Annotated in this window: 48 protein-coding genes (2 of these 48 cut by a window edge); 31 read left to right on the top strand and 17 right to left on the bottom strand. The window is 33.5% G+C overall.

The genetic code is table 11. The features are described 5' to 3' along the window. Positions 1 to 672, top strand: the 3' portion of a protein-coding gene (locus J2W48_RS06800) for a GNAT family N-acetyltransferase (protein ID WP_310279692.1). The gene continues 474 nt to the left of window position 1, outside the view; 672 of the gene's 1,146 nt are visible here — the last part of the coding sequence; its start codon lies off the left edge, out of view; the stop codon is at positions 670 to 672. A 7-nt stretch (positions 673 to 679) separates the two neighbouring features. Here the strand turns inward: J2W48_RS06800 and J2W48_RS06795 are convergent, their stop codons facing one another. Continuing rightward, positions 680 to 1,549, bottom strand: coding sequence for a diacylglycerol/lipid kinase family protein (locus J2W48_RS06795; RefSeq protein ID WP_310279690.1), 870 nt, complete (start codon positions 1,547 to 1,549; stop codon positions 680 to 682). 62 nt (positions 1,550 to 1,611) lie between these two features. Between J2W48_RS06795 and J2W48_RS06790 the strand changes: the two genes are divergently transcribed. Continuing rightward, entirely contained in the window at positions 1,612 to 2,574 is a 963-nt protein-coding gene (locus tag J2W48_RS06790; RefSeq protein WP_310279688.1) for an App1 family protein, read from the top strand. Positions 2,575 to 2,788: 214 nt separating this feature from the next. Here the strand turns inward: J2W48_RS06790 and J2W48_RS06785 are convergent, their stop codons facing one another. Further along, positions 2,789 to 4,702: an ABC-F family ATP-binding cassette domain-containing protein gene (locus tag J2W48_RS06785; RefSeq protein ID WP_310279686.1), complete on the bottom strand. Its 1,914-nt coding sequence runs from the start codon at positions 4,700 to 4,702 to the stop codon at positions 2,789 to 2,791. A 73-nt stretch (positions 4,703 to 4,775) separates the two neighbouring features. Between J2W48_RS06785 and J2W48_RS06780 the strand changes: the two genes are divergently transcribed. Then, positions 4,776 to 5,159, top strand: coding sequence for a DUF983 domain-containing protein (locus J2W48_RS06780; protein ID WP_310279684.1), 384 nt, complete (start codon positions 4,776 to 4,778; stop codon positions 5,157 to 5,159). Here J2W48_RS06780 and J2W48_RS06775 read toward each other — a convergent pair. The 7 genes from J2W48_RS06775 to topA all read right to left on the bottom strand — a co-directional run bounded on the left by J2W48_RS06775 (position 5,140) and on the right by topA (position 14,949). Further along, on the bottom strand, positions 5,140 to 6,213 hold the full coding sequence (locus J2W48_RS06775) for an NAD(P)/FAD-dependent oxidoreductase (protein WP_310279683.1): 1,074 nt from the start codon (positions 6,211 to 6,213) through the stop codon (positions 5,140 to 5,142). The genes J2W48_RS06780 and J2W48_RS06775 overlap by 20 nt on opposite strands. A gap of 75 nt (positions 6,214 to 6,288) precedes the next feature. After that, positions 6,289 to 7,278: a type IX secretion system ring subunit PorN/GldN gene (gene porN, locus J2W48_RS06770; protein WP_310279834.1), complete on the bottom strand. Its 990-nt coding sequence runs from the start codon at positions 7,276 to 7,278 to the stop codon at positions 6,289 to 6,291. 44 nt (positions 7,279 to 7,322) lie between these two features. After that, a complete protein-coding gene (gene porM, locus J2W48_RS06765; RefSeq protein WP_310279681.1) occupies positions 7,323 to 8,864 on the bottom strand; it encodes a type IX secretion system motor protein PorM/GldM in 1,542 nt (513 codons plus the stop codon). A gap of 51 nt (positions 8,865 to 8,915) precedes the next feature. Continuing rightward, on the bottom strand, positions 8,916 to 9,563 hold the full coding sequence (gene porL / locus J2W48_RS06760) for a type IX secretion system motor protein PorL/GldL (RefSeq protein ID WP_310279679.1): 648 nt from the start codon (positions 9,561 to 9,563) through the stop codon (positions 8,916 to 8,918). A 57-nt stretch (positions 9,564 to 9,620) separates the two neighbouring features. Further along, on the bottom strand, positions 9,621 to 11,015 hold the full coding sequence (gene porK, locus J2W48_RS06755; RefSeq protein WP_310279677.1) for a T9SS ring complex lipoprotein PorK/GldK: 1,395 nt from the start codon (positions 11,013 to 11,015) through the stop codon (positions 9,621 to 9,623). A 263-nt stretch (positions 11,016 to 11,278) separates the two neighbouring features. Beyond that, positions 11,279 to 12,430 carry a formimidoylglutamase gene (locus J2W48_RS06750; RefSeq protein WP_310279674.1) on the bottom strand — a complete coding sequence of 384 codons (1,152 nt, stop codon included), beginning with the start codon at positions 12,428 to 12,430 and terminating at the stop codon, positions 11,279 to 11,281. Between the two features lie 2 nt (positions 12,431 to 12,432). Then, on the bottom strand, positions 12,433 to 14,949 hold the full coding sequence (gene topA / locus J2W48_RS06745) for a type I DNA topoisomerase (protein ID WP_310279673.1): 2,517 nt from the start codon (positions 14,947 to 14,949) through the stop codon (positions 12,433 to 12,435). A 524-nt stretch (positions 14,950 to 15,473) separates the two neighbouring features. Here topA and miaB point away from each other — a divergent pair. From miaB to J2W48_RS06695, 10 genes are all read left to right on the top strand, one after another. Continuing rightward, positions 15,474 to 16,919, top strand: a complete 1,446-nt coding sequence (gene miaB, locus J2W48_RS06740; protein ID WP_310279672.1) for a tRNA (N6-isopentenyl adenosine(37)-C2)-methylthiotransferase MiaB — start codon at positions 15,474 to 15,476, stop codon at positions 16,917 to 16,919. A gap of 98 nt (positions 16,920 to 17,017) precedes the next feature. After that, entirely contained in the window at positions 17,018 to 17,389 is a 372-nt protein-coding gene (locus J2W48_RS06735; RefSeq protein WP_310279670.1) for a GxxExxY protein, read from the top strand. Positions 17,390 to 17,448: 59 nt separating this feature from the next. Beyond that, positions 17,449 to 18,702, top strand: a complete 1,254-nt coding sequence (locus J2W48_RS06730; protein WP_310279668.1) for a sigma-54 interaction domain-containing protein — start codon at positions 17,449 to 17,451, stop codon at positions 18,700 to 18,702. Between the two features lie 112 nt (positions 18,703 to 18,814). After that, positions 18,815 to 19,318, top strand: coding sequence for an LptE family protein (locus J2W48_RS06725; protein WP_310279666.1), 504 nt, complete (start codon positions 18,815 to 18,817; stop codon positions 19,316 to 19,318). Positions 19,319 to 19,425: 107 nt separating this feature from the next. Continuing rightward, a complete protein-coding gene (locus J2W48_RS06720) occupies positions 19,426 to 20,976 on the top strand; it encodes a tetratricopeptide repeat protein (RefSeq protein WP_310279664.1) in 1,551 nt (516 codons plus the stop codon). 3 nt (positions 20,977 to 20,979) lie between these two features. Continuing rightward, complete coding sequence (gene secG, locus J2W48_RS06715; RefSeq protein ID WP_310279662.1) at positions 20,980 to 21,321, top strand: preprotein translocase subunit SecG; 342 nt, start codon at positions 20,980 to 20,982, stop codon at positions 21,319 to 21,321. A gap of 141 nt (positions 21,322 to 21,462) precedes the next feature. Further along, positions 21,463 to 21,738 (top strand): co-chaperone GroES, encoded by a 276-nt coding sequence (locus J2W48_RS06710; RefSeq protein ID WP_110306346.1) that lies wholly within the window; start codon positions 21,463 to 21,465, stop codon positions 21,736 to 21,738. 142 nt (positions 21,739 to 21,880) lie between these two features. Next, positions 21,881 to 22,090 (top strand): four helix bundle protein, encoded by a 210-nt coding sequence (locus J2W48_RS06705; RefSeq protein WP_310279832.1) that lies wholly within the window; start codon positions 21,881 to 21,883, stop codon positions 22,088 to 22,090. Between the two features lie 126 nt (positions 22,091 to 22,216). Then, complete coding sequence (gene groL / locus J2W48_RS06700) at positions 22,217 to 23,845, top strand: chaperonin GroEL (protein WP_310279659.1); 1,629 nt, start codon at positions 22,217 to 22,219, stop codon at positions 23,843 to 23,845. Positions 23,846 to 24,083: 238 nt separating this feature from the next. Then, positions 24,084 to 25,289, top strand: a complete 1,206-nt coding sequence (locus tag J2W48_RS06695; RefSeq protein WP_310279657.1) for an alkaline phosphatase family protein — start codon at positions 24,084 to 24,086, stop codon at positions 25,287 to 25,289. A gap of 140 nt (positions 25,290 to 25,429) precedes the next feature. Here J2W48_RS06695 and J2W48_RS06690 read toward each other — a convergent pair whose 3' ends face one another. The 4 genes from J2W48_RS06690 to J2W48_RS06675 form a co-directional block, all read right to left on the bottom strand. Further along, positions 25,430 to 26,269 carry an SDR family NAD(P)-dependent oxidoreductase gene (locus J2W48_RS06690; protein WP_310279655.1) on the bottom strand — a complete coding sequence of 280 codons (840 nt, stop codon included), beginning with the start codon at positions 26,267 to 26,269 and terminating at the stop codon, positions 25,430 to 25,432. Between the two features lie 88 nt (positions 26,270 to 26,357). Continuing rightward, on the bottom strand, positions 26,358 to 27,266 hold the full coding sequence (locus J2W48_RS06685) for a helix-turn-helix domain-containing protein (protein WP_310279653.1): 909 nt from the start codon (positions 27,264 to 27,266) through the stop codon (positions 26,358 to 26,360). A gap of 208 nt (positions 27,267 to 27,474) precedes the next feature. Next, the gene (locus J2W48_RS06680) at positions 27,475 to 27,687 is read right to left on the bottom strand and encodes a hypothetical protein (RefSeq protein WP_310279652.1); all 213 of its coding nucleotides are present in this window, start codon (positions 27,685 to 27,687) and stop codon (positions 27,475 to 27,477) included. Between the two features lie 31 nt (positions 27,688 to 27,718). Then, complete coding sequence (locus J2W48_RS06675; protein ID WP_310279650.1) at positions 27,719 to 28,708, bottom strand: DUF6268 family outer membrane beta-barrel protein; 990 nt, start codon at positions 28,706 to 28,708, stop codon at positions 27,719 to 27,721. A gap of 172 nt (positions 28,709 to 28,880) precedes the next feature. On the opposite strand from J2W48_RS06675, the gene J2W48_RS06670 reads away from it, so the two are divergent. From J2W48_RS06670 to J2W48_RS06630, 9 genes are all read left to right on the top strand, one after another. After that, positions 28,881 to 29,882, top strand: coding sequence for a sensor histidine kinase (locus J2W48_RS06670; protein WP_310279648.1), 1,002 nt, complete (start codon positions 28,881 to 28,883; stop codon positions 29,880 to 29,882). Next, complete coding sequence (locus J2W48_RS06665; protein ID WP_310279647.1) at positions 29,852 to 30,562, top strand: LytR/AlgR family response regulator transcription factor; 711 nt, start codon at positions 29,852 to 29,854, stop codon at positions 30,560 to 30,562. The genes J2W48_RS06670 and J2W48_RS06665 overlap by 31 nt, the downstream gene beginning before the upstream one ends. A 266-nt stretch (positions 30,563 to 30,828) precedes the next feature. Beyond that, positions 30,829 to 31,731, top strand: coding sequence for a hypothetical protein (locus tag J2W48_RS06660; protein ID WP_310279645.1), 903 nt, complete (start codon positions 30,829 to 30,831; stop codon positions 31,729 to 31,731). A 240-nt stretch (positions 31,732 to 31,971) separates the two neighbouring features. Beyond that, positions 31,972 to 32,550 carry a CHAP domain-containing protein gene (locus tag J2W48_RS06655; RefSeq protein WP_409025167.1) on the top strand — a complete coding sequence of 193 codons (579 nt, stop codon included), beginning with the start codon at positions 31,972 to 31,974 and terminating at the stop codon, positions 32,548 to 32,550. Between the two features lie 68 nt (positions 32,551 to 32,618). Continuing rightward, complete coding sequence (locus J2W48_RS06650; RefSeq protein WP_310279641.1) at positions 32,619 to 33,032, top strand: hypothetical protein; 414 nt, start codon at positions 32,619 to 32,621, stop codon at positions 33,030 to 33,032. Next, entirely contained in the window at positions 33,029 to 34,105 is a 1,077-nt protein-coding gene (locus J2W48_RS06645; RefSeq protein WP_310279638.1) for a hypothetical protein, read from the top strand. The genes J2W48_RS06650 and J2W48_RS06645 overlap by 4 nt, the downstream gene beginning before the upstream one ends. 52 nt (positions 34,106 to 34,157) lie before the next feature. After that, positions 34,158 to 35,483 (top strand): hypothetical protein, encoded by a 1,326-nt coding sequence (locus J2W48_RS06640; protein WP_310279636.1) that lies wholly within the window; start codon positions 34,158 to 34,160, stop codon positions 35,481 to 35,483. Between the two features lie 331 nt (positions 35,484 to 35,814). After that, entirely contained in the window at positions 35,815 to 36,726 is a 912-nt protein-coding gene (locus J2W48_RS06635) for a hypothetical protein (protein WP_310279634.1), read from the top strand. Between the two features lie 110 nt (positions 36,727 to 36,836). Further along, the gene (locus J2W48_RS06630; protein ID WP_310279632.1) at positions 36,837 to 37,271 is read left to right on the top strand and encodes a hypothetical protein; all 435 of its coding nucleotides are present in this window, start codon (positions 36,837 to 36,839) and stop codon (positions 37,269 to 37,271) included. 109 nt (positions 37,272 to 37,380) lie between these two features. Here the strand turns inward: J2W48_RS06630 and J2W48_RS06625 are convergent, their stop codons facing one another. Further along, on the bottom strand, positions 37,381 to 37,989 hold the full coding sequence (locus tag J2W48_RS06625; protein WP_310279630.1) for a YkgJ family cysteine cluster protein: 609 nt from the start codon (positions 37,987 to 37,989) through the stop codon (positions 37,381 to 37,383). A 680-nt stretch (positions 37,990 to 38,669) separates the two neighbouring features. On the opposite strand from J2W48_RS06625, the gene J2W48_RS06620 reads away from it, so the two are divergent. From J2W48_RS06620 to J2W48_RS06600, 5 genes are all read left to right on the top strand, one after another. Next, positions 38,670 to 39,305, top strand: coding sequence for a hypothetical protein (locus J2W48_RS06620; RefSeq protein ID WP_310279628.1), 636 nt, complete (start codon positions 38,670 to 38,672; stop codon positions 39,303 to 39,305). A gap of 151 nt (positions 39,306 to 39,456) precedes the next feature. Beyond that, the gene (locus tag J2W48_RS06615; RefSeq protein ID WP_310279626.1) at positions 39,457 to 40,686 is read left to right on the top strand and encodes a TMEM143 family protein; all 1,230 of its coding nucleotides are present in this window, start codon (positions 39,457 to 39,459) and stop codon (positions 40,684 to 40,686) included. A gap of 420 nt (positions 40,687 to 41,106) precedes the next feature. After that, positions 41,107 to 41,709 carry a TlpA family protein disulfide reductase gene (locus tag J2W48_RS06610; RefSeq protein WP_310279624.1) on the top strand — a complete coding sequence of 201 codons (603 nt, stop codon included), beginning with the start codon at positions 41,107 to 41,109 and terminating at the stop codon, positions 41,707 to 41,709. Between the two features lie 30 nt (positions 41,710 to 41,739). Further along, positions 41,740 to 42,585, top strand: a complete 846-nt coding sequence (locus J2W48_RS06605) for a hypothetical protein (protein WP_310279622.1) — start codon at positions 41,740 to 41,742, stop codon at positions 42,583 to 42,585. Positions 42,586 to 42,703: 118 nt separating this feature from the next. Further along, on the top strand, positions 42,704 to 43,306 hold the full coding sequence (locus J2W48_RS06600; protein ID WP_310279621.1) for a PAS domain-containing protein: 603 nt from the start codon (positions 42,704 to 42,706) through the stop codon (positions 43,304 to 43,306). Positions 43,307 to 43,538: 232 nt separating this feature from the next. Here the strand turns inward: J2W48_RS06600 and J2W48_RS06595 are convergent, their stop codons facing one another. Further along, positions 43,539 to 44,084 (bottom strand): DUF4494 domain-containing protein, encoded by a 546-nt coding sequence (locus tag J2W48_RS06595; RefSeq protein ID WP_310279619.1) that lies wholly within the window; start codon positions 44,082 to 44,084, stop codon positions 43,539 to 43,541. A 161-nt stretch (positions 44,085 to 44,245) separates the two neighbouring features. Here J2W48_RS06595 and J2W48_RS06590 point away from each other — a divergent pair, with 161 nt between their 5' ends. Both J2W48_RS06590 and J2W48_RS06585 read left to right on the top strand, forming a co-directional pair. Further along, positions 44,246 to 44,710: an Mpo1 family 2-hydroxy fatty acid dioxygenase gene (locus tag J2W48_RS06590; protein ID WP_310279617.1), complete on the top strand. Its 465-nt coding sequence runs from the start codon at positions 44,246 to 44,248 to the stop codon at positions 44,708 to 44,710. A gap of 40 nt (positions 44,711 to 44,750) precedes the next feature. After that, entirely contained in the window at positions 44,751 to 45,497 is a 747-nt protein-coding gene (locus tag J2W48_RS06585; protein ID WP_310279615.1) for a hypothetical protein, read from the top strand. 293 nt (positions 45,498 to 45,790) lie between these two features. Here J2W48_RS06585 and J2W48_RS06580 read toward each other — a convergent pair whose 3' ends face one another. Then, positions 45,791 to 47,734 (bottom strand): GDSL-type esterase/lipase family protein, encoded by a 1,944-nt coding sequence (locus J2W48_RS06580; protein WP_310279613.1) that lies wholly within the window; start codon positions 47,732 to 47,734, stop codon positions 45,791 to 45,793. Between the two features lie 81 nt (positions 47,735 to 47,815). Continuing rightward, positions 47,816 to 50,539 carry a pectinesterase family protein gene (locus tag J2W48_RS06575; RefSeq protein ID WP_310279611.1) on the bottom strand — a complete coding sequence of 908 codons (2,724 nt, stop codon included), beginning with the start codon at positions 50,537 to 50,539 and terminating at the stop codon, positions 47,816 to 47,818. Between the two features lie 424 nt (positions 50,540 to 50,963). On the opposite strand from J2W48_RS06575, the gene J2W48_RS06570 reads away from it, so the two are divergent. Together J2W48_RS06570 and J2W48_RS06565 are read left to right on the top strand one after the other, a co-directional pair. Next, positions 50,964 to 55,319: a hybrid sensor histidine kinase/response regulator transcription factor gene (locus tag J2W48_RS06570; protein ID WP_310279609.1), complete on the top strand. Its 4,356-nt coding sequence runs from the start codon at positions 50,964 to 50,966 to the stop codon at positions 55,317 to 55,319. A gap of 158 nt (positions 55,320 to 55,477) precedes the next feature. After that, a protein-coding gene (locus J2W48_RS06565; RefSeq protein ID WP_310279607.1) for a two-component regulator propeller domain-containing protein crosses the window boundary here: on the top strand, positions 55,478 to 57,671 show its 5' portion. The gene runs 1,496 nt beyond the window's last position; 2,194 of the gene's 3,690 nt are visible here — the first part of the coding sequence; the start codon lies at positions 55,478 to 55,480; its stop codon lies off the right edge, out of view.

Genomic DNA, 57,671 nt, shown 5'->3' with positions numbered 1-57,671 from the left:
ATTAAACCACTACAAGCTGAATTTAAAAACAATTTTACATTTTCAACCCAGCCTAATATGGTTTTTGAAATCAATGAAAATTGGACATCAGAACAGGATTATGTTGATGCATTATCTAAAAAATATCGTGATCAATATAAACGTGCCAGGAAAAAAGCTAACGGAATCGAAAAACAAAAAATGTCTTTGTCTGACATTAAAAAGCATGAAGATATTATTTACGACTTATACTTTCATGTCGCTAAAAATGCTCCTTTCAATACTTTTTTCCTGGCCCGAAACCACTTTAGCTTTTTTAAAGAAATCATGAAAGATGACTTTTTGCTGTATGGTTATTTTTTAGACGGGGAACTTATAGGCTTCAATACTCTTATCAAAAATGGAAATGTAATGGATACCTATTTTCTTGGCTACGATGAAAGTATACAACGCGAGAAAATGCTATATCTAAACATGCTTTACGACATGATTGCCTATTCAATTAATCAGGGGTTCAAAGAGATTGTTTTTGCCAGAACCGCTCTTGAAATAAAAAGTTCCATAGGAGCAAAACCTGTAAAAATGTATGGCTTAATTACGCACAGCAATGCTCTGATCAATCATAACATTGGTAAATTATTTGATTATCTGGAACCTAAAACCGAATGGCAGGAACGAAACCCGTTTAAATAATGGTCATTTACGTAACTGCAATTTTCATCTGTTTATGTAAAATATGAATTTCCAATAATGTTTGGGCACCACAATATTCTCCGTCAATTTGAAAATTAACGGGATAATTTGTTTTGATTTCAGCTTTATCCGTCGAAATAATCACAATATCCTCTGAATCTATTGGCATATTCCCTGTAATAATTTTTCCCAGTAATAATATATCCAGGCTTTTTAAAATTACCAATTCGAATCTTCCATCGTTCATAGCCCCATTTGGATTAATAGTTACACCTGTTCCATATTTCTGAGAATTGGCAATTACGACTATTCTGGCAGTGTGCTCAACGGTTTTTTTATTTGCGGTAATCGTTGCTACAAAAGGTTCGTTTGAATCTGCCAGAGTTGTATAGGCTTGCAAAGCATAACCCCAAAATCCTCGCAAATTACTTTCTTCATAATTCTTAACCAGATCAGCATTGATTCCGATATCACTTAAGTGAATACTTTTTTTGCCGTTAATGCAAATCATATCCATTTCTATATAGTGATTCAAAAAAGCAATTTTTAAATTTTCTTCGACTGTGCCGGGCAAATTTAAATCTACTGATAATCCGTTCGCAGAACCTGCTGGCAAAATTCCAATAATAACATCGTGATTTTCCATGGCTTCGGCAACCATTTTTATGGTACCGTCACCACCGGCTACTACGATGCGTTCAGGAACATGTTGATTATAAAGTTTTTTTAACTCTGCTGAATCATTATTGCCAGTTGTTTCATATACATTCAAATTAAAATGATTATTATCCGCAAATTCCGTTACAGCTTCAATCAAATCTGATTTATCTAAATCCCCAGAAATTGGGTTTACCACGAAAATGATATTCTTTTTCAAAATTTTATCTTTAAAAATCGATTAAAATAATTAATTTACAGCTTCTATAAAAGTACACATTAATGAAACCAATTTTACAATTATATCGGGGTTATGCAAATGAACAGGAATTAATCGTAATGGGACATGTTTTCAGAACTGACAATGATTATGATTTTCAAAAGAAAAACTTTAAAAATGCTACTTCTATAGTCAATCTTTTTCAGATAAAAACCATTAAAAACTTTGATGTATACCTTAAGCTTGGCGACTTAGAAATTCACACCAAAACTCTGGATGATGGTTATTTTAAATTCTGTATTCCGCTTGAAATAGAGTTCAATTTTGGATGGATGCAATATGAAGTAAGTATTAAATACCTAAATGAAATTATTACATCAACCGGAAGTTTTATAAGGCCACATAAGGGCAACGTAGGCATCATTTCGGATATTGATGATACTTTTTTGATTTCACATACGCGAAATGTATTTAAAAAAATGTACATCCTTTTATTTAAAAATGTAAATGACAGAAAGGTTTTTAAAGATGTTGTCCCACATTATCAGGCCTTGAGCTCTGCCGGAAGAAACAACAAAGAGGAACAGAATGCTTTTTTTTATATTTCGAGCAGCGAATGGAACCTGTATCGTTTTATTGTAAAATTTACCAAAATCCATCAGTTGCCAAGAGCTGTTATTTTATTAAAAGATATTAAAACGGGTATTGCAGATTTTTTTATGAGCGGAAGAGGTAACCACAATCATAAGTTTGATAAAATAAAACATGTTTTGGAGTTTTATCCGAATCTTAAATATGTTTTATTAGGAGATGATTCACAACACGATCCATTTTTATACGAGCAAATCTGCAAAATATTCCCTGTTACCGTAAAAGCAGTTTATATCAGACAAACAGGCAAATATCCAAAAGAAAACACAAAGGCAATTTTAAAAAATCTGGAAAACCTGGAGGTTTCTGTTTGCTATTTTAAGGACAGTAGTGAAGCGATTATGCATTCTAAATCTATCGGCATTATTAAATAATTTTGAATCGATATATATCTGAAAATACATCCGAAGTTTTGAAACTTCTAAATTACTATTGTCCCAGCCCAGATTGCAGAGAAAAGCCCGGAGCAAAAACCCTGTATTTCCTGTTGTAAAAAAGCGACTGAAAGAAGCTCTTTTTACGACATTAGAAATACAGGTTTTTTTGTGAGGACTTGTAACGGAAAGCTGGAAATAGCTCCCGAAACTATTAAGCGCTAAAATTATCTATTTCTTCCTGAACAATTTCCCAATCCAATAATAATTGATCCAGGTCTTTTTTCTTTTTGTTATATGCTGTGAAAAAGGAAGCATCTTCGATATGTTTATCATAATTAGAGGCTAACAATTTATCATCGTGCTGAATGTCTCTTTCTAATTGCTTGATTTGACTTTCGACTTTGCTTAATTTGTTTTGTAACGCTTTTCCTTTTTTCTGATCTTCATATGAAGTTTTATTACTTTCTTTTGGAGCCGCAGCTTTGGCAACATCTTTTTTCTCGACCTCGCGCATGTTTTCAAGATTGCGTTGCTCTAAGAAATAGTTGATATCGCCTAAATATTCTTTTATTTTTTGATCTTTGAATTCATACACGATATTCGACATTCCCTGAAGGAAATCCCTGTCGTGCGAAACCAATAGTAAAGTCCCGCCAAATTTTTGAAGAGCGGCCTTCAAAACATTCTTAGATTTGATATCTAAGTGATTCGTTGGCTCATCCATCAGCAATACATTGATTGGCTGCAATAACAACTTACAAAGTGCTAAACGGTTACGTTCTCCTCCTGAAAGTACTTTTACTTTTTTCTCGACATCATCACCACGGAACAAAAAGGAACCTAACATGTCACGAACTTTAGAACGATTCGTATCCATTGCTGCATCTTCCATCGTTTGAAGCAATGTAATTTCGCCATCAAGATATTCAGCCTGATTTTGGGCAAAATAACCCAACTGTACGTTGTGTCCTAATTTGATATTTCCTTCGTATTCAAACTCATCTACTATAGCTTTAATAAAAGTTGATTTTCCCTGACCATTCTGTCCTACAAAAGCAATTTTACTTCCGCGTTCCACTAATAAATCAATATCTTTTAAAATAACCTTATCTCCGTAGGCTTTTGTAACATGTTCAGCTTCAACTACAACCCGGCCTGGTTCTTTTGAAACCGGAAAAGAAATATTCATTACAGAATTATCATCTTCATCAACTTCAATTCTCTCTACTTTATCTAATTTTTTAATCAACGATTGCGCCATTGAAGCTTTTGAAGCTTTTGCACGGAATTTCTCGATTAATTTCTCGGTTTCTTCAATTTTTTTAGCCTGGTTCTTTTGTGTAGCCAATTGCTTTTCGCGAATTTCATGGCGCAATTCTAAATATTGGGAATAGGGTTTATTGAAATCGTAAGCTTTCCCTAATGAAATTTCAATAGTGCGATTCGTAACATTATCTAAGAACATTTTATCGTGCGATACAATTACTACAACACCGGGGTAATTACGAAGGAAACTCTCCAGCCAAATGATACTCTCAATATCCAGGTGATTCGTTGGCTCATCCAGAAGCAAAACATCATTCGATTGTAATAGTAATTTTGCTAATTCGATACGCATTCTCCAGCCTCCTGAAAATGTCTCAGTCTGGTTATTGAAAACTTCTCTTTTAAAACCTAATCCTAAAAGAATTTTCTCAGTATCTCCCACATAATTATACCCTCCTAATAATTCAAAACGATGGGTATAATCAGATAAATCTTCAATAATCTGACTGTATTCTTCACTTTCATAATCGGTTCTGGTAACCAGTTGATGGTTAATTTGCTCTAATTTTTTTTCAACAATTTTAATATCCGTAAAAGCTTCATAAGCTTCTTCAAGAACGGTTCTTCCTTGCTCAAAATCGATATCCTGACGCAAAAAACCCATTTTGATTTCTTTTTCGGTGGCTATTTGACCGGAATCTGGTTTAAAATCTCCTGCCAGAATTTTTAGCATCGTAGATTTACCTGCACCATTTTTCCCAACAAGTCCAACTCTATCACCGGCACCTAAACGAAAAGTTACTTCTTCAAACAAATAAGAACCTCCGAAAGAAACCGATAAATTATGTATATTAAGCATGTAATGTTATTTTATAACTAATTGATTGTGTAAATTTACAATCCCAAATTGATGGAAAATAAATTTTTTGCAAATGTTAAAAAAAGGATTGAAATTAAATAGTATTTTAACAGGAAGTTGTCCTAAATGTCAAAATGAAAGCATGTATTCTGACAAAAACCCCCTGCATTTGACTAAAGTTCTAAAAATGAATGAAAAATGCAGTCATTGTGGATTAAAATACCAAATTGAACCTTCATTCTTTTATGGCGCAATGTATGTGAGCTATGGATTAAATGTTGCCTTAGGAGTTGCCACATTTATTATTTCATTTGTTTTTTTTAAAGCCTCTATCGGATATTCTTTCATATCCATAATTGTAATATTAGTCCTTTTGCTTCCATTCATCTTACGTTTATCAAGAAATATTTACATTAATATGTTTGTGTCTTATGATCCTAAGGCCGGTCAAAAGTAAGTGACTTTAAATATCTTTTATGAAATCTCCTGATATCAATTTCTGCACTTAAAGGGATTTCATTTTCAATTTTTTTGAATAACGCTTCTGCCATTGCCGGACCAAGCATTACACCACGTGTTCCTAAACCATTCAGGATATGTATTGACTTACGGTCATGATGCGTACCAATTAATGGTCTTCTGTCTTTAACTGTTGGCCTGACTCCTGCGAAATGCTTTATAATCTCGAAATCGCATATAATAATTTCCCTGATACGTTCCAGAAGTTCCTGCTTTCCCTCTTCTGTTGGCACATCTGTTTTGTCTTGCCAGTTGTATGTTGCACCTACTTTGAATAAATTATCCCCCAATGGCAATATAAAAACACTGGTATTAACAATAACATCTAAGTTCAGCTGAGGGGCTTTTATGATAAATAATTCACCTTTTGTACCATCTAAAGGTAAATAATTAAAAAAGGGATTTTTATGCAAACCAAAGCCTTCCGCAAAAATAATATGATGTGCCTTAATATTTTTATACTGTATTCCAAAATTCAAAAATTCAATAAGACGGTAATCAAAAAACTCCTCTAATAGTAAATTATTTTTCAATAAGTATTTTTTGTAGCTATCTAATAACAAAACAGTATCTACATATCCTGTATGTAAAACCTCTCCATAATTATATGGTGACTCAATTCCACTATATTTCTTGTAAACTAATTTTGTAGATAAAAAAGGGGCTAAGTTTTTTTTATCCGAAGCTGAGAACCAGTTATTCTGCTCTTCTATAGAGAAAAATTTTCTTAAAATTGGAAGTTTAAAATTAAATTTTTGACTGAGTTTAGATTGAATATTTTCATAAAAATAATTCATTATGTTGAGTTGTTCCTGAGCCTGCCATACTTCACTAAATCTTTTTAAAATCACAGGATTATACAGCCCACCTGCAATTCTTGATGAGTTTTGAGATTTATCATCAATCATTAAAATCGTTTTGTTGTGTTTTAAAGCTGTTTCTGCAAAAGAAATTCCTGCTAATCCAGATCCGACAATTATAAAATCAATCATGTATTAATGGTTTAAATGAAAAAACTCTTACTATAAATATAGTAAGAGTTTTTTTATGATGTAAATTTCAACTACTTAGTAGTTCCACATATCTTGTTCGAAATTACGAATCTTTTCTTTCACTCTCTCTGATTCCAACAATTGATTTTGTGCATTATCTTTCATGTATTCTTTAATCTCACGATCTCCGTACAAGTTTTCTTCTTTGTAAATAACAGCATTAAAACGTCTGGAATTCAAAATCTGATCGAATGAAATCGGCAATGCTGAATTATTGTCATTAAAAGCTTTTGCTTCATGCAAAACTTCTCTTGCATTTGGATAGAAAACCCAAAACAATTCAATATAATCCTTTTCGTCACTATTCATAGTGTAAACATCAGGAGTTACCGGACAAATACCAAGTAAACGATATTTCAATTCACTTTGGCGTTTATCAAAATACCAATATCCTTTAATTTTATACTCAGAAACATCCTGAGCAGTAAGATCTTGTTTCAATATATACTCAGATGGAACTGTTCTTGTTGCACCAACTGTTTCTTCAACATAAGTAACAACCTTTTTTTTACCAGTTCCGGTAACAACTTTTTTCTTCACAACATGTGTTTTATAGTCATCCGGATATTGGTTAATTAATTCTCTACCAGCATCTGTAGTATCAATACGGGATAATGAACCCTCGATATCTTTCATAGATTTTTTAGTATTGAAATAACTATCAGTATATACTTCTGTTATTTTCCCATTTTTAAGAGCTTTCGTTAAAACATCATATAAAGAACGTCTATTGGAACCTATGTTAGCTGTATCTATAGGAAAATATAATGGAAAGTTGATTTTTTCATTTAAATCAATAATTTCCCAAGTTGTTTTCCCCATTAATACATCTCTGTCATCTACGTAACCATAAGCCAATGGCTTATCATTATCTGAGATAAGTTGTGCCGGCGTCTTAAGACCTATCTGATCCGGAGTTTTCGCATTAAGCAAATTTGATTGCGCAAACGAAGAAAAACCTCCTGCGATAGAAACTATAGCTATTAAAAAATTTCTTACTTTCATCATGATATCATTATAAGATATTGAACGTAGTTTTACCTACTTTATTATTGTATTTCATAAATTACCGGAGCCGTTCTTGGTAGTAAATAACTTCCTGCTCCAACAAGTTTAGTTTTAATTTCAGAAATTGTAACCTGATCACCTCTTCCTGCTTTAGAAAGAACTGATTTACATTGTGCATTTAATCTGTTACCGTTCACTACAACTGTAGGCTGCCCGGCAATTTTTAAATTAAATCCAACAACATCCAAACCAACTTCAAAATCAAAATCAAGCAATTTAGCACCAATAGTAGCAATTTCTAAATTAGATTTAGGTCCTGTAACAACACCCATTTCACCTCTAATTGTTCCTGTTGGCCCTGGAATACCTTTAATTCTGAATGTTTTCTTATCTGTAACTTTTTCTCCGTTTGGCAATGTTCCTGTAACAGAAATTGTTGTTTCTGTACCTTGTCCCGGGCTCATGTTATATTTACCTGGTTTACCAGCTGAGTTTAAGCCTGGAGCACTTGCAACAATTTTGTTAGCATCAACACCAGCAAATGATACAGAGATTGGATTAACAACACCTCTATATACCACATTCATTTTATCAGCAGAAATAGTAGCAGAGTTTGGTCTTGGAACTACAACGTATTTTCCTTCAAATTTAAGTGGAATATTTTTCCCGTCTTCTAAGAAAGTAAATTGTCCATTGATGTTTTGTTCTCCAACACCTCCGGCTGTTAACGAAATAACTGCTTGTCCGTTTACAATTTGTCCAGGTCCCTGAAATGAAGTTGGTTTTGTATTCTCGTCATAACGTCCCAAAACTACTTTACCGGTAACTTTTTCTCCCTGGAAATAAGCATTTTTATCTAAAACAACAATTGCCTGATAATTACTGTAAGATGCAGCAGCTACAGCAGCTTTTCCTAAAGCACTATTGTAAACATCTGCTTCTACTTTTTTAACATCATTCTGCCATGCAGAAAGTTTAGCAGCTGATGCAATTGCTGGAAATCCTTTAAAGTGATATGCTAAGTATTTTTCTTTTATACCATCCTTGTTTTTTACTTCAGAAACATCAAATTTTTTCTCAATTTCAGAAATAATACCAGCATATTTTTTTTCTGTACCTAAAGCAGCTTTAATATCTGATTTATATTTCTCAATTTTAGAGATAATTTCATTACCTTTTTTAGTGTAACCGTCTCCTGTAAACCAGTCGTCGATATTATCTCCTCTGTCCATAGACTCATAAGGTAATTTACCCGTTTCTTTTTCAACTTCAAATCCTTTAATAGATTGAGCTTTTAAAGCACCGATATAATCATAAAACTCTTTTGAAATAGTTTCAATTTTATGAGCTGTTTCTGCAGCAATTGCGAATTCTCCTTTTGCTTCAGCAGCTTTTTGATCTAAAGACATCAATAAACTTGCATTTGTTTCAGTTGAACTAGTATTTGCACTTTCAAACTTTTCATTCATCAGACCAAAAGCAGATATAACTTCTTTTGATACATTCATTGCTAACATTGCGATGAAAACCAGATACATCAGGTTAATCATCTTCTGTCTAGGGGTTAATTTTCCTCCTGCCATTTTTTTTTAATTAGTTCTTATTAATAAATTTAATATATAGTTAAAAACTAATTATCCTTTGTTACTCATTGCAGAAAGCATTCCACCGTAAACATTGTTTAAAGAAGCAATATTTGCAGTCATAGATTGCATTTGTTCTTTTAATTTAGATGCGTTGTCAGCTATTTCATTATTTGCTTCAGTATTTCTTGAAGCACTTTCTAATTGTACTTTATACAAACTGTTTAATGATTCCATTTGTGCAGCAGCCATAGCTATTTCATCAGCATATTTCTTTTGTCCTGCAATAGAATCTACTGTTGGAGAAATTGCTTTTGCAGCTCCCTCGAAATTTTTAATACTGTTTCCTAAGCTTGACATTAACTCACTGTCAATTTTAGCTTCTTTAAGCATTATGTCTAATTTTTGAGATAATAAACCCTGAGCATCAGAAGGAGTTTCAGCTTTGTCAGTTTTTTTTCTAGCCTGACCATTTGCCAATTCTGGATAAACAAGAGTCCAGTCTAACTCTTCATCAACAGGTTCAAAAGCAGAAAGTGCAAAAATTAATGCCTCAGTTAACAATCCCACAGAAAGCATAACGGTACCAGTTAACGGTCCAATTTCAAAGTGAGTAATTTTGAATAACGCTCCAATAATTACCACTGCCGCTCCCATACCATAAGCGAAATTCATTGCTTTTTTACTTAATAATGCCATAATAATACTTGTTTTTAGGTTTTAATTTAGATTTAGGTTATTGATTTTAATTTTAATTTACTTTTTTTTATTTCCGGTTACCTGAGTACCCATATAATCCTGTACGGTTCTAAACCCAATATAACTTCTTGCTGAATCTGCATATTCATGATCACGGGTACTTACCTGTAAAAAGTAAGCCACATCTTTCCATGAACCACCACGAACAACTTTTCTTTGATTCTTTCCATCAATTACATTCGGATTCATAGTAGAAACATATTCGTAAGCATTTGGATTATAGGCAGAATCTGTCCACTCTGCAACATTCCCGGCCATATTATACAATCCGTAACCATTCACCTCATATGATTTAGCTTCTACAGTATATAAAGCTTCATCAGCGGCATAATCACCTCTGCTTGGTTTAAAGTTTGCCAGAAAACAGCCTCTGTCACTTTTTGTGTAAGGACCACCCCAAGGGTAAGTTGCAGATTCAAGACCCCCTCTTGCAGCATATTCCCATTCTGCTTCAGTTGGTAATCGAAATGCATTAACTAAATCACGTCCTTTTTTCTTAGATTTGATGTAACTGTTTTTATTTAAGGTTCTCCATGCACAAAATGCTTTAGCCTGTTTCCAGGTTGTACCAACTACTGGATAATCCCCATAAGCTTTATGCCAGAAATAATCATTATGCATTGGCTCATTATAAGAATAAGCAAAATCTTTAATCCAAACTGTAGTATCAGGATAAACATTTACCTGTTCTGTTTTAACAAAATCTTTTCTTTTACCTACTTTAGCTTTTGCAGCAGCCTGAATATCCATCCATGAGTAACGGAATTTCAATTTATTTACATCAATTGTTCTCAAACCGTTATAAGACTCTTCAATTGGCAAATACATAGAATCCATTACCTCAGCGTAATATTCATCCGGGTATGCTTTAGTATCTTTTATTAATTTAACTTTTTTGTTTAATTTTCTGCCTGCATAAGGATCATCTTTTGTTCCTACACTATAATAATTATCATACATATATTTATCATAAGCAGTCATTTTATCCGGTTCAGAATCATTAAATGCATAATCAGCAATACTACCAGCTTTTTTTCCTGTTCCGCCAGTTCCTTTTTGCCCAGTCTCATCTGCCAGAATAGCCAAACGAACTCTCATTGTTGAGTCTTTTACCCATTCCACAAACTGACGATACTCAGCATTGGTGATTTCTGTTTCGTCCATATAAAACGAACGAACTGTTACGGTTTTTGTCGGAGCATCTTCTACAGCAGCCAAATCAGCATCTGATTTACCCATAATAAATGATCCACCTGGAACCAAAGTCATACCATAAGGCTTTTCGGGATGCCATTTTCCTCCTTGCACACCTACTAATTCACCTTTATCACCTGATTTTCCACAGCTAATTACTAGTGTTAACATTGTCGCAAATGCAATAAACTTCTTCATATAAATTTGGGATTTCTATTCATTATTATAAGTCCGTAAACGTATTTATTATTTTTTAAAAAAACAATATTCTCTCTATATTTATTTTAACATTCAAAAATAATGTTAAAAAAATTAAAAAAAAAATATTTCATCGACTAAATGTCGAAAATAATCGACCAAAAGCATGTTTTTATAATTTTTGAAATATTATTCCTGCTAATAAAAATTAAACAAAACCATTATAAAATCATAAAATTAAGGTTTTTAACAAAAAATTTTAATTACAAAACGTTTTTTCGCTGCGCTTTCCACCATCTTTCCGGTAATTCCTGATTACAAGCGCATAAATATTCTTCATAAGAACACGATAATAACGTATTTCTTTTTAGTTTATTATTACCCTCTAAAACATATGGAATTTCAATCCACCATCTATCCGTTTTGTCACTTTTATAAAAAATCAACTCTTCATTTTCCAACGGTATAATATATTTTAAATAATTGGCCCTGCTGCCAAATGGATATTCTTTTGAGCGATAATGATAACCCTCAATAAAATACCATATTATCTGTGTAATTAAAACCGACTCTGAAGCTGTGCTATTATGATTAAAAATACCAAAAGCTGAAACCTTATCACTAATTCCGGCATATCTTGATAAAGAACAAATTTCTTTTCCATTAAAACCATTTGGCTCAAAAGAAACCATATTCCCGGAATCTGATGATTTGACTGAATTCAAATCAAAACTTACCAGGTCAGCATCTCTAAAAACAGGTTCTGCCAAAGCAATATTATTTGAGATTTCGCCTAAACGATATGCATCAAAAAATAATTTTTCGATTAAATCTATCTCTTCCTGTGAATTATAATAAGTCTGATAACCTATATTACAATAATTAAACAAATTATTTGGCTCATCAATAATGATTTTAGTAAGATAAGAACTCGATGAAACAATTTCATTTTCTTTTCCAAAATCAAATTTATTGTCAACTGAAACTAAATTTACCATTTGCTCTAAATCATCATAAGCGCGGTATAAAGCATAGGTTAAATCCTGTGAACCTCCAATAACTATCGGAATGACTTTATTTTTTATTAAAGTTGATGTCACTTTTTTAAGGGCAAAATAGGTATCTTCAACAGAATCTCCTGAAAGAATATCACCTAAATCAGCAATTGAAGCATCCCAATTACCAGGAAACATGCTGTAAAGTTTTTTACGAACTGCTGATAAATTTACTGCATTAATTATATTTATATTTCTGCGATCTTCCAGCACACCGACTATTGCAATGTTGATTTTACTAATATCCGGAAATTGATCCTGCGTATGAAAAACAACTTTACTGCCTAATTCCTGAGAAGAAAGTGAGTCAATAAATTGTAAAATAGTCTCATCAACTGGTTTTAGAAAATCAAATTCCATTCTTATTTCTTTTTAGCAACTGGTTTTTTTACAGCAGCTTTCTTAGCTGTCGTTGCTTTTTTTGCCGGTGTTTTTTTGGCTGGCGTTTTCTTGGCAATCATTTCCTGAACTTCAGCTAATGTCAATTTTGTAGCATCAACATCTTTGCTTAATTCTATTTTAATTTTACCTTTTGTAATTACCGAACGTCCCCATCGGGCTTTTTCAACCAAAATTCCTTCATCTTCCCAATTATGAAGTACCTTATCAATATTCTTTTGCAATTTATCCTCAATCAATTCTTCTACTTCTTTTTGAGATAAATTATCAAAATTGTACTTTTTGCTTACATTAATAAAGATACCATTCCATTTTATAAAAGGGCCAAAACGACCAACCCCCTTCTGCACTCCTTCTCCTTTATAAACCGCGATTGGCGCATCAGCAATTGCCTTTTCATCAATCAATTCACGGGCTCTTTCTTTGGTAACCGCCAGTGGATCTTCTCCTCTTGGCAAAGAAATAAACACACTTCCATGGCGAATATATGGTCCGTAGCGTCCGTTACTTACTTCAACTTCTTCATCTTTATATTCTCCTAAATTTTTAGGCAGCAAAAACAGGTTTAATGCTTCTTCAAGCGTAATATTTCCAATATTCTGTTCTGCCATTAAGCTGGCAAACTTTTTATCTTCGTCATCTGCTTCTCCAATTTGAGCCATTGGGCCAAACTTTCCTAAACGAACCGAAACCTGTCTTCCTTCAGCATCTTTCCCCAGGATTCTTTCCCCGCTTTCTCTTTCAGCATTGGCTTCAACATCTTTTACATTTGGGTGGAATTTATCATAAAACTCCTGCATCATGGTTGCCCAATCAATATTTCCTTCTGCAATTTCATCAAAATCCTGTTCTACTTTTGCAGTGAAATTATAATCCAGAATATTTCCGAAATTCTTAACCAGGAAATCTGTTACAATAGTTCCAATATCTGTTGGTACTAATTTACCTTTATCCGAACCTGTATTTTCTTTAAGCAACTTCTCTCCTACTTTACTAGCTTGCAAAATAAGTTGTGTATAATTACGTTCCTGACCTTCCAGAGTTCCTTTTTCAACATAATTTCTGTTGATGATAGTCGAAATAGTGGGTGCATATGTAGACGGACGTCCAATTCCTAGTTCTTCTAATTTTTTTACCAAAGACGCTTCAGTATAACGTGCTGGCGGTCTTGAATATCTTTCTGTAGCCGTAATATAATTATTAGCCAGCTTTTCGTTTACTTTCATTGCCGGCAGCATTCCTTCCTGTTCTTCCTCATCATCATCATGACCTTCAAGATAAACTTTCAGGAAACCTTCAAAAAGCAATACTTCTCCGGATGCTGTAAAGATCTCGCTGTGGTTATTTGCTTCAATTTTTACGTTGGTTCTTTCTAATTGCGCATCGCTCATTTGAGATGCCAGTGTTCTTTTCCAGATCAAATCATACAAACGGGCCTGGTCACGATCAATATTCACCGTATGGCGAGACATATCTGTCGGACGAATTGCTTCGTGCGCTTCCTGTGCCCCTTTACTTTTGTTGGTAAAAGTTCGGGGTTTCGAGAATTCTTTTCCATATGATTTTATAATTTCAGCTTCAGCAGCATCCATTGCATCTTTAGAAAGGTTTACACTATCTGTTCTCATATATGTTATAAGCCCGGCCTCGTATAAACGTTGTGCCAGCTGCATAGTGATTCCAACCGGTAAATACAATTTTCTTGCAGCTTCTTGTTGTAATGTTGAAGTTGTAAAAGGTGCTGTTGGTGATTTTTTGGTAGGTTTTGTTTCTAAATCAGAAACTTTATAGTTTGATCCAATGTTTTGTTTTAGAAAATCTTCGGCTTCTTTTTTAGTATTGAAATTTTTAGGCAATTTGGCTTTGAAAGCTTTTCCGGCTTCATTGACAAATTCTGCGACAACTGAATAACTTGCAACTGCATTAAAGTTCTGAATTTCACGTTCTCTTTCTACAATTAAACGAACAGAAACTGATTGCACACGTCCGGCAGAAAGTCCGCCTTTAATTTTTCTCCATAAAACCGGAGATAATTCATAACCCACCAAACGGTCTAAAACGCGACGTGCCTGTTGCGCATTTACTAAATTATAATCAATTTCTCTTGGATTCTCGATTGCTTTAAGAATTGCCGACTTGGTAATCTCGTGAAAAACAATTCTTTTGGTTTTTTTGCTATCCAGTTTTAATTCTTCCGCAAGATGCCATGAAATTGCTTCCCCTTCGCGGTCCTCATCACTTGCCAACCAAACCATTTCGGCATTTTTAGATAGTGCTTTTAATTTACTTACTAAGGCTTTTTTGTCTGGAGAAACTTCATATTTAGGTTTAAAACCATTCTCTACATCTACTCCGATTTCCTTTGATGGTAAGTCGGCTATGTGACCATAACTTGACTCTACCTGAAAATCGCTACCCAGAAATTTCTCTATCGTTTTCGCCTTTGCAGGTGATTCCACTATTACTAAATTCTTTGCCATTGATCTTTTTTTCTGCAACAAAAGTAGAAGTTTTTTTTAAATATCAACCCGGATAAGTGATTTTTGAATTATTTTGAAGTTATCATTCCAAAAATTACAGATTTATCTGTAAACAGATTGATAATATATATAGGTATAATTTTTAAAGGTTTAAGTCCGGGAAAAGCTCTTTTATTTTCAGATTGCCCTAGCCCGGATTACAGTGTAAAGCCCGGAGTAAAAAAAGTAAAAGTTTCCTGTTTTAAAAAAGCGACCAGCGGAAGCTCTTTTTAAAACATTGGAAACTTTTACTTTTTTTATGAGGACTTGAAACGGAAAGCCGGAAACAGCTTCTGATTTGATTAAAGATTAACGATTGCTGATTTTTGATTGAAAAACTAACGCATCACATATTTAAAGCTACGATTAGTGAAATCTTAAATCACTAATCAGCATTCTGCAATTCTTAATTTTTGTTAATTCTTTATCTGACATCTTGTCATCTTTATACCTTTTGCGTTATCTTTGCACTTTGAAATTACAAAATGGAAAAGATTATTGAAGAAAGCAAACAGGGCGAAAGTCTTGTTTTAGAAAATAAACCTGAGAATACCAAAAAGCTTTTTATAGAAAGTTACGGTTGTGCGATGAATTTTTCGGACAGTGAAATTGTAGCTTCGATTTTGTCCATTAATGGCTACAATACCACCCAAACACTTGAAGATGCCGATTTAGTATTAGTGAATACCTGCTCGATCCGGGATAAGGCAGAACAGACAATTCGTAAACGTCTGGAAAAATATAATGCGGTAAAGCGTATTAATCCAAAAATGAAAGTAGGCGTTTTGGGCTGTATGGCCGAGCGTTTAAAAAGTCAGTTTCTGGAGGAAGAAAAAATAGTCGATCTTGTGGTTGGACCTGATGCCTACAAAGATTTGCCGAATTTACTGGCAGAAGTTGAGGAAGGACGTGACGCCATTAATGTAATTTTATCGAAAGAGGAAACATACGGAGATATTTCGCCGGTTCGTTTGATGAGTAACGGGATTACAGCTTTGGTTTCGATTACCCGTGGATGTGATAATATGTGTACGTTTTGCGTTGTGCCTTTTACACGTGGACGTGAGCGTAGCCGTGAGCCGCAAAGTATCATGAAAGAAATTCAGGATTTGTGGGACAACGGTTTTAAGGAAATTACCCTTTTGGGTCAGAACGTTGACAGTTACCTTTGGTACGGCGGCGGTTTGAAAAAAGATTTTGAAAACGCTTCTGAAATGCAAAAAGCAACGGCAGTTGATTTTGATCAATTGTTGGAGATGGTGGCTGTTGGATTTCCTAAAATGCGTATTCGGTTTTCGACTTCTAATCCGCAGGATATGCACGAAAGTGTACTGCATGTTATTGCGAAACATCCGAATATTTGCAAACATATCCACTTACCGGTACAATCCGGAAGCAACAGAATTTTAAAAGAAATGAATCGTCTGCACACGCGTGAAGAATATATGACTCTGATTGATAAAATCAGGGCTATTATTCCGAATGCATCAATTTCGCAGGATATGATTGCCGGTTTCCCAACAGAAACGGAACAAGATCATCAAGATACGATGAGTTTAATGAAATATGTGAAATATAATTTTGGTTATATGTATTCCTATTCTGAACGTCCGGGAACTTTGGCAGGAAGAAAAATGGAAGATGATGTTCCGGAAGAAACAAAAGCCAGAAGATTACAGGAAATTGTCGATTTACAGCAAAAACATGCCTGGTTTAGAAGCGAGGAATTTATAGGACAAGTAGTTGAAGTTCTTATAGAGAAAGTTTCAAAAAAATCAATAGAGGAATTTTCCGGAAGAAACTCTCAGAGTATTACGGTAGTTTTTCCGAAAGAAGATTATAAGATTGGTGATTTTGTAAATGTCAAAATCACAAGCTGCACTAGCGGAACTCTTAAAGGAGAAGCGGTGGGCTATTCTGATATGAATTAAGTTTTTTTGCCACGAATTACACGAATTATCTCTAATTTTTTTCTTTAATTATTTAAGAATTAAACTAATTTTATAATTCAGACAATTTAAAACAAAATATGGAATTATATAGGAAAGAGGAATATTTTAAAATTATAGGTATTTGTATGGAAGTTCATAGAATACTTGGAGGAGGGCTTCTTGAAATTGTTTACAAAGATGCTTTAGAATATGAATTCAACAAACATAATATTCCATTTGAAAGAGAAAAAAAATATGATATTCAATATAAAGACATTATTTTAACACATAAATTTTATGCTGATTTTGTAGTTTATGATGAAATCATTTTGGAAATAAAAGCATCAAAGGATATCATTGACGAACATACCGCTCAAACAATAAATTATTTAAAACTAGCAGATAGTGGTTTAGGAATTATAGTCAATTTTAATAATAAATCACTACAGCATAAAAGAGTTGTTCATTAACCCAATTTCAAAAATTAGAGATAATTCGTGAAATTCGTGGCAAAAGATAAAGTAAATACATGGAAACAGTTCAAGCAATAAAACAACGATTTGAGATTATTGGAAATGATCCGAAATTAAATCGTGCCATTGAAAAAGCCATTCAGGTTGCTCCTACTGACATTTCAGTAATGGTAACCGGGGAAAGTGGTGTAGGTAAAGAGAATATTCCGAGAATCATTCATACGCTTTCGCACAGAAAGCATGGTAAATATATTGCTGTAAACTGTGGGGCCATTCCGGAAGGAACCATTGACAGTGAACTTTTTGGTCACGAAAAAGGTGCTTTTACAGGTGCAACAAGTACGCGTGAAGGTTATTTTGAAGTTGCCGATGGCGGAACTATTTTCTTAGATGAAGTGGGCGAATTGCCTTTAACAACTCAGGTTCGTTTGCTTCGTGTATTGGAAAATGGTGAGTTTATAAAAGTAGGTTCATCTCAGGTTCAAAAAACCAATGTGAGAATTGTAGCTGCAACAAACGTGAATTTATTTAATGCCATCGAAAAAGGAAAATTTCGTGAGGATTTATATTATCGTTTGACTACTGTTGAAATTACGTTACCGCCATTGCGTGAAAGAAATGAAGACATTCATTTGTTATTTAGAAAATTTGTTGCCGATTTTGCTCATAAATACAAAATGCCGCCATTGAAATTAGATGATGGGGCGGTTCAACTTTTGCAAAAATTCAGATGGAACGGAAACATTCGTCAGTTGCGAAATGTAGCGGAGCAAATTTCTGTTTTAGAAACTAGCCGGGACATTACACTGGCGACTTTACAATCGTATTTACCCACCGAAGGGACAAATTTGCCTTCTGTTATTAATGACAAAAAGAAAGACAGCGACTTCAGTACCGAAAGAGACATCTTGTACAAAGTTCTTTTTGATATGAAAAGTGATTTGAATGACTTAAAAAAACTTACTTTAGAATTGATGAAAAACGGCACAAAAGCGCAGGACATTAATCCTAATTTAATTCAGAAAATATATGGTTCACAGGAAAACGAAAGCGAAATAGATTTTGAAGAAGAACCAAGAACGGCCGTTATGACTCCTTCAACCCGTGAAGACAATTATCAGATACAGGATGACAACTATTTGTTTGCCGAAACTATTGAAGAGGAAGAAATTTTACGTTTGGAACAAAAAGAAATCGAGATGATAAAAAAATCATTAGAAAAAAATAAAGGGAAACGAAAAGCAGCTGCCGACGAATTAGGTATTTCTGAACGAACGTTATACCGAAAAATCAAACAATTCGATTTGTAAAAATAAATAAATTCAAATTCCAAAAAATAAATTCCAAATTCCAAATTACTATATTTGAAAAAAAATAAAATTGGATTTGGAATTTAGAAAATTGGAATTTACTATAGATTTTATGAAAAAATTATATATTTTATTAGCAATCATTTGCTTATTTACATTCAACAGCTGTTCGATTTACAACTTTACAGGTGCTTCGCCCATTGATGGAAAAACGTTTCAGGTTAACTTTTTTCAAAATAACGCTGATTTGATTGAACCAGGAATCGATAGAGAGTTTACACTGGCTTTGCAGGATTTAATCATGAATCAAACCAATTTAAACTTAGTCAGCACCAATGGTGATTTGTTTTATGAAGGCGAAATCACAGATTACAGAGTTACACCAATGACTGCAACTGCAGATCAGCAGGCTTCACAAAACCGTTTGACAATTCGTGTAATGGTTCGTTTTACCAATAAAAATAAAGAAACTGATGATTTTGAAAAAACATTCGAATTTTATCATGATTATCCTGCACAGCAACAATTGGTAGGCTCCGTATTAACTGAAGCTATCAGGGATATTTTTGAAAGAATCACACAGGATATTTTTAACGAGTCATTAGCCAAATGGTAATTTTTGGTTTAACTGTTAAATCGTTTATTCACTAAAGCGATAAAAATGATTTAACTAACAAAGTCTCCTATTAAACAAATAAACAATTAGACGATTAAACAAAAAAAATGAATGTAACTGATTATACCTACTTAATGAACAAGCCCGATGCTATTACAGAAAAGCAGGCGGAGGCATTAGGAAGTGTTTTGAATGAATTTCCATATTTTCAAAGTGCGCGTGCATTGCGATTAAAAGGGCTTTACAATCAAAACAGCTTTAAGTATAATTATGCCTTAAAAGTTACAGCCGCTCATACAACTGACCGGTCTGTTTTATTTGATTTTATTACCTCAGAAACTTTTACCTCTATTCAGGATGAATTTTACGATCGTAAAATTCGTGACCTTATGAATATTTCAGTGTATGGAAGCGAGATTGTTTCTTCTGAAGAATTCAAAAAAATTATCGAAGTCCGAATTGATCCTGTTGAGCAGTCCATTTTAGATTCTATAAAAGAAGCTACGGGCGTAGTTTACAACGAAACGATAAAAACGGAAGACCTGCCAATTGAACAATCTGCCCTAACTCCAAAAAAAGAAGCTGAAACTGTTATTTTTGACGAACCGGTTAAAATAGAGGATACACCTATTGAATCAAAATCTTTTTTAGTTGACGCACCTGTTTTTTATGAAGAGCCTGTAAAAATCGAAGAAGACTTAACTCATCAAATTATTGAACAGCCTCCTGTAATTGCTGAGCAAGAGAAAACATCAGTTGTATTTGAGGAGGTTGAAGAAACAACATTTCATCCGGTAGAGGAATCCAAAATAATCGTTATACCTGATACTACAGCAGTAGTGTGGGAAGAAATACAAAAAAGTATCGAAATTGAAATTGATCCTGTTATTGAAGAACCAACACTAACTTCTAAAGAAACTTCGACAATCGTTTTTGAAGAAATTCAAAAAACTAACGAAGTAGCCATTCATGTAATAGAAGAGTCTGATATAATTTCGATACCGGATACCACAGCAGTAGTTTGGGAAGAAGAAAAAAGCAGTGAATTGCCGATTGATGCTATTGAAGAGTCGAAGACAGTTTCGACAATCGAAACTTCAAACATTGTTTATGAAGAGCCAGAAACTGTTGAAGAGACACTTAAACTTGTTAATGAACCGGTAAAAAAAGCTGAAGAAAATCTTGAAATAGGGAGGCCTCTTGATTTTTCGGTTAATGAAACACACTCTTTTCAGGAATGGCTTCAATTAGCCAGAACAGAACCAATTGACAGAACAGTTGATGGTCCTGCAGAAAATGTAAAGGAAGCAGAGAAAATTCCTGAACCAATTATCGAAATTCCGGCCCGAACAGAAACAGTTGATGAAGAGAAAAAGAAAAAGGAAGAAATAATCGATAATTTCATTAAAACAAACCCGAAAATCCCACCAATTAAACAAACTCCAATAATTCCAACGGTACAATTCAACATTAATGAAGAAGAGAATTCTTATTTAATGACCGAAACATTAGCCAGGGTCTATTTGGAACAAAAAAAATATACAAAAGCGATTCAGGCATATGAAATATTAATTTTGAAATATCCAGAAAAAATTAGTTTCTTTGCAGACCGTATTTCGGATATAAAGATTTTACAACAAAATAACAATAATAATTAAACAATGAGCACATTTTCAATTTTTTTAGTTTTAATCACAATAGTTTGTTTTCTATTGATCATAGTAATCATGGTGCAAAACCCAAAAGGAGGTGGATTGTCTTCTACTATCAGCGGAACTCAAATGTTGGGCGGGGTACAAAAAACAACTGACTTCTTAGATAAAAGTACCTGGACACTTGCTACTATTCTGATTGCTTTAATCTTGCTTTCAAGCTTGAGTTTTACAGGATCTTTAAGTGATACCGACTCTAAAATTATTGAAAAAACGGAAACTCCGGCAGCTGCTACTCCAGCTACCCCGGCTCCACAAACTCCGGCTCCGGCAACTCCCGCAGCTAAATAATAGTTTAAATATATAAATGAAATGCCAGCCTGTCAAAGCTGGCATTTTTTTTAGGAAAAAATGTCAGTTAAAATAGCATGGCACAATTTCTGAAAGATAAATAGAACATTAAAAAACGTATAACTATAATAATATAAAATCATGGCCTTAAACATTAAACCGCTTTCAGATCGCGTACTTATTGAGCCTGTTGCAGCTGAAACCAAAACTGCCTCAGGGATTTTTATTCCGGATACTGCCAAAGAAAAACCCCAAAAAGGAACTGTAGTTGCAGTAGGAAACGGATCTAAAGATCACACTATGACCGTAAAAATTGGTGATACTGTCCTTTACGGTAAATATGCAGGAACAGAATTAAAACTGGAAGGAACTGATTATTTGATCATGCGTGAGGATGATATCCTTGCGATAATCTAAATCGCTTTATGCTATAAGCCATAAGCTATAAGCTTCCATAAAAGCGTATAACCTATTGGCTAAAGCTTAAAGCAAACTAAAAATGAGAAAATTTAAGAAACATTTGGCAGCTAAGTCATTCTTTTACTTTAGAAATCTATAAATCGACTTCTATTTTCCAAAGGAAGAATTATATGGATTAACAAGTCAAATTAGAAGGGCATCTTCATCAATCCCAACCAATATTAGCGAGGGATGTGGAAGAAATAGTGACAAAGAATTTAATCAATTTCTCAACATAGCTTTAGGTTCAGCAAATGAAACAGAATATCTTTTGATTTTAGCTAAAGATTTGCAATATCTAAATAAATGAAATTGCAGAGAATCAAATAGAAAAAATTAACAGTATAAAAAGCAAAATTTACAAATTAAAACAAATATTAATTCCGCAGTAGGAAAAGCCTAAAGCTTAATGCCTCCTGCCTAAAGCAAAAATAGAATGGCAAAAGATATAAAATTTGATATTGAAGCACGTGACGGATTAAAACGTGGTGTTGATGCATTAGCAAATGCTGTAAAAGTAACCCTTGGACCAAAAGGTCGTAACGTAATTATCGGAAAATCATTTGGTGGACCAACAGTTACTAAAGATGGTGTTTCTGTTGCAAAAGAAATCGAATTAAAAGACCCATTAGAAAACATGGGTGCTCAAATGGTGAAAGAAGTTGCTTCTAAAACCAATGATTTAGCGGGTGACGGAACTACAACTGCTACAGTTTTAGCTCAGGCAATCGTAAAAGAAGGCTTAAAAAACGTTGCTGCAGGTGCAAATCCAATGGATTTGAAACGTGGTATCGATAAAGCTGTTGAAGCTATCGTTGCTGACTTGGCAAAACAAGCTAAAGTAGTTGGAAGTGATTCTGATAAAATCAAACAAATTGCTTCTATCTCTGCAAATAACGACGAAGTGATTGGGGAACTAATCGCTACTGCTTTTGCAAAAGTGGGTAAAGAAGGTGTTATTACTGTTGAAGAGGCTAAAGGAACTGACACTTTTGTGGATGTTGTTGAAGGAATGCAATTTGACAGAGGATATCTTTCTCCTTACTTCGTAACAAACCCTGAGAAAATGGAAGTTGAACTTGACAGTCCATATATCTTATTATACGACAAAAAAGTATCTTCTTTAAAAGAATTACTACCGGTTTTAGAGCCAGTTGCCCAATCTGGAAAACCATTATTGATTATTGCTGAAGATGTTGACGGAGAAGCTTTATCAACTCTTGTAGTAAACAAATTAAGAGGTGCCCTTAAAATTGCAGCTGTGAAAGCTCCTGGTTTTGGAGACAGAAGAAAAGCAATGTTAGAAGATATCGCTATTTTAACTGGCGGAACTGTAATCTCTGAAGAGAGAGGTTATACTTTAGAAAACACTACTATCGAAATGTTAGGAACTGCAAAAAGAGTTTCTATCGATAAAGATAACACTACAATTGTAAGTGGTGCCGGTGAAGCTGATATCATCAAAAACAGAGTAAACCAAATTAAAGGTCAGATGGAAACTACTACATCTGATTATGATAAAGAAAAATTGCAGGAGCGTTTGGCTAAATTAGCCGGTGGTGTTGCTGTTCTTTATGTTGGTGCAGCTTCTGAAGTTGAGATGAAAGAGAAAAAAGACAGAGTTGACGATGCTTTACACGCAACCCGTGCTGCTGTTGAAGAAGGAATTGTTGCTGGTGGTGGTGTTGCTTTGTTAAGAGCAAAAGCTGCATTAGCCGATATTAAAGCTGACAATGCTGACGAAGCAACCGGAATTCAGATTGTAGCCCGTGCTATTGAATCTCCATTAAGAACTATTGTTGAAAATGCAGGTCTTGAAGGTTCTGTAGTTGTTGCTAAAGTAGGTGAAGGTTCTGGTGATTTTGGATACAATGCCAAAACTGACGAATATGTAGACATGCTTAAGGCTGGTATTATTGATCCTAAAAAAGTAACTCGTGTAGCGTTAGAAAATGCTGCGTCTGTTGCGGGAATGATCTTAACTACAGAATGTGCATTAATTGATATTAAAGAAGAAAGCGCTGGCGGTATGCCAATGGGTGGCGGTATGCCAGGAATGATGTAATCGTTCTTTACTTCTTACATTATAGACCGCCAGATAGAAAATTCTATCTGGCGGTTTTTTTTCTACAAATTTTCGCTAATTTTTTATTCGGAATCATTAAAATTAATTCGTGCTAATTCGTGCTAATTCGTGTCAAACTATTTTCTTAATTCGCAGCAAACTTTTCTTTAGTTTAACATACTCTTTTTCATTAAAGAATCGTTTATCAATACCTTTGCAGCTACATTAAAATTGCAAAATGAGAAAACTTACTATTCAACTTTTATCTGTTACTTTCTGCCTGCTTACATCATCTCTTTTACATTCTCAATCTGAGAAAAACGCTTACGTCGTTTTAGTTTCTATGGATGGGTTTCGTTGGGATTATGCCAAACATTTTAAACTTAAGAATATGAATCAAATTGCAAAAGAAGGTGTTCATGCCAGATCGATGCAGCCTTCTTATCCGAGCAAAACTTTCCCTAATCATTATTCTATAGTTACCGGCCTATATCCGGATCATCACGGCATTATCAATAACGTTTTTTATGATGCTGCTTTAAACGAATCTTTTGCTTTATCAACGAACGCTAAAAATGATTCGAGATTTTATGGTGGAAATCCGATTTGGAATGTGGCTGAGCAGCAAGGTGTAAAAACAGCTTCTTTTTTCTGGCCAGGATCTGATACCGATCAAAAAAGACCAACATATTACAAAAAATACGATGGTAAAATCCCATATGAAACCAGAATCGATACGGTCATAAAATGGCTGCAGCTTCCTGAAAAAGAACGTCCTCATTTAATTACTTTATATTTTGACGAACCTGATCATACGGGACATAATTTTGGCCCACTTTCTCCTGAAAATAAAAAAATGGTTCACAAAATGGATTCGGTTATGGGACACTTATCTGCTAAACTGAATCAGTTAGCCATCGGAAAACAAATTAACTTAATTATTGTTTCTGATCACGGAATGACAGATATCAGCAATGATAAAAAAGTAGCCATTTTAGATTATCTAAAACCAGAATGGCTAGGTTATAAGGCAGTCATTAACCCAATTATGAGTTTACAGTCAAAACCGGGATTTCAGGATTCTATTGCAAACGCCTTAAAAAAAGTGCCACACATTAAATTCTGGAGATCAAATGAAGTCCCAAAAAGATTGCATTACGGGAATAATCCGCGTGTGCATGATTTTGTTATTGAAGCCAAAAAAGGATATAGTTTAGTGAATAACAAAACGCAACATATAAAAGGCGGAACGCACGGTTATGACAACAAAGAAAAAGACATGCAGGCTATTTTTTATGCAAAAGGCCCTGCTTTTAAAGTTGATAAAGAAGTAAAATCGTTTCAAAACGTTTCCGTTTATCCATTAATTGCCCATATTCTAGGTTTACAAATTGACGAAGTAGATGGGAAATTGAGTGAAGTAGAAAATATGTTGAAAAATTAGCAATACACAAGCACTATAAAAGTTTTCGCCACGAATTACGAAAATTAACACTAATTAATTTCTACCTGATGCAGCTGAAAAATTTGTGGAATTTTTTGTGTAATTCGTGACGAACTTTTATTATTAAATTTGAGACCCTATTAAAAACCAGTTGAAACAGAAACTGATTTCCATTGTTCTAATTCTTTTTGAACGCTTTCAATCTTTTTATTAGCCATATCGTAAGCATCCTGACCTAAAAATAAATGCAATGCAGGATTTTCTTCCGTACTCATTTTGATTAAAGCATCAGCTAATTTTTCAGGATCACCAGGCTGATTTTGGTTTATATCTTCTTTATGGGCATTTTCAGATTGCCTCACTTCTTTATAAGCTGCAATTGGGCTCTGTGGCAATAATAAAGAACTCTCTTTTAAGAAATCGGTTCTGAAATAACCCGGATAAACAATTGTAGCATGAATCCCGAAAGGTTTTACTTCTGCTGCCAAAGATTCTGTTAAACCTGCAACGGCAAATTTTGTTGAGCAATAAACTCCCCAACCCGGAAATTCTCCATAATAACCTCCAACAGAAGAAATATTGAATATGTGCCCAGATTTGTTAGCTCGCATATAAGGCATCGTATTTCTGATCACATTCAATAATCCAAAAACATTTACCTCATAATTTTTTCTGGATTCGGCATCTGTTAATTCTTCTAATGCCCCTAATAAACCATAACCTGCATTATTGACCAAAACATCAATGGTCTTAAAATGACTTACTGTTACTTCTATTGCATTTTTTACGCTTTTTTCGTCTACTAAATCCATTTCTAATGGAAGGAAGTTTTCAGACGGATTACCCAATGCTTTAATTAAGGCTTCTTCGCTTCTTGATGTTGCCGCTACTTTTTTACCTTCTGCCAATAATTTTTTTGTTAATTCTAATCCAAGTCCTTTTGAAGCACCTGTGATCAGCCAAACTTTGTTGTTTTCCATGATTCTAAATTTTTACATTTAATATGGTACAAAGGTATCGGCGAAGTAATTCTGAAAATTAAAGCAATCAAACAAAAAGTTACAAAAATCAAACAATTTCAGTTACACGATACGTTTTAGGTGAAACCTGAACATTTTTCTTAAAGAAATTGATGAAATGAGACAATTCGTCGAAACCTAAACACCATGCAATTTCATTAATATTCCATGTAGTTTGCTTGAGCAGAATCATGGCTTCCTGAACAATCCTTTCGGATATAATTTGTGAAGTCGTTTTTCCGGTGGTGTCTTTTAAAGCTTTATTTAAATGATTTACATGCACATTTAGCTGACTTGCAAATTCAGACGGTGAACGAAAATTAATTTGCTGTGATATCGATTCAATCGGAAACTGTCTTTCCAGTAATTCCAGGAACAAAGATGAAACCCTAATGGTAGCGTTTGATTTACTGTATAATGAAGCAGTGATCGTTTGTGCTTTTAACGCTAAGTGAATAATCTCAAAAACAAGGTTCCGGAGTACATCATATTTAAAAGTGTAATCAGAATTGATTTCGTCTAACATTCTTAAATAAACGGTTTTCAAAGATTCGGCCAATTCTTTTGAAACAGGCACAATCGGATTTCCTCCGGGTTGAAATAAGGGATACTCTTTTAAATTTCCAAACTGATTAAAAAAAGCATCTGTAAAAATGCAGAAAAATCCGGTCTGATTTTCATCAATATGTTCCCAGCTATAAGGAATTTGTGGGTTTGCAAAAAACAAAGCCTGATCTTCGATATTGACGGTTTTATCAGCGTAATGCACTTTATTTTTACCAATGATTAAGCTTATTTTATAAAAGTCCTTTCGGGTATAAGGTAATGGATTACAAGTACTTCCAACATAATCATCGAGTTTAAAAACATTAAAATGTCCGATCTCTTTTTTAAGATTTTCGGGCATTCCTTTTATTTTTATCGTGTAAAAATCTTCTAGGGTTTCTGTTAGTTTCATTTTGCAAAGTTATAAAAATCAAATAATTTTAATTGCAAAATTTATCCATTCGATACTACTATTGATTATCTTAATCCTAACGTAAACGAAAATTCATGAATCACTGTACCTAAAATCAACAACCCTTTTCTTTAAAACAACAACTTGTGCCTCTATAACTGTTCCAGTACGAGCATTAAGCACAAAATAATAAAATAGATCATATTCTTTATTCTAACGGAACACAAATGTATCCCAGATGATTAACATATTTTACAATATTTTCAGGCTTCAGTTCCACACCTTCAATTCTTAATATCTTATCGCAATCTTCTAAATCAAAATTGATTTTATAATCCGGAAATTGAGCCTGAATAACATTTATGACATAATCCTTATCACATTCTTTCTGAACATTAGTTTTAAAAACTTCAACTGTCATACTATTAATTTTAAGTTAAACTTAAGAACTATTATTTTCGATTAAAAAGATTGTACGAAATTCCAAATCTCAAATACCCCTGCGCATCCTCCTTATGGTCATACACATACTTGTTGGTCCGTTCTCCCCTTTCGGTAATACGTGTGCTTAAAACATGATTCACGCCACCTTTTACAAATGCAATTATTTTTGGCGTAAAACTATACTCGTAAGTAATACCGGATTTCAATTCCAGCTGATTCAGTTCGTAAATGCCTTTTAAGGTTGCCGAATCTAAATTGAGATAAAAACTCTCTGAGTTTAATTCTGTTCCAAAAGAGATTCTTCCGTTTTCTAACAATTCCCTTCTAAATAAAAGGCGCTGCGGTAAAATAAAATCCATATCCCATTTTGAATCTTTAAATTTATGGTTCAGCGTAAAAACAGGGGTTACCGGAACAATCGATGACGGATCTAACAATCCCAGAGCACCAACTGTAATGGTAGTATTTGGTGTTCTTTTTAGCACAATTACTGCCGACACAAGTCCTTTTAATCGCTGTAAATCATCTTCATTTCCATCAACACTTACTGTAGCGTTGTAAATCACCGGTTTTTTAAAAAGAGTTGACATATACGTTGCGCTTACAGCCCCCGCCCAATAATGAAAATCTTCAGTTCCTCTGGTATAGGTTTGCGTGCTGTTATAATTGTAAATATCTCCAAAACTATAACTCTCATACTTATAGCGCAGTGAACTTGTCACTACCAGTTTTTTTGATTTTGAAGCGTAAAAAGGCATATTAAAAGCGGCTTTCAATCGGCTGTGGCTTTCAATTCGGCCTCTTTCAAATTTATTCCCAAATAATTCCGAATCATAATTGGATGGTCCTAATGCTTCATATTGCACATCAAAAGTTCTGGTTGTTGGGAATTTGTCGACCATGGCTTTCCCAAAGGTTTTAACAGCTGGCTCTTTTTCCTGGGCTATGTTCTGCAAAGAGGTAAATACAACGATTAACGAAATGATTTTTGATTTCATAAACTGGTATACGTTTTTTAATAGTGATTAAAACCCGGCTCAAAAGTAACTTACAAGTTCTTATTATAATAGTAATTTTATACCAGTGGCGTATGATTTATACGAATGGCGTTTGTATAATTTTTATGCTCCAAATAACTATAAACTATAATATTAGCCTAATTTTGCCGTTATGAAGATTCTCAAAATTTATCAAAACTTTTTCCTCAGGAACCTCATCGTTAATGCCATTGTATATCTGGTTATTTTGGCCTGTGTTTATGACGAAGTAAAACTTGACGGACACACATGGACGTATATCCTCAAAAAAATAGCCGTTGGCTATTTTCCTTGTATTATCTGGATCACGGTTTTTAATATGTACATCATCAGGCCGTTTTTATTCAAGAAAAAGTTTAAGCTGTTTTTTCTGCTTCTTATCGTTTACTGGACTGCTTTTTACTATTTCATGAATTGGTTTTTCCCTTTGGTTGGATTAGGAAATCTCAAAACGCTCCAAATATTATCGCTTATCATTAACGGAATGTTTTTCTATTTTATTCATATTGTCATTACCAAAAAAGTGATGCAGACGGATAAGGACATCATGAATTTCAAGTCGGAGCTTTCATTTTTAAAACAGCAGCTGAATCCGCATTTTTTACTGAATGCGATGAACAATCTTTACGGAGAGTCTCTTTCAGAACCGGATAAAGTTCCGGACAGAATTCTAAATCTTTCAGACATGCTGCGTTACCAGATTGAAGCCACCAAAAAAGATTATGTTTTGGTAGAAGAAGAAATTGCTTTCATAAAGAAATATATTGAATATTATACGTTTAGAAATGAACGCCTTGCGGTGAACCAAAATTTTGAAGGTGCTTTTGATGAAATCGAGATTCCGCCTTTGTTCTTTTTACCTTTGGTAGAAAATGCAGTGAAATTTTCTGCCGAAACCGCTGAACCTTTTATTATACTGGATTTAAAAGTAAAATGCCGAAATTTGACTTTTACCCTAAAAAACAATTATCTGGAATCCGGATCAAGGCTTTCGAGTACCGGAATTGGAATTGAAAACCTAAAAAGACGTCTGGAAGTTTACGGTTTAAAACACGATTTGAGTTGTAAAAAAGAGAAAAATATGTTTGTTGTAAAATTAAGTATATGGCACTTACCTACCGCTGTCTTATCATAGACGACGAATCGCCGGCACATAAAGCGCTTGCTTCGCATATCTCGAAATTTGAAGAACTGGAACATTCCGGAAGCGCCTTTAGTGGCATGGAAGCTGTAAAAATGCTCAATGAGAACTGCTATGATATTATTTTTCTGGATATTAATATGCCCGTAATTTCAGGTGTCGAATTAATGGAACTCCAACCCAACCGTCCACTCACGATTGTCACCACGGCTTATTCTGATTATGCCCTTTCGGCTTACCAAAACGATGCGATTGACTATTTGATGAAACCCATTTCGTTCGAAAAATTTGCCAAAGCCATAGAAAAAGCCAAAACCTATTTCTCCGGAAACAACCTGAAGAAGGAAACCAACACCAACACAAAAGTCTTCTCCTACCGCGCAAACGGACAAATGGCCGATATGCCACTCCATGATATTATCTATATCGAAAGCCTGGGTAATTACATGAAACTCTACAGTACCAAACTCAAATCGCCTGTTATTATTTACGGTTCGCTTTCGAGTATCACCTCAGAAATTAACTGCAGCAGCTTTATACAAGTGCATCGTTCTTTTATTGTAAACGTTGCTAAAATTACTGCTGTAACTTTTAAAAATCTTACTATGTCAAATGGGGAGGTTGTCCCTATAGGAAGGAAATATCAGATTTTATTGGATAGTTTTTTTAAGTAGAATTCTGTTAGTATGATATATAAAAATCTCAACTTTAAATGGTTGGGATTTTTTTATTTTGCTTTTTTGTAATAAAAACCCGTATAAACACTTAGTGTCGTTTCTTAAATAATTGTTAATATTGTCAAACCATTTAAAAATAATCTTATTGAAAAGGCAGTATAAAAAATCAGTCTTTTATAAATATAAATACGCTCCAATTCACCCAGCAGTAGATTAAAATTAGTAAAAAAAGAACCTTACAATAATTTTAAAAACATGATACTATGGCAATTGATTTTTCTATTACAAGTGCTGTAACTCCTAATGGAAGGACAGTTTTTAATGCTCAACGCATTAATTCAACTGAAACAAAATTTACTATTGGCAGTAAAACCAGATATGATGGAAATGTTGGATTATTCAACACCTCAGTTACTGCCGGAATAATTTACAAACCAGAAGATTATACTACAGAATATGGCTTTTGGGCTTATTTTATTTATCCTACAGCTTTGGCAGAAAGTTCAGGCTCTTTCAAATGTTTAAATACGTATGACAGAGCACAGTTTACTTTTAGTTTTATGCAGTATGCAGCACATGTCCCAAATGGTGATTTTGTAAAATTTTTCAAAAAGCTTTTACAATTACCCAATGCATCCGAATACTTCCCAAAATTAGTTTTATCGAATAACAGGATTTTTTATAAATCTTCCAATGGGATACTTTCCCCTTTAGAGAATGATTCCAGTTCACAGGCTCTGATGGATTATCTCAACCCCACACTAAATGATATAGAAAATCAAGAATTAATATGTGCTGCAAGATTTGTTCACTGGGCTACAAATGATGCCAATCACAGAAAAACACAAGTTGCAACCGCAATTGAGATGTACAAAGAAAACATGAAATCCTATCATAAACGATATGGATTAAATAATGTACCGGCAAATGTATGCCAAATGGTTTGTGATATTCGACACCAGGGAAGAGCTAAAAGTGACCGTATTGCACTAGCTCTTAACACCAATGGTAATTATGACAAAGCCTTTTCTAACTTATGTACAATAGGCAACACAAATTATCAAACCAGAATAAATACTGTACGAAGTACAATAAAAAAGCTAACCGATTTAGGTAAGTTTTCTATGAAGTATGATGCTGGCAGCGGTGAATTTGTAAAGATTTAGGAATGAATAAACCCTCGTAAGCCGAAAAGAGGGAAAGAAAGCAATTAAATTATAGAAAAATATTAAAGTTCAATAATTAAAAAAAAAAACAAGGTCAGTTTTTATTCATAAACTATTAATAAAAAATCAAAGAGATTGAAATCAACTCAAAAAAACAAATAAATCATGAAATACAATATCAAATCAGGTGATACCCTTTCAAAAATCGCACAGAAAAATAAGATCAGTCTTAAACTTCTATTGAGTGTTAACCCACAAATAAAGAATATAGATTTTATACATATAGGACAAATTATAGTGATACCTAATATTCAGGATGTGCCCGCTGGTGCTGAATTCAATTTCAGCAAAGGAGTCGAAGCTATTTTAAGCAGAGCAAAATCAGCTATTAACCATGGAATTAATTATAAGTTAGGTGAAGGAGGTAATCATCCCGAAGATAATTTACCGACACGTAATAAACTTTGCGATTGCAGCGGGTTTGTATGTTGGGTATTGGGCTTAAACAGAAAAACCACCATTCCATTTTATGCAAAGCATGGTGGATGGATTTATACGGACTCAATGGAGGATGACATAAACAGCACTAGCGGAATATTTGAACGCCTTACCAGTCCAGAACCCGGATGCATAGTGGTTTATGGAAATGGTCCAAAAATAGGTCATGTAGGTATTGTTAGCGAAGTGCATAATGGAGTAATGAGCAAAGTTATTCATTGCAGTTCTGGAAACCAATCGAAACTTGGCTATTCCATAGAAGAAACAGCACCAAATGTATTCAATAGAGCCGATGCTCTTTGGGGCAGATTTGTAGGCTAAACAGATGAAAAAAAATACAGAAAAGCTAAAAACTAAGAAATTTGATCAAATTTTAAATTTTATAAATTATGAAAACTTATAATACTAATAATTGCGATGATATAAGAATCCATTTTGATTTGTCAAACAATTTGGGTTTTATACCATTATACACAAAAGTATTCCTAGATTTACAAAATGGAATAAATCCCCAGGCTTCAATATTTACAACACCGATGCATCTCACTGATGCATCTATTCCTTTAACTCAATGGTTCAAACATAACGAGGGTCTTTTAATCTTTGAAACTTATATTAGTTACAAATCATTAAATACACTTTCAGGTGATGTAATTATGGAAAAGGCAAAAAAATTGATTTTCACATATTACTTAGAAGATTCCAATGGGGGAAGTCAATCATTTACAACATATGATTTTGGACCGGCTATTATTAAAAGTAAAGAACTTATTTATTTTAAAGCTTTAATTGACTTAATATGAAAAAAACATTTACTCTACTCTTTTTCGTACTTATCCAAATTTGTTTCTCTCAAAACACTGCCAAATCAGTTGACTTAAAAAGTGTTCAAATCCTGAACTCTACAGCTTTATCACTACTTGATAATACTGCTGCAATAATTACTTCAAATACCGACTGTAAAGATTTCAATATAAATACTGAAAATTTATCAAATATCTCACTTGACTTTAGCCTAAATAAAGGAAAACTTAATGGTTTGGAATATTACGGTCTTGGAAAAAACATTAATGATCTTAAACAAGCTACCATAAACAAACTTTTAAGACCTAATGTTTCAGCTGTAGTAAATCAAACTGACAGTACAACAAATTTAGCAGCAGGATTTAATGTGAATATTTTAACAGTTTTTCGATCAAAGCCAGAAAACATAAAAGCAGCTTACCTATCAATTAGAAAAACAACTGAACAATTGGAAGCCGAAGCAAAATCAATAATGGCAAAAAAATTTCCAAATTTAAATCAATCTTCCTTAGAATATGATAGTCAATACATTAAAGTATTAGACTCTTTACCAACTGAATCGAAAAAAAATGCAGATGATTTCGCCGAAATATTAAAAAAGCCATTATTAACACTTGATTTTGCAGCGGCCTACAGCACTTTATATTCGGACAATACTCATGGAAACAACCAACAGGATAGAGTTGGTGTTTGGAGTACTCTTACTTTTTCTCCAAAAGTGGAAAATAATTATCTTAATCTTTATGGCTTTATCAGATACATAAAAGACAATTCTGTTTACAACAATTTAACTTCAAGTTTTTCAGATCAAATTGAATATTTTGATTATGGCTGTAAAATACAAATCGACATCGATGCTATTTCATTTGGTTATGAATATATCAAAAGAAATGGTAATGGAAAAGACTATAGATCTGTTGGAATAGTACAATATAAGATTAACTCTAATTATTATCTAACAGGTGGTTTTGGAAAAAATTTCACTTCAAATTCATCAAAAGATTTAGTTTCGCTTTTAGGAATAAGATGGGGAATTAACAAAAAAGACAGTAAAGGGTGGGAAGCTCAATAATAGATAAACCTAAACCATTACAACTATCAATTTATAATCAACTACAACTATTATGACAACTAAAATAGGAATATACATTACAGGTCTCGGGCAATCTATTGATAATGAAACCGTAGAAAAATATAGCGAAAGGCTTAAAAATGAATTGAGCTTTAAGACAACTGGCTTTGAATATTTAATTGAGACAAAAAAAATATTATATCGCCCTGAAAAAGAAAGCACAGTAGTTAGTATCGTTAAAAAAGATAAAAAAACAAATACAGAAGAAACCATTTATAAGATATTTGATTTTCAGTATCATAAAATATTAACAGATAAATTTAATCAATATAATATTCTTTTTAAAACTCTAATTCTTTCTGTACTGGTGATAAAAAAAATACCGCAGATTATACTAAGAATGGTTAATAGTAATGGATTTGACAGGCCTTATCAAACTTTTTATGCATTCTTTATCATTTTTCTAATATCCTTATCTGTTCTTTTTTTAGTTCCTTCAGCAGTTAGTATATTAACTGTTGAAAAAAAGGAAAATATCCACAAAACAATATCACACAATAAAACAATATCACACAATAAAACAGCAACAACCAATAAAACAACATTACCCAACAAGCCAATAGCAAAAGAATCTTTTAAAGATTTTATAGATCGTTACTCTAAAATAATATCTGAAAATATAAATCATTATATCGAAAACATTAGAGCATTGGGAGAAATCACATTACCAATTACCACGCTGCTTTTGGTTCTCATACCCCAGTCCAAAACCATAATTACTTCTTTATCTACCGAATTTGCTTGTGTCGATGCCTACATTAATAATGGCGAACAAAGTCAAATTTTATTGGGAAACCTTGATCTTTTAATAGAATACATTGCCGAAAATGAGACTAATCCAGAAATACATTTTCACACTTATAGCTTTGGGAGCATTCTGGCTATAGATGCTCTCTTTCCAATAGCCGAAATACCTCCTTCTGATAATATCCAAAACTTAACTAAACTACTCATAACTACAGGAAATCCTTTTGAATTTATTAATGCTTATTATCCATCTTTTTATAATAGAAGATGTGAAATAATGAAAGACTCTCTAAAATGGATAAATATATATTCCGTATCCGATGTTTTTGCAACAAACTATAGATGTGATGATAACCGAGGTGAAGCAGAATTTGGTATCAAAAATGTTTACCTCTTGCCTGAAAACATCAATTATGAAATTACGTCCGACAAAGCAATGAATCCCATTACTTTTTTATCATTAAGTATCGTAAAAATGCATAAATGTTATTGGGATCCAACTACAATAGGACAAAGTTGTATGAAAGTATTACTACCTCCAATGATAAAAAACAAATATATATCTGTGTAATTATCCTTTTTAAGCCTAAAACAATAACATTGAAGTGATTTAAACTTATTTGTATATTAAAAAGGGTTGACGAAATTTGTGTTGCAAAACATACTCATTCTGCAAATCTAAAGGCTCTACGAAGTGTTCATCAAAAACCGCTACGCGAATGTCTCCGACTTCGCGTATTTTTTTGTAATATCGTTATAAATCATAAACCTGATAAAAGTCTCCTGACTTTAAATCATTTGCTATTAAAATGGTAACACAGTAAATAAAATACTAAACTAGATTTGTTCTATCACAAAAAAATCTTTTCATACATTTACAACTTAACTTTAGTGAAAATTTTATGACCAAAACCTACATTTTACTTCTTCTTACTGGCACTTTATTTTCTTGTGCACAACAAACTGAAAAAATAAATATCAAAGGAACCAAAGTCTTCATCGAAGTTCCTGGTGGTTTTAAATTATCAAAAAGTTTTATTGGTCTTGAAAAAGGCAGTACCGCCATGATCCAGATATCAGACATGGTTGGTGGTAGTTTTTATAGTAATGCTGCCACTTTTTCAAAAAGAGCTTTTGAGGATAGAGGAATAAAAGTATTTGATTACCAAGAATTAAAAATAGACGGGTATCCTGCTAAATATGCTTATGTACAGGGTCAGCCAGGTCAAAAAATGATATCGCTTGTTTTTGGAGATTCAACATTTTGCGATATGGCTATGGCAGTTTTACCCGCAAACGACGAAGCTGTGATCGAACAAGTCAAAAAAGCACTTTTAGCTATTCAATACAAAAAACAAATGAAAGTTGATTATTTGGACTTAGCGTATTTTAAAGTCGAAAAAAATAAATCTGTATTTAAATTTGCTAAAGCCTCTGCAAATATGTTTCTCTATTCAAAAGGTGGTGTTGTAAAAGATTCCTATAAAGAAGAGTCTATGATTATGATTACCCCTCTTCCTTCAGACAATACTACTTTAACAAAAGATAAAATAGCAGAAAGTCTTATTACTGGTTTAACTCAGAACGGTTTTGTAGTAATCGAGCAAAAAAACATTCAAACTTCCCCGGTAAATGGTTTTGATGCTTATGAAATTGAAGTATCTGGTTTTATGAAAGGCCAGAAAGCACTGCTTTATCTCCTTGTACTTACCCAAAATAATCAGGCTATTGGCATAGAGGGCATAGCCTATTCAAACTTTGAGCAAGACTTGATTGAATTTAAAGAAATGGCACATCATGTTGTCTTTAAATAAATGATAAAAAAATGCAAAGTTAAAAAGTAATCAGAATTTTAAATTAACCCATAGCCTAAATCCAACGCAACCAATTTCATACCCTATCATCTATTAAAGAAAAAATAGTTATGAAAAAAATAGTTATAATCTTCATTCTGGCAATTGGCTTTATTTCCTGTAGTGCTGATGGCCAAAACGAAATTACGAATTCTGATTTAACCGGAAAATGGAATTGGGTAAGCACAGATGGCGGAATTGCAGCCAATATTCATAAAACACCCGCTTCTACCGGAAATACTTTGCAATTGAGTTTAATGAAAAATTATACATACTCCATAACTCAAAATGGAAATGAAGTTACAACCGGCAAATATGAATTAGTGTTTAAAAAATCTATTTATTCCGGAGAAATGGAAAGATTCATACAATGCACTGAAACTGAAAATGTACAATCCAAAAGCATTGTAATCAACGGAATAATTAAGGTTTACGAGACAAATAACATGAGTATTTCTGACAACAACCCTGATGGAATTGGAAGTAAATTTGTAAAAGATGAATAAATTTTACCTACAGCTATAAGTGAAGTGATTCATCGAAACCGCCGGTAAACTTCTCCTGACTTTGCGTAATTTTTTATTTTCTTCCTGTAAAAATTTTCTTTATTTAGGTTCAAGCAATATTCTCCAACCCATCCGGAAATGGCCTGTAAGCATAATAATGCAGGACTTCTTCAATTGCTATTTTTAACGCTTCATTTATAGGCAGTACGCTAACTCCCATTCGAAGATCAATTTGAGCAAGACGCATGTAATAATCAGTAAAAACAGGTACTTGTTGTCTGTTATTAATGGCTTGTTCAGCTTTTATAAAATTTTCCTGTTGTTCTTCCTTTATGATTTTGCAGGTCGCCAATCGTAGTTTTCCGTATTTGTCGTTTGTTGCACCGTAACCAAAAAGGCGGCAAATTAATCCGCGATAACGGTAATTGCTGCAACTTCCTTTACGATTTTCCAAAACAGAAAGCGGACGGTATAAAAAACAGTTTTTTGTCGAAATATTGCTTAATTGGGCTAAGGTTTCTTCTGCTTTGCCATTCAAAAACAAATGGAATGCCCAAGGTAAGAATTCTAAAGGCGAAACATCGATATTGGGCGTCGAACAGCATTTGCCACAACCTGCATTACAAAACAAATGTGTCTCTGTTTTAAAAGCTGCAATTTCAATTTCGAGGCGGTCAAACAATGCTTCAACCAGCCGAACCTTATGTTCTATTGCCATTCTTTTTTTGGTAAGGTAGGCTAATAGAAATGGCCGATCCCAGAATCGTGCTTTTATTGTGAATAGTTTGGCATCAGGGAAAAACCAAATTCAAATCTCTAAAAAAAACAATAAAATCCCGATCGTGAGAATTTTCAATCCATGCCCATAACGATGAAACAAACGCTATGAATATTGAAACAACACTATTTATTAGCCACAAATTACACGAATTGGCACTAATTAACTGGTAAAAATTTGTGGCTAAATTTTTTTAGAAGCAAAAGAAAAGTGCATAACTTTAAACTATAGCTGAGACCAATAAAGGCTGAAAAACTTTCTTAAAAAATTAAACAAAACTGAAACAGAACCTGTTAAAAGTAAAATTTCAAGAGGTTTTTTTATGGGAAAACCGTTATATTTTTCTTGTTTGTAATCCATAAATCAAAGGATCTTTCTATAAAAAACTTCTACTGCTTTAAGAATTCTAATAAAAAAGCTACAAATGTCTCCTGCCTTTTGCACTTTTTTAATGTTCTTATAAATCGTTATCCTTTAAAAGGCTTCAATTTAAAGTATCGTTTATAAATTTGAAAAAAAGTTAAGAAATAAAAACGCCAATTATTAGTTGATTTTTATAGATTTGCAAAGTCCGTATATTATAAAAATTACTGGAAAACAATTATAAAATCCCAAAGACAATGAAATCTATTACTTCAACATTTTTATTTTTCATGTTTGCTTGTTCCACTTCTTACTCACAATTGAGTTCAGATCAAATATTTGAAAGTTTTAAACAAGGAGAACGTACCAACTGTTCATCCATTGCTTTTATTAAGGCTTCATTGAATGTTTATGGATTAGACAATCTTTTTGTAACTGAAGAAATAAATGGCAATTTATATAAAATAACATTGAAAAATAATGCCTCATTTAATTTAAAAAAAGATGAAATAGATAAAGCCAGATTTTCTGCTGATTTTGTATACATCAAAGATAATTGTGAGAGCGAAAGAATAACAGAATACGCTATATTGACGTACGCAGTAATGGCAAAATACAGACAAATTATTGACAGGGAGGAAACTTTTGAAAAAGCATTAGCGGATTTAGAAGATGGCGGAGTATACACCCCAACAATTTATAAATATTTAGGATTCGAAAAAGGCAAACAAATTTTAAAGTTAAAGAGACAGGAAGGAAATGAATTTTGTGGGGTTGTCGCCTGGTCAGCAGAGCATGCCGTCTTTGTTTGTGAAGATTTTATGGACTATTATGGCAACAAAAAAAGTCTATGGCTTAAATATCCCGGACGTTTTAGAATAATTAAGTCATAAACAATCCAAACCGCTTAAAAAGCTTCGCCAATAAAAAACATTTGCCAAAACAATAACTAAACTTTAATAGCTATACCACCCTAAAATTAAATTTCGGGTGGTATTTTTGTGTTTTAGAAATCCCAAATAAATTAAAGAACACGAAATCAATATGACACGAGAACATCATATTCCCTTTAATAAGGAATTCTTACTCGAACAACAAATCGCTCCTTTTGCAGAAGACCAACAAAAGGTTGATGATTTTAAAAGATTATTCGATATTATTGAACATTATTATCATTATGAAGCTTTTAATCTTAACCGCAACCTGAAACAAAACTATGCTTCGTTTGATCCTGATTTAAGTCCGGAAGAAAGGAAAAGTTTTAGGGGCAAAAGTGATTTTTTAACTTTCAGAGAAACACTTCATAAAGTTTTGGAGTATGGGAATTATCGCCGTGTGGATGAGGAAACTTTAGAAAAAGCTTTTAGAAATTCAGATCTGATAGGTTTAAATCTTTCCATAGATTTCAATGCTTTTAAAAACTATGAATTATATGTTCGCGGTCATCATAAAGCAAAAGAAAAAGTAAGTAAATATTTTTTTTGGAAGAAGGAAATTGAGATCGACTATTATGATCGCGTCATGATTTACCTGAATTATAATGAAGCCGGTTATCTGAAAGAAAAGAAAGTCAAATTAGGAAAAATGCCTGTTGAACCGGGAACTGTCATTTTAAAAATATTTAAACGTGTTCCTAAAAACGATCTCGAAACGATATTCCCAAATGCAATTCCGAGAATGTCTACAACAGATAAACTATTGTTTTGGGTTCCGGGAATTTTTGGAGGGGTCTCATTACTTAGCACACAGGTAATTCCTGCCTTAATTGCCATGTATGCTGCCTATCAATCAGGTGAAACTATCGACTTATTAAACAGCAAAACCTCTCTTAATCAGGGTTTGATTGCTTTGGGAATATTAGCTGCTTATCTTTTTCGGCAATACAGTGCTTTTGTGAATAAGAAAATCAAATATTCAAAAATGCTTTCGGACAGCCTGTACTTTAAGAATCTGGGAAACAACAGCGGTGCGTTCTATTCTTTACTGAATTCATCCGAAGAAGAAATCCTGAAAGAAACCATTCTGGCATATTCCTTTTTACATAAAAGCCCAAATCCTTTAATGGCTTCAGAACTGGATAATCAAATTGAAACGTGGTTTAAAACAGTCCTGCATACTGATCTTGATTTTGATGTAACTGATGCTTTACTGAAATTAAAAAACATTGGTCTTGGTATAGAAACGAATGGAAAATGGGAAGTTATTCCGTTAGAAAAAGCACTTATTCAAATTGATCAATTATGGGATAGTGTTTTTGATTATAATCAGGGATAGTTTGAATCTGTACAAGTAATTTCTCCTTGTCACAAAACGCTGCTTACCACCAAAAATATCTCCTGATTTTGCCTTTTTGGGCGATTTCTAACTTTACCAAATCAATTTGGTTTTGTTTCTCATTTTAAACTCTTCAAAATTTCTCTCACGTACTGAAACTAAAGAGATTTTGGGCTTAAAATTTTCTCACTAATATTTTTTTCATGCTTTTTATCGGTTTATTTTGCAGTTTATCGATTTAATTCGTAATATTGATCTGACTAAAACAAAACAATCCTTTTAACATAAATATTAATTAAAACTTAACAAACTCTGTTTTTAAGCCTAAAAATACAATCTCAATTTTAATAGTTAACAGTTACTTTTTTAAAACCAATTAACAGTCATAGCTGTTATTTCTTAAAAAAACCTAGCCTGCTTATGTTAAAAAAAATACTCCTTAGCTTGTGGATTTCGTTTCTCTTAGGCATCATATTTGTCTTGTTTTGGCAAAATGAATTCCAGTATAGTTTACCAACCCCGATCCCTGAAAATCATCATGATATTGCGACAGGAACCCGAATTAATTTAGGAAAAGATGTTGTATCAGCATTAAACAAACCTACATTTATTCATTTCTTTAATCCCGACTGCCCTTGTTCTCGCTTTAATGTTCCTCATGTAAGCGGATTAATAAAAAAATATGGCGACAAAATCAATTTCAAGGTCGTTGTACTTAATAAAAATAAGGATTTTACCACAGAAGAAATTCAAAATAAATTCAATGCAAAAGTCCCAGTATTTTTTAATGGGGACATAGCCGCAGAATGTGGTGTATTTTCTACTCCTCAGGCTGTACTTCTTGACGCATCACAAAATTTATATTATCGCGGTAATTATAACAAAACCAGATATTGTACCAATGCTGACAGCAATTATGCACAGATGGCAATTGACTCATTGCTTCATCAAAACAACAAGCCTTCATTTGATGCCCTGGCCCTGAAAGCTTATGGCTGTTCATTACCTAAATGTACTAAATAAACCTAAATCTAACCTTTTATTACCATCATTATGAAAACAAAAGCGAGTTTAAACGAACAGGATTATCTACACAATTTCATGTCGACAATGACACAAAAATCAGATACGATTGTTAATTATGTCCTTGTTGTCTATTTTCTTCTCGGAATAGCATTAGCTTTTAAATACGATACCTGGGAAATTGGAGCCGGAGTTGGGGGCCTCAATCTTATTATCTATTATTCAGCTAAATATTTCCTTAAAAACTCTAAATTTTATCAATATGTGCTTTCTGTAGTACTCGCTATCTTTATGGCACAATATATCTATCAGATGCATGGTTTATTCGAAATGCATTTTACGGTATTTATTGCCAGTACAATTTTGATTATTTATCAAAACTGGAAATTACAAATTCCGCTTACTCTTTTGGTAGTGATTCACCACGTAGGACTGGCTTATGTACAAAACTTTGTTTTTACTAATCCAAAAGGGCTGCAAATATACTTTTCGCAGGTAAATTTTGATTTGGAAACCCTAATTATACATATTGTACTGGCTGCCATCGTATTTTTTATGAATGGTTACTGGTCTTATTATTTTAAGAAACATAGTGAAAATCATATTTCTAAAATTTCCGGAGAATATGAATTAGAGAACATCAAACTGGCATCAGCCAAATACAGTTCAGCATCAGCAACGAAAGAGTATAATGATTTTATTTATAAAACTACTTATGATATTAAATCTCCGGTTAACTCGATGCTAACCCTTATTGATGCTTCAAAAGGAAGAACGGATAATGAAGAACTGATTAGCTATTTTGATTTAATGAAAGAAAACATCAAAAAAATTGATGTATTAGTAAATCAAATTCACAGTAAATCAGCGAATTAAATTGTAAAAAATTAACTAAAAAATTAAATCAGGCCAAAAACAGGCATGAGTTAATATAATTTAGTATATCCTAATTACAAAAAAAAAACTATATCTAATTAATCTTAAATAAATATTTATGGACACAAGAACTAATCGCCCGACTCCATCTGACAGAGAAGTTGATTGGAACAAAACTAAGGTGCTGTTAAGTAAAACTGATACCAAGGGAACGATTTTATATGCCAACGAAGATTTTATTGACGTTTCGGGTTATGATGAATTTGAGTTAATTGGTCAGCCTCATAATATTGTACGTCACCCGGATATGCCTAAAGTAATTTTTAAATTTTTGTGGGATAGCATTAAAGCGGGCAAAAACATTCATGCTATTATAAAAAATATGTCTAAAACGGGCAGATACTATTGGGTCATAACTGATTTTAAAATTATTGCCGATTCTGATGGGGTAATTGCAGGATTTTTTGGTACCCGAAAATCAGTTTCTGAAGATATTATAGTAAAGTTTATAGAACCTCTTTATAAAAAGCTATTGCATATAGAAGAGGCAAGCGGGATCAAAGCATCTGAAGAATATTTAATTGGTTTTCTAGAAGAGCGAAACAAAACCTATATGGAATATATTGATCATCTGGTAGCAACAGGGAAAGATGATAAGGAAAAAATTAAAAAAGGCCTTTTTAATGGATTATTTGAAAAAAAGCCTCTTCCTAAAAAATAAATTCAGACATAAGTAAGTCGAAAGTTTAAAAGTCGTAAAGTCAAAAGAAGCAACACTGTGAATAACTATTAAAAATCAATACCTTACATCATTTTGTTTAATTTTAAAACACGACATTATACTATGTTTGTTACTTACTTCCTAAATAAAATAAATAAATTGCTTACTAATTATTAAAACAAAAAAGAGAACCACAAGTCCTCTTTTTTGTTCCTTTTTATTCCTTTTGCCATTATTCGGCTTCTACTTCAATAAAATCTTCTACTGTTTCTCCCACAGCTACCAATTCAGGTTTAGATCCTTTAAGAGCATTGAATTTTTCCAATTGTGCCAAATCTTCTTCTTCTCCGCTGAAATACGGAAAAACATCCATAATTGGTGATTCTGAAATTGCCGGAATAGTATAGTCACCCATAGTGTTTTTCATTACGCTCACAGTATTATCATAAGCTTCTTTTACATCATTGGCCTGAACTAACAAATACATGTTTGTTTTGCGCTCTTTACCGCTTTCCTCGTCAAAAGCCACTAAAGAAACTTTCGATTTAAACCAGCGATCTGCATTCTCGAAAGGATGAATTTCAGCATAATTCGCTACTTTTATATTGGTAATTTTAAATTCTTCGCTTACGTAAGCAGCCATCTCTTCATTAATTCTGCTTTCTGCTTCTGTATAAGATATCGCATCAACCAAATAAGGCTCTGTCGTTACCTTTTGTGATCCAATATCATCCGTTTTTCTGTATTTTACCTTGCATTCGTACCAAATTGTGCTCATCTCTAATTTTTTTAAGGATGCCAAAGATAGATTTTAAAGAAAACAAAAACTGCCTATTCTGAAAATAGATATTCACAATTTTAGAATAGGAATTGGTCTTGAAATTTGCTGCAAACTGAGAAATATTTAATAGCTTTGATACAATTTCTAAATCCTGAACAATGAGAACATTAGACCAATGGTTTGAAGAATACGCAGTTAGCCATCAAAACCCAAAGAACAAAGCCATCCATTATATATGTGTTCCGGCGATTTATTTCTCGATAGTTGGTTTATTAATGAGTATTCCAAGTGGTTTTATTGCCCGTACTTTACAGCTCAATGCTCCCTTAATCGAAAATTGGGCTGCTGTGGTATTGCTTTTTGTGCTTATTTTCTACATCCGGTTATCGGTTGCCATGGCTGTCAAGATTGCGATTTTTTCTGCCCTTTGTTTGGTTGCAAATTATTATATCGGACAAGTTTTGCCTTTGTGGATGTTCTCAATCGGCGTGTTTATTATTGCCTGGATTGGACAATTCTACGGGCATAATATTGAAGGCAAAAAACCCTCTTTTCTTAAAGATATTCAGTTTTTAATGATTGGTCCGGCATGGGTAGTGGAGAATTTGTTTTCTAAGAAATAGGGGTTCAATACTAAATTGAGTCAGCTTTAACAATACTATTATGAAAATAAACAACCAGGAAGTTAAAATTGAGAGTTATGATATTTTTACCTATCGAAGAATCCGGCGCACTATTGGCTATTTAGGAATCAGTCTGCCCCTACTTTTGATCGCTTTGTCTTTTATTTCTTTTTTTCGGACTCCGGTCCAGCCTTCAATAAGTCATTATTACTATACCAATCTTAGGGAAATTTTTACAGGGTCTTTATGCGCAGTGGGTTTATTTTTGATTTGCTATAAGGGTCATGGCAGTATTTCTGTGTGGAAAAACGACAACCTCCTGACCAATATTGCCGGAATTATGGCTCTGGGTGTAGCATTAATTCCAACAAATTCTGCTGCTGTACCTCATAAAATTTATACCCTGATTCCGTACTCAGAAAAATGGATTGGCTGGTTTCATTATGGGTTTGCTGCTTTGTTATTTTTAATATTTGCATTATTAGCTATTAACGTTTTTACGATTCGCCGGGAAAACGAAACCCGGGCACCAAAAAGTGTCCTGAACGAAAACAACATTTACAGATGCTGCGGTTATTTGATATTGACTTTTATTATTATGGTACCAGTAGCCGAACGATTCAATCTGTTTCCTTATTCGACTTTGGTTTTTGAAGCGCTTTCCCTTTTTGCTTTTGGGACTGCCTGGTTAATCAAAGGACGTGCCTTAGGGGATAAAGGAATTATTGGACAGAAACTGTATCAGGAAGACAATCCTGTTGACACCGAAAAGGTTTTTGAGGAATAGAAATGAAAAAACAATCAAAATCTAAAGTAGGTATATGAGTTGTGGATATTGTATTATTTAATTCTGCCTAAAAAATTAATACTATTATTTGCCACTAATTAATTTGTGAAAATTCGGGTACTTTGTGGCTAATATTTTTTTAGAAGCTAAATGCACTCAAATACATAGTTGCAAACTATATCAGACTAATAAAAAGGGCAAAAAAGATAAATTCTTCTTTGCCCTTTAAATTGTTGATATTTTTTTTGTTTTCTTTAAAAATACTGGTTACAAAATTTATGTACAAAAACTATTTACTGTACTAAAAATTTTATTGTTTTTGTGCCTTCTTCAGATTGAAGCTTACCAATATAAATACCTTTAATTTTTGGTGACTCTATACTTGAATCATCATTAATAATTGATGACTTAAGCACTTGTTTTCCGGTTAAATCATAGATTGTGATTTTACTGTTTTCGGGAGCATTTTCTATCTTAATAAAACCATTTTTCACTACCCATTTTAATTGATTTTTTGAAAAATCATCTGTCGATAAGCTGGAAGCAGGAAGGGCTATTCCGTGAATTTTAACATCTGCGAGGCATATTGTTTTTCCTGTAGATGCTGAGCTATACCAAGGATATACACGTAGTTTTAAGGTTGTCCCATAAGGAATTTTAAGAACAGGAATTTTTGAAACAGCATACATCGTATTTGATGCCATACTTGTAAACTCTCCTGCTACTGATGTAGTGGCAAAATCATCGGTAGAATAAGAAATACGGCATCTCATACCACTTCCGCCTGCTCCGCCAACATACATGCTTATTAAATCAATATTTAATTCTGTTCCCTGAGCTGCGGAAATTCCAAACTGGATATAACGTGTTGATACTTCGTCAATCTCTCCTGCAGGCCAGGCACCGCCATCAATTAGGTTTCTTTGTGTTTTTCTTGTGGTATAAGCATTACTATCTGCAGGCCATATAGTAGTGCTGTTTGGTACAGCATATGATTGTACGTTCATCCCTGAATGAGTTTGATCAACAGCAGTCGCGGGTCCCTGCAAAACATAACTGTCATTGGTAGTCAATCCCCAAATAAGATTAACTTCAGTCCCTCCTGTCAATGTAATAAAATTAGCTGTCAGCGGAACCGTTTTTGTTACGGTTCCGTTAGTTACGGTAAGTGTACCGCTTTTATTTCCTCCAACCGACTGAGTTGTTGAGATATAAAATTTTGTAAATGCAAGATTACCACCTGTATAATTCATATTAATAGAAGAACCAAAAGTGTCCGTTTTATTTACGGCAATCAAAAAACCATCACTCACAGACAGGCTAAATGCTCCGGCAGCCGGAACAAGATCAAAACCGGTAATGGTTACTTCTTTTGTAAGCGTCTGACCGGTATAGGCATCTCCAAAATCACAAGCCGTTGGATTAATCAGAACATCCGTTGATGTATTAATATAAGATGCTAAAATATTTTGTTTTACCATTTCCTGCGCACATAATCTGGCTGTTAATGTCCCTAATAATGCCGTAGGGTGTGTAGAATCTGCTGAAACGTAAAGTTGAGCTGTACTGGCAGCATCGCCATAAGATTCAATTAGATCTTTTGTTAAGGTTGTTAAGTCGATAAGCTGCACTCCTTTTTCTACTGCAACTTCATTCATTGCATAAGCATAATCATAAGTATGATCTGTTGCCGGAAGACCAAAATCAGGGCCTAAATCATGCATGCCTTTACGTGTAATAGCACCACCGCTAAAATATTTTCGACATAATGGGGTGGCTAAAATTGGTGTAGCTCCCAAAGCACGTGTCTCATCAATATATTTTCTAAGATAATCTTTATAAGTTGTTTGTGGATTGGTACCTCTATAGTCCGTTCCGTTGATTGGATTTTGGGGATCTGTCCCACCATCAAGACCTCCGTTTTTCTCATCGTTATGAGCAAACTGAATGATGACATAGTCACCAGCTTTTATCTGTTGCTTTACGGTTGTCCAATAAGGTGCTTCCATATAAAAACTTTTACTGCTTGCACCATTTTTTGCACGATTATTAACCGTGACTCCTGTTGAAAAAAACTGTTGAAACATCATACCCCAACCTCGTATATCCGAAGTATTTTCGTCATAAGTAGCCATTGTAGAATCGCCAATGGTATGAAGGGTAATTTGTGCCTTTGCAGACATGATGCTGCAAAAAACTAAAGCAGCAACAAATAATTTTGATAATAGTGATTTCATTTTTTTTATTTTATGTAATTAGGGGGTATATGAAAAACATATACTTCGTGGTATTCATTTAAGAGAATAAAATTTGTAATCTTACTTTTTATAAACCTTAACAGCTCCTTGTTTACCATTAATTTTATATCGAACAATATAGATGCCCGATTTCAGACTATTCAAATTTATTTCTGTAGCAGCCTTGGTTTGATACACGCGCTGTCCGGTAATGGAGTAAACATCAAGGTTTTCAGGTACGCCATTTATTCTCAACATGCCATCTTCTAAAAATATTTTTTCATCTATCCCTAAAGTACCGGAATTTACAGTAATAGAACCCGCACCTGTAAGTAAACCAGGATGAGTAGTGGCATTGTATGTTCCATTTTCCAGCTGGGTTCCGTTCAAAGTAAATTGTTTAACCGTAACAGCAGTATTTAATACCGCTGAAGCTGACCCGGCTATATTCATATTTAAAGCATTCCCGGCACATTTTTCATGATTAAAAATAGCTTTATTGTTAAACGCCAGGCTAATTGTCCCTTTTCCAAAAGCATTTTCTACAGCTCCATTAATTGCTGATGAGCCTCCGGCATTAGCAGCAGCGATAGTTAAATCCCAGGTTCCTGTAAAATTGCTATTATCCCCTCCCAGTTTTGCAGTTGCTGTATTGGCGAAATCCCTGATGTTTCGCACTATTACTTTGTATGCACCGGAAAAAGTACCCGGCAAATCCATAACACTACCGGCAACATTATTACTGCTCATGGTAAGAGAAACATCACCCTCTAAAATAATTGGGGCATTTAAATAGAAGCCTGTACCACTTGTTGCATACGTAATAATAGTTCCCTGGGACATTCTGACAGGACCTAAACATTTTGAGTCTTTTGTTTGTCTTAAACGAATAGTTCCACCAGTTTTCACATACATATCACCTTCAAATTGCGAAAGTGCTGATTCAATTGTTATGCCGCTGTTAACATTCACTTTTTCTCCTGCCTGTGGCAACAAAGCCGGAGAATATTTTGTTACATCATCCCAAAGTCCGCCCAGAAAAGCAAATTCGCCTGGCCTTCCGATAATTATTTTGCCTGAACCGCTAATTGTAGTTGCATTAGTAGTTGCATCATATACACCAATAGGCTGTAAAACACCGTCAATATACCATTCATTAATTGTTATGTCCTGATTAAGTGCTATTGATGCGGTTCCTTCAGTATAAAGTGCCGTCTTAACATCAACAGCATTACTAACATCTACGGTTAACTTTCCATTAGTTTTTACAGTTACTTTTGGTGATTTACCTAATGAGTTTCCAACTTTAGCTTGTAAATCACCTGCCTCAATAACTAAATTACCGGTATAACCTGAATTATTGTTGTTAAACTGACATATACCTGCGCCAGTTTTAGTTATTTGGTGTACTCCACTAAGGGTTGCAGTGATATTCAGATTTCCGGAAACATTGATATTTAATGCTCCTTTAGTTTTAATATTTCCTGATAATGACGCACTAGCTGAAGAAGAAACAGTTGATTGATTAAGTGTAAGCAAAGTGGCTGAACTATTTGCAGAAACATCAATGGTTGCACCATTTACTAAATTTAAATCTGCGGCAAAATTTCCGCCATTTGCATCTATTGTCAAACTGCCATCAACATTTGCGGCTTCTGAAGCTGCCGGCAAACCATCAGGATTCCAGTTATTAGCTTCCAGCCATCCCGTATTGGCGGCACCTCCATCCCAATTATACACTGTTACAGTTGGTGCTATAGCTGTAGGATCCCAATTGTCGGATCCAGCCAATACTACTTGTGGCTCATATAAATTAGCTTCATTTTGATCCACCATTGCCCTAAGGCCTGCCCAATTTGCCCTTCCACTCATATCTGCACCTTGTCCCGTATTCATCCATTCGTATAAATGAAGTCTTGTATCAGTATCAGAATAGCCCATATTCCATTTATCACCCCAGCCTAAAGGATCGATTTCTGCAGGCATTGTACAATAAAGCCATGCTACCTTTGGATATTGATGCCATGGACGACCAAATTTTATTAGCGCACCATCATCACCATTTCTAGGGCTGTTGGGCTGATACGTTAAATTACACTTATAGAATACAAAGCCATAAGTTTGTGTCGCTTCGGTTGAAGGTGCTGTTATCCATGCCCCTCCGTAACTCCTAATTTCGCATTCATTAAACACACCTACTCCACGACCATAGATATAGTCAGTACGGCCTAAAATCATACAGGATTTAAAATAAGCACGTGAGGTTTCCGCCATCCAAAAATAAATGGTATCCTGATAGGCAAGTATGTCACAATTGATAAATACATTTCGGTCTGCCTGAAGTGTAATGGCCTGTGCCTGACCCACTGGTCCGGCAGTATTTCGAATAGTTATATTTTCTGCCCTAAAATCATTTGCCATGATCGTAAGGGTTGCAGCAGTTCTTACTAAATTAGTATTACTGGCCCAAAGTGCCACCTTATTATCCGGACATAAACCATCACCGCCATCATTACAGTTATAAATATCATAAGAAATAATAGTTTCTTCCCTGCTCTCACCAATCAGGGTAATATTGGTTTTATTGGCAGGAATAATTAATTTTTCCTGGTCATATAAACCCCGCTTTACATAAATAATAGTAGGCGTCCCTGCCGGTACTGCATCAAAAGCTGCCTGTATAGAGGTAAAATCCCCAGTTCCATTGATATCTACAACAATGTCCGGATTAAAATTCTGGGCAGCAGATTGATTAAAAAATAATAGTCCCACAATTAAGAGGACAAAAAAGTCGATTTTTTTCATAAAAATTTTGGTTAGTTAGTAATTGGTTTTTTGTTAATATCATAGTTATTGTTTTTTAATATCCGGGTTAAATGGAGGTTTTTATTTTTTATCCTGACTAAACTTTGATAATATAGATTTAATCATTATTAGGCGAAAAAAAGTAAATATTTCATTTCATTGAAAAATAAATTATCAATACAGTTTTTTTAATGCCAATTTTTTGATAATAATTATATCTTGTGTCAAAAATATTTTAATAAAACAATAATGACTTTCAATTTTTGGTCATTTGCTTCTAATTTTTGGTCACTATGGTTATTTACCGGGGATTACGATTGACAAATACTGTTTTTAGATTTATTTTTATTGCACATAAAGCATAAAAAGGTCTCTGTAATGAAGAAAATACAATTATTAAAAAAATTAAAAACCAGAATTACTAATGAAAAAACTTCTGTTGGCTAAATTTTTAATGGCGCTTTTATTTATTACTTCCATAAATGGATTAACAGCACAGATAAAATGTAAAATAGAAAATTACTCTACAGAAGATGGGCTTTCCCATGACGCCATTAGAGGTATAATAAAAGACAAAGAAGGTTTTATGTGGTTTGCCACATGGGATGGCATTAATAGGTTTGACGGAAAAAATTTCATTACTTATAAAGCAACTGCCGGAAATAATAGCAACCTGAGTAACAACCGCATCGACTTAATTAAGGAAGATGCCTCCGGATATATATGGATTAAAGTCTATGATAACCAGATTTACAGATTCGACAAGAGTACCGAATCATTTCTTTCTGTTGCCAGCATTTTAGGAACCAATAAAATTGTATTTGATAAGATCATCCCTACTGATAACGGTAATGTTTGGCTGACAACTATTGATAAAGGCATTTTTCTAGCAGAAAAAAAGCCTGATGGCCAAATTAAAATCAGTCACTTCAAACAAAATTTAAAGACTAATTTCTCTATAGCTTCAAATAACTTAAATTTTGTAATTAAAGAGCAGGATAATTCTGTTTGGGTGGGTTCTGATAAAGGATTAGATAATATTTATAAATCTAAATATCAGGGATATCAAAGCAAAAATATAGTAAAAAACAGCAATCTAAAATGTCTTCTTATACAAGACGATAATGTCTGGACTGGTACTAGTGAAGGGGAGTTAATTTGTTACGATAAAATTCATAAAAAGTATTGGAAAACTACTGTCGCTAAAAAGGCCCTAAACGCAATAATAAAATCTAAAAATGAAAATTTATTATTTATTACCACTTCTGCAGGAGAGCTGATATCTTTTAATACAATAACTTTAAAAACAGAGTCGACACTTAAAGTTTCTGATTCCCCGGTATACAAAATTTATCAGGACAGACAGGGTTTATTGTGGATTGAACCTGATAAACACGGGGTTTTAATGGTAAATCCAAAAGAAAAAAGTATTCAATTTTTTTCCCAACAAAATGATGCCACTTTTTTACAGCTAAAACATAGTTTTGGTTTTTTTGAAGATAATTTTGATAGGGTTTGGGTAAAATTAAAAGGTGGTGGTTTTAGCTATTACAACCCAAAAACCAATACATTCGATTTCTTTTTTAATAAACCGGGAGACGAAAATCAGAAATTTTCAAATATTATTTCCAGTATGTATTTTGATCCTTCGGGAATTCTCTGGATTAGCACTAACGACAGAGGTATTAATAAAATCATTTTTCAAAAAAATATTTTTCAACAGCAGCTTTTAGTCCAAGACACTAAAAATAAATCTGAAAATGAAATCAGGGCTGTTTTTACAGATAAAGCGAATAGATTATGGCTTGCTTCAAAAGCAGGGAAATTAAAAGTTTACCAGAATAATCAGGAATTAAAAAACCTGTTTGTAAATTATAAAATGGATGAAATTGGTATTGTATACTCCATCACTGGAGATGCAAAAGGGAATATCTGGTTAGGTACAAAAGGAAATGGCCTGTACAAGGCAACTCCAGTCAATGTCCAAAATTCACAATACATATTAAAGCAATTTAAAACAGACAAAAACGACCCTAAAAGCATAAGCAGTAACATAATCTATTCTGTTTTAGAAGACAGAAAAGGACATATTTGGATAGGCACCTATGATAATGGAATAAATTTGCTGGAAGAAAATAATGGCGAATTTAATTTTATCCATCAATTTAAAAATTACCCGATTACAGAGTCCGGCAAAGTAAGATATTTAGCGGAAGGCTATAAAGGTCAAATCTGGGTTGCAACAACTAATGGATTAGTAACTTTTAATCCCGACAATTACAATCCGGATAAATTAAAATTTTCAAGATATGAAATGATTTCCAGTGACAAATTCAGCCTGGGCAGTAATGATGTGTTATTCCTTTATAAGGATTCAGATGATAAAATGTGGCTTTCGACGGCCGGAGGCGGGCTCAATCTGGCTATTGAAACAAAAGGGAATCATTTAAAATTTAAAAACTTTACAAAAGACAATGGTTTGCCTAGTGATTTTATCCTGAGCATGGCAGAGGATGATGAAAAAAATTTATGGTTAGCGACTGAAAATGGTATTTCAAAATTTAATTTGCTTAATCATACCTTTAGAAATTATGATTCCTATGATGGTTTGCTTAAAACTGTCTTTTCTGAATCAGCAAGTTTGAAATTATTAAATGGCAATTTAATTTTTGGCTGCAGAAATGGTTACTTAACCTTCAGCCCAAAGAAAATAGAGAACCAAAAAAATGCTGCAAGAATGGTTTTTACTAATTTTGAAATTAACAATAAAAGTTCAAATGTAAAATCTGTAGAATTTCCTTTGGAGGTGGCTATAAATTACAATAACGATATTCAGTTAAAGTATACGGATAACACGATTAGTATTTACTACACGGTTTTAGATTACAGATCAAATAACAAACAATTGTATGCTTACCGATTAAAAGGCCTTGATGACACATGGCATCCCGTAAAAAACCAGAAAAAAGCAACCTTTACAAACTTACCACCCGGAGATTACCAGTTTGAAGTGAAATGTCTCAACACGGAATTATATAGCAATATCCCTCAAAAAAAATTATCGTTTACTATTACCCCTCCGTTCTGGAAAACCAATCTGGCCTATTTTTTATATGCAATTATCTTTCTTGTTGTACTCGAAATCTCAAGAAGAATAGCTTATTCCATGATTCGGCTACGAAACAAAGTGGTGATAGAACAAAAAATGACAGAGCTAAAGCTGAATTTTTTCACCAATATTTCGCACGAATTAAGGACTCCCCTAACCTTGATTGTGAACCCAATAAATGAAATTGCCAAAAACGAAAAATTAAGTCCGTTAGGTAGTGAATATATAGAGACCGTGAGAAAAAACGCTAACCGGCTAGTCCGATTTGTGAATCAGTTACTTGATTTTAGAAAAGTCCAAAGCGGAAAGGAAGAACTCCATATTGAACCTCTAGAACTGGTCTCTTTTGTAAATGAGATAAATACTTTGTTTTCTCAGGCCGCGCATGAAAAAAATATAAAAATTAAAACACAATCCAATTCTGAAACCCTTACTGTAAACCTGGACAAAGAAAAAATGGATATTACAATCTATAATTTGTTGTCCAACGCCATCAAATTCTCTCCTAATGATAGTGTTATCACAATTGAACTAAAAGTAGAAAATGATAATTTTTTAAAAATTAATGTTACCGATCAGGGTCCCGGAGTAGATGAAAACAAACTTGAAGATATATTCAGGCTTTATTATGAAACAGACACCGGCAAAAATAAAATTGCAGGAACCGGAATTGGCCTGGCACTTTGCAAAGAATATGTGCAATTACACCAGGGCACTATCTATGCCGTAAATAACGACAACGGCGGTCTTACCGTTTCCATCGAAATAGATTTAAATAACGAAATTTTTCTAAACAGCAGCTATAAGTTGAACCTGGCAGGAGAAAATTTAAAAAAACATGATATTCCTAACAATGAAAATAACGAGAATCAAGTTGCTCAAAATAATTACAATACTCACTTTCCTGAGGTTCTTATCGTAGAAGATAATCATGAATTAAGGGCATTCCTAAAAAGTCAGCTGCAGCAATTTTACCGCATATTAGAAGCCGAAAACGGAAAGGAAGGTTTAGTAACAGCCACAAATAAACTTCCGGATTTAATTATAAGCGACATTATGATGCCACAAATGGATGGTATTGAATTACTTGATGCACTAAAAAATGCAACAGCAACCAGCCATATTCCGGTAATTTTATTAACTGCAAAATCGTCTGTAGAAAGTCAAATTGAAGGTTTAAATTATGGGGCCGATTATTATATTACAAAACCTTTCGATACCGATTTTCTAATGGCTTGTATTGAAAATTTAATTCAGCATAGAAAGAAAATATTTGAGCACTTACAAACTAATGTAAAAACAATTGCACTAGAACCATGCGAAATAGTCATTACTACTAAAGATGAACAGTTCTTAAAGGACATTATAGCTATTGTAGAAAATGGCTTAACCAATCCAAAATTCAACATCGATGTTATTGCAAAGACACTGAATATGTCAAGGGTTACCTTTAACAGGAAATTCAAAAGCCTTACCAACATGACACCTGTAGAATTTGTCAGCAATATGCGGATAAAAAGAGCCAGACAATTTCTGGATGCAGGTGAAACAGATATTGCAGATATTGCCTATAAAGTTGGATTTAATGGTGCCGGATATTTCAGTACATGCTTTAAAGAATTATACAAAATATCTCCTTCTGATTATTTAAAACAAAAAAAGTGTAAATGAGGTAAAACAAGTCAATTGATTCTGATCTGAAACAGACCTGATATCCATCCAACGGGTTTATTATTTTAAAACTATACCTAAATCCTTTTTAAACTTAACACACAATTTATGTTTAAGTAAACTTGTGATTGTATCCTTGTGAGTTAAAAAACAAGCAAATGTTTAGAGGGTTATTTGTAGTATGGTTTATTACAGCACAGTCGTTTGGACAACAAATAAAGTTCGAGAATTTCACCACAAATCAGGGATTATCGAATAATTCTGTTATTGATATTGAAAATGACAAAGACGGGGGGCTCTGGATTGCGACTTGGGATGGATTGAATTATTATGATGGCTGCAATTTTAAAATTTTCAAACATAATTTTAATAATCCTAAAACAATTTCCAGTAACTATATCACCAAACTAACGAAGGATAAGGCTGGCTTTATCTGGCTTATTACTAAAGAAGGTGATGTAAACAGATATATTGGAAATGGTGAATTTGTAAAATATAAGTTCAAAGGCATTCCAAAAAACATACAGCTTTCTCAAAAAGGAAATAGTATAGTACAAACTAATACTGCTTACTATGAATTTAAAAAAGGAGCTTTTACTGCGATACCTTATAATTCCATAAAAAATATAGATGCTCACAGTCTAAAAAGTATTTTGTTAAAAAAATATCCTACACTTATTATCAATGACGTTTTAAAAGATAAATCAGGAAATATTTGGTATGCTACCCGACAAAACGGACTGTATATCATTGCTAATGATGCTAATAAAAATATTAAACATTTTACTGCTGATTTATATTTGCCCTACTCATTTAACAGTAACGAGATAGAAACGCTGCACGAAGATGCTTTTGGGAACATTTGGTTAGGGCAAAAAGATGGCGGTTTGAGTATGGCTTATGCAGGCTCAGAAAGAATTAACACAATAGTACCCCATCCTGTAAAACAGCCTGATTTACCAACGGAAACTATAAGAGCCATTACTAAAGATATAAATGGAAAAACCTGGTTGGGTTATTATGCAAATGGACTTTATTATTACAATGAAAAAAGGCTTTCTTACGAAAAATATGTAATTACAGAAGCGGTTTCAAATCCGGATTGGGAAAGAGTTAGAAGTTTATTTACAGCGAGTGACGGTACAGTCTGGGCAGGAACTTATAAAGGAATTATACGTATTTCCGGTACTAAATACACTTGTTATGAAGCTAAAAACATCGAAGAACTGCCCAATAACAGGTCGTATTCTATTTATGAGGATGAAAAAAAACAGCTTTGGATAGGGTGCTGGGGAGGTGTGGCTAAATTTAATTTGGGAACCGGAAAATTTGAGAGCTTTAAAGGGCAAAAAGCGCTGGATAAATACCATATCAGGTGTGTCAAAAAAAACAAACAGAATTTAATTTTAGCCACCGAAAATAATGGTGTCATCGTCCTGAATTTAGATACAGGGAAGATAGACCAAATTTCAACCCGGCAAGATATTTTAGGCAACAGTATTTATTCTGTCCTGATAGACCAGACTACTGATAATTATTGGATTGCTTCCTTAGGCGGTGTCAGTATTTTTAATAAAGAAAAGGGTCTGATTAAGAATATTACTGAGGCGGATGGTCTTGCAAGTCACATGGTGCATGGCCTGATCGATAACGGAGATAAGGTTTGGATTAGCACCACTAAGGGAATTGCGTCTATTGCTAAAAATAATTTTAAAATCACATCTTATAACCCAAATCATGGATGGCAGGCAGCGGAATTTTCAGAAGGAGCCTATTATCAGGATTCAAAAGGCAATTTATTTTTTGGTGGTGTAAACGGACTTAATTATTTCAATCCTCATACAATTCATTCGGCTGATTTCAATGCAAAAATCAAATTGAGAGTAGATGGAAATGAAAATTATTTATCTGAAATCGAAAAGAGCTTTAGTAATAATGAATTAGAAATTGAAATAACACCAATTGTTTTTCCTAAAGAAAATAAAGCTGCCATTTATTATAAATTAGACGGAAGGGATAAAAACTGGACTTTATTACAAGGTTCTCAAAAAATAGAATATACCAGTTTATCTTCCGGAGATTACCATTTTTTGATAAAGCAAGGAGAAAAAGGTGTTGTTCAACCAGTATTTTTTACCCTTCATATCAGTAAAGCATTTTATGAAACCATTCTGTTTTATATTTTATTATCGGGTTGTATACTAATTAGTTGTCTCCTGCTCATTTATTTTAAAGATAAAACTGCTGCGGCACAACAAAAGTACCTGGTGGCAAAAATAAGGGCGCGTACCGCAGTTATTGAAAACCAGAAAAAAGATTTACAGGCAATTAATAAAAAACTGGATGAAAAGA

Origin of the sequence: Flavobacterium piscis (assembly GCF_031457575.1) — a bacterium.
Lineage (GTDB): Bacteria > Bacteroidota > Bacteroidia > Flavobacteriales > Flavobacteriaceae > Flavobacterium > Flavobacterium piscis_A.
Note: the sequence above shows the minus strand (reverse complement) of the source record. Positions and strands in the feature narration are given on the sequence as shown.

Bases quoted from the DNA above. Each gene is read 5' to 3' on its own strand.
- J2W48_RS06790 (WP_310279688.1), top strand. From the start codon at position 1,612: ATGAAACCAATTTTACAATTATATCGGGGTTATGCAAATGAACAGGAA.
- J2W48_RS06785 (WP_310279686.1), bottom strand. From the start codon at position 4,702: ATGCTTAATATACATAATTTATCGGTTTCTTTCGGAGGTTCTTATTTG.
- J2W48_RS06780 (WP_310279684.1), top strand. From the start codon at position 4,776: ATGTTAAAAAAAGGATTGAAATTAAATAGTATTTTAACAGGAAGTTGT.
- J2W48_RS06775 (WP_310279683.1), bottom strand. From the start codon at position 6,213: ATGATTGATTTTATAATTGTCGGATCTGGATTAGCAGGAATTTCTTTT.
- porN (WP_310279834.1), bottom strand. From the start codon at position 7,278: ATGAAAGTAAGAAATTTTTTAATAGCTATAGTTTCTATCGCAGGAGGT.
- porM (WP_310279681.1), bottom strand. From the start codon at position 8,864: ATGGCAGGAGGAAAATTAACCCCTAGACAGAAGATGATTAACCTGATG.
- porL (WP_310279679.1), bottom strand. From the start codon at position 9,563: ATGGCATTATTAAGTAAAAAAGCAATGAATTTCGCTTATGGTATGGGA.
- porK (WP_310279677.1), bottom strand. From the start codon at position 11,015: ATGAAGAAGTTTATTGCATTTGCGACAATGTTAACACTAGTAATTAGC.
- J2W48_RS06750 (WP_310279674.1), bottom strand. From the start codon at position 12,430: ATGGAATTTGATTTTCTAAAACCAGTTGATGAGACTATTTTACAATTT.
- topA (WP_310279673.1), bottom strand. From the start codon at position 14,949: ATGGCAAAGAATTTAGTAATAGTGGAATCACCTGCAAAGGCGAAAACG.
- miaB (WP_310279672.1), top strand. From the start codon at position 15,474: ATGGAAAAGATTATTGAAGAAAGCAAACAGGGCGAAAGTCTTGTTTTA.
- J2W48_RS06735 (WP_310279670.1), top strand. From the start codon at position 17,018: ATGGAATTATATAGGAAAGAGGAATATTTTAAAATTATAGGTATTTGT.
- J2W48_RS06730 (WP_310279668.1), top strand. From the start codon at position 17,449: ATGGAAACAGTTCAAGCAATAAAACAACGATTTGAGATTATTGGAAAT.
- J2W48_RS06725 (WP_310279666.1), top strand. From the start codon at position 18,815: ATGAAAAAATTATATATTTTATTAGCAATCATTTGCTTATTTACATTC.
- J2W48_RS06720 (WP_310279664.1), top strand. From the start codon at position 19,426: ATGAATGTAACTGATTATACCTACTTAATGAACAAGCCCGATGCTATT.
- secG (WP_310279662.1), top strand. From the start codon at position 20,980: ATGAGCACATTTTCAATTTTTTTAGTTTTAATCACAATAGTTTGTTTT.
- J2W48_RS06710 (WP_110306346.1), top strand. From the start codon at position 21,463: ATGGCCTTAAACATTAAACCGCTTTCAGATCGCGTACTTATTGAGCCT.
- groL (WP_310279659.1), top strand. From the start codon at position 22,217: ATGGCAAAAGATATAAAATTTGATATTGAAGCACGTGACGGATTAAAA.
- J2W48_RS06695 (WP_310279657.1), top strand. From the start codon at position 24,084: ATGAGAAAACTTACTATTCAACTTTTATCTGTTACTTTCTGCCTGCTT.
- J2W48_RS06690 (WP_310279655.1), bottom strand. From the start codon at position 26,269: ATGGAAAACAACAAAGTTTGGCTGATCACAGGTGCTTCAAAAGGACTT.
- J2W48_RS06685 (WP_310279653.1), bottom strand. From the start codon at position 27,266: ATGAAACTAACAGAAACCCTAGAAGATTTTTACACGATAAAAATAAAA.
- J2W48_RS06680 (WP_310279652.1), bottom strand. From the start codon at position 27,687: ATGACAGTTGAAGTTTTTAAAACTAATGTTCAGAAAGAATGTGATAAG.
- J2W48_RS06675 (WP_310279650.1), bottom strand. From the start codon at position 28,708: ATGAAATCAAAAATCATTTCGTTAATCGTTGTATTTACCTCTTTGCAG.
- J2W48_RS06670 (WP_310279648.1), top strand. From the start codon at position 28,881: ATGAAGATTCTCAAAATTTATCAAAACTTTTTCCTCAGGAACCTCATC.
- J2W48_RS06665 (WP_310279647.1), top strand. From the start codon at position 29,852: ATGGCACTTACCTACCGCTGTCTTATCATAGACGACGAATCGCCGGCA.
- J2W48_RS06660 (WP_310279645.1), top strand. From the start codon at position 30,829: ATGGCAATTGATTTTTCTATTACAAGTGCTGTAACTCCTAATGGAAGG.
- J2W48_RS06650 (WP_310279641.1), top strand. From the start codon at position 32,619: ATGAAAACTTATAATACTAATAATTGCGATGATATAAGAATCCATTTT.
- J2W48_RS06645 (WP_310279638.1), top strand. From the start codon at position 33,029: ATGAAAAAAACATTTACTCTACTCTTTTTCGTACTTATCCAAATTTGT.
- J2W48_RS06640 (WP_310279636.1), top strand. From the start codon at position 34,158: ATGACAACTAAAATAGGAATATACATTACAGGTCTCGGGCAATCTATT.
- J2W48_RS06635 (WP_310279634.1), top strand. From the start codon at position 35,815: ATGACCAAAACCTACATTTTACTTCTTCTTACTGGCACTTTATTTTCT.
- J2W48_RS06630 (WP_310279632.1), top strand. From the start codon at position 36,837: ATGAAAAAAATAGTTATAATCTTCATTCTGGCAATTGGCTTTATTTCC.
- J2W48_RS06625 (WP_310279630.1), bottom strand. From the start codon at position 37,989: ATGGCAATAGAACATAAGGTTCGGCTGGTTGAAGCATTGTTTGACCGC.
- J2W48_RS06620 (WP_310279628.1), top strand. From the start codon at position 38,670: ATGAAATCTATTACTTCAACATTTTTATTTTTCATGTTTGCTTGTTCC.
- J2W48_RS06615 (WP_310279626.1), top strand. From the start codon at position 39,457: ATGACACGAGAACATCATATTCCCTTTAATAAGGAATTCTTACTCGAA.
- J2W48_RS06610 (WP_310279624.1), top strand. From the start codon at position 41,107: ATGTTAAAAAAAATACTCCTTAGCTTGTGGATTTCGTTTCTCTTAGGC.
- J2W48_RS06605 (WP_310279622.1), top strand. From the start codon at position 41,740: ATGAAAACAAAAGCGAGTTTAAACGAACAGGATTATCTACACAATTTC.
- J2W48_RS06600 (WP_310279621.1), top strand. From the start codon at position 42,704: ATGGACACAAGAACTAATCGCCCGACTCCATCTGACAGAGAAGTTGAT.
- J2W48_RS06595 (WP_310279619.1), bottom strand. From the start codon at position 44,084: ATGAGCACAATTTGGTACGAATGCAAGGTAAAATACAGAAAAACGGAT.
- J2W48_RS06590 (WP_310279617.1), top strand. From the start codon at position 44,246: ATGAGAACATTAGACCAATGGTTTGAAGAATACGCAGTTAGCCATCAA.
- J2W48_RS06585 (WP_310279615.1), top strand. From the start codon at position 44,751: ATGAAAATAAACAACCAGGAAGTTAAAATTGAGAGTTATGATATTTTT.
- J2W48_RS06580 (WP_310279613.1), bottom strand. From the start codon at position 47,734: ATGAAATCACTATTATCAAAATTATTTGTTGCTGCTTTAGTTTTTTGC.
- J2W48_RS06575 (WP_310279611.1), bottom strand. From the start codon at position 50,539: ATGAAAAAAATCGACTTTTTTGTCCTCTTAATTGTGGGACTATTATTT.
- J2W48_RS06570 (WP_310279609.1), top strand. From the start codon at position 50,964: ATGAAAAAACTTCTGTTGGCTAAATTTTTAATGGCGCTTTTATTTATT.